The following is a 57,475-nucleotide window of genomic DNA, read 5'->3' on the forward strand; positions in this document are numbered from 1 at the left end:
CGTCGCCCGTCAGCACCTGGACCATTTCGGTCACGGCGTCGAGCTGGCGCCCCATGCGCAGCGCGCCGTACCGATCGGACGCGAGGCCGACGTAGGCCTGGCGGTTGAACAGCGAACGCGTGGCGCCGATCGGCCCTTGGCCGCCTATGCCGCCTGTCGCGATGTTGAAGCCATTCTCGATCTTGAATACCGCCTGGAGGCCGCCGCCGAGGTCCTCTTGCCCCCTGAGGCCCCACTTGTTCGAGCCGGAGGCGCCGCCATCGAGGCCGAACCGGCTGTGGCCATTGATGTTCGACGTATAGCCGATGCCCGCGTCGAGCATGCCGTACAGGGTGACCGACGACTGTGCCATTGCTGCCGAAGATGCTGCGAAGGCGGCAACAGCGATAACGCTGATGTTGATCTTCTTGTTGTTCATCTGCATTTCACTGTCAGGAGTGGTTTCGGGATGGATTGAAGCGGCTTGTGTCGTATTCGAATGCAGGCGACGGCGCACGACCTGCGCGTCGTCCTGGTCGCAACGGGCGGCGTCATGTTCGACAAACCGGCGTGCCCGATGCGATCACTTCGTGATCCTGATGATTCGGCGTAGGGAAGGTCGCACTGCCCGACCTGTCCTGCACCCCCGACAGAGCAAACCCCGCCACGGCGGCATGAAACGGGCTGGAAATGTCGGCGCTGCCTTGCGGACCGGCCAAGCGTCCGCTTCAGCTACCGGCGACGTACCCCCACCTTTTCGCCGAGCGCCAGTACGGCAGCGCGGTTGCTCTTTACAGGTGCAAAAACCATATCAGGAACATAAATTCCCGTCAAAATTTGTTTGATATAAGTTAATCTCGTTTGATGGCCTGACGCCCTAGGAATTTCCCTTATAGGCAGGTCGCGTGGATTGCGCGATCCGGGCCGAATTCGATCGTTCGGCAAGCCGAACGCCATCGCCGAAAATCGACGGCCGAGGTTCGTCCTCGGCAGCCGTTTCATTTTCTTCCGGTTGCGATAATCGAAACGGAGAAGGCGATTGTTTAATGCCTGTCTGTATTGAGCAGCAGCGGGTTTTACGCGCGTCACGGAGTTTCCGCACTGCGACTGCCGCTCGATATCGGCCTCGATGGCGAGCGGGCGTCAGTGATGGACGAAACTCAGCGTTCGATCCGGCGCTGCATTAGATAGAATTTCATGTCGTCGCGGCCGTGCATTGAAATCGGAACCGGATCGCGATCGAAGCCGAGCATTTCATAGAACCTGTATGCCGATTCGCGCGCCGTGCACCAGAGCAGCGTGCCACGCCGTTCGCGCACATGGCGAATGGAGAGGTTGACCAGCAGGCGCCCGAATCCCAGGCCGCGTACCGACGGATGGACGGCCATGCCGCGCAGGCGCCAGGCCTCGGCGTTCGACACGCCGGATGGTCCTTCTTGACATACCGATGCCACGGCAACGATCGTGTCGTTGTCACGGACGGCAAAATGCATTGTCGTTGGGGCGAGATCTCCGTGCAGCGCGCTGCCTTCCTCATCTCCGGCCATCAGGATTGCGGCTCTGAGGGGATACGTTTCTTCCGCACGGACGGCACAGATGGTAAAGCGCACATCTTTTGAAATCATATAATTATCGGCTCTCTTCGTGACGCGGATTTTCTTCCAATTCTCTTTCGGTATACCCACTCGCAAAATTAGCAGTTGCCGTGCGTTACCAGTAAGGGTAATTTCCTATCCGCAACGCTTTTTCAATCATACGCCAACTGCGATCACAGATGACGTCCAAAGTCTCGACAGATGCAGAGCTTGCCTACGAGGAGATCCGGTCACGGATCTTTGACGGCCGCCTTGCGCCCGGGCAGAAAGTATCGCACCGAGGCCTGTCGGATGAACTGGGCTTCGGCCAAATGCCCGTGCGCAGCGCATTGCATCTGCTCGAGTCCGAAGGGCTGGTCGTCGTCGTCGACAAGAGCGGCACCTACGTCGCGTCGCCGACCACGAGCGATCTGCGCGAAATTTTCGAAATGCGGCTGGCCCTGGAGAGCACGGCAGCGTTTCTGGCAGCGAAATCGGGCGCGACGGCCGGCCTCCGGGACGCGGCAGCCAAATTGCAGGAACTGCTTGACCGGGACGTCATGGACATCATGCTCGAGCAACGTATTGGCTGGGTATTTCATCAAGAGTTGTTCGCCGCCGCACGGAACGTCCGGATCTCATCGGCGTATGGTCTATTGCGGGCCCAAACCCTGGCCCTGAACGAACTTCCGCGTGGCGACGCCGAAACCGTTCGGCGCGGCACGATCGAGCACCTGCACATCTTTCACGCAATCGAAGCGAACAACGGCGAGCTGGCGCGTCAGCATATGTGGAATCACATCGTTGACGGCACGCCGGCACGGATAAAACTGCTAAAGGCGCGACATGAACACGAAAAATAAAGGGCTTTCCCTCCCGATGCAAATGCTTGGCGGACTGGTCCTGGGCGCCGCCTGCGGCGTGTTCGCGCCGGGCTTTGCCGCGAAGCTGGGCTTTCTGAGCGCGATGTTCGGCCACGCGATCAAGATGGTCGTCATGCCGCTGATCTTCCTGTCGGTCACGGTCGGCGTCTTTCGTGCGGGCCGGCTTCGCGAGCGGCTTGGCAAGGTCGCGCTGTCGAGTATCGGCTTCTTCGTCGTGATGACCGGCCTGGCCGCGTCGCTCGGCTTGCTGCTCAACTTCGCATTTCGGCCGGGCCTCGGCGCGAGCATGACGCACTCCGGATCGATGCCCGCCGCGCTCGCGTCCAGTATCGACTGGACGAAATTCCTCGTCGACCTGATCCCCGCGAACATCGTCGCCGCGCTCGCCGCGGGGAATTCGCTCCCCGTGCTGGTGTTCGGGGTGATTTTCGGCGCGGCGCTGTCGGCGGCCCCGGAGCGTGCCGAGCCCGCGATTGCCGTTTTCGAGGCGCTGCTGTCGGGGTTGTTCAAGATGGTCCAGTGGGTGATCGCGTGGTCGCCGCTCGCGATCTTCGCCGCGATCGCGCAGCTGTTGTCGGCCAAGGGCTTCAGCGGCGCGCACTCGCTGATCGAACTGCTGGGCGTGGCCTATATCGGCATGGCGGTTCTGGCGGTTGTCCTCACCGTCGTCATTCGTGTTGCCGGTCAATCGCCGCTCGCCGTTCTCAGGAAGGTCAAGGAACCGCTGATCCTGGGCTTCACGACGCGTTCGTCCGAAATCACCTATCCGCTGCACCTGAAGAAGCTGGTTGAACTGGGCGTGCCCTACGGCGTGGCGTCGACGATCCTGCCGCTGGCCTACATTTTCAATCGCGACGGTGCGGTGCTCTACACGGCCCTTGCGGTCGGCTATCTGGCCGACGCCTATCACCTTGCCTGGTCCTGGCCGCTGGTGATCACGATCTTGATCTTGACGATCATCACCATTGACGGCGCGGCCAACGTGCCTTCCGGGGCGATCGTCGCCATCACCATCGTGCTCACGTCGATCGGGTTGCCGGCCGATGCGGTGCTGCTGCTGTTGGGCGTCGACGCCTTTTTCGACATGGGAAGAACCGCTCTCAACGTGTATGGGAGCACGGCGGCCGCGGCCGTTGCGGTGAGGCTGTCCGGTTCGGACAGTATCGCCGCGGAAACCGTGACGCGTCAGGCAAGCGTGTAGGGGGGGCGGAAGCGACGGACGCCGCGCGTTTCAATGCCGCGTCCGTCCATTCGAGCCGCCGGGCAGGGCGACGAGAACGGACGGACACGCGTTCTCGTCGAGTTTCAGTGGGTGGAATGACGTATTTTTTGCCGGAGAAACATGATGATTGGTTCAGAGTCCGCAGATTTTTTCATGCTGCGTCTGGGCACGCCGCATCCGTCGTGGACCTTCACCGATGACAGCAACATGCTTGGCATCGGCGATTGCGACGGGGTGATGAGTGCCATGTTCGAGCTGGATCGCGACCAGGTCGCACAGATCAGAAGATTGGGCCAATCGGTGGAGAGAATCAGGTGTACGTGCGAACGCGGTGGCCGGGAGCTGCATTTTTATCTCCATGGCAGGCAGGTGTCCCAGGGCGTGTGGGTCGGCGTCGCGTCGGCCGATCCCGACTATCTTCCGAGCGACGCGACGATCGCGACATGGGAAGTGCCGAGGCCTGACGATGTCTTCACGCGTCCGGGCGTGCGGGCGCCGCTGATCCGATCGGTTAGCCTGGCCTAAACTGCGATCACAGTTTGGTGCGCGGCTTCGGACGGGACAGTCCCGGTTGTCGGGATCTGGCCGTTTGACTTGCCCCGTCTGTCTGCACGCGTACGCCGTTCAATGCATGTGGTTCTGGCACACACAACCTCGGATCGCCAGAACCGTTTTGCTGGCCGGATCACTGGCCAGCGCTTTTTATTCGTCGAACCGATTGCATCGGTTCGCTTGCTTCATGCTTGCTGACCGGGGACGAGGCGTGCCGCGTCGACGTCCCCGTTGAAGCCCGGCTGGCGCGGCAGCGCTACGCCGGGTCCTTTCTCCCGCACGAATCCGCCGTCCCATGCATCTCGCCTTCCTCCCCGTCACGCACGCCGACGCCGACACGCTCGTCGCGATCCGCATCGCCGCGATGCGCGACAGCCTCGAGCGCATCGGCCGTTTCGATCCGCAGCGTGCGCGCGACCGGTTTCTCGCGTCGTTCGACCCGGCGCTGTGCCGTTTCATCGAAGCCGATCATGCGCGTGCGGGCTTCTACACGCTTCGCCCGATGGCGGATCACTGGTTGCTCGACCACCTGTATATCGTGCCCGCGCATCAGGGGCGCGGTATCGGCGCCGCCGTGCTGCGTGCGCTCCTTGCCGAAGCCGACGAACAGCGGATGCCCGTTCGCGTCGGCGCGTTGCGCGGCAGCGACTCGAACCGCTTCTACGAACGGCACGGCTTCGTGCGCACCGACGAAGCGGAATGGGACATCTACTACCGGCGCGAACCGGGCACGGCAACGGCGTAGCGTTCGCGCGATGCATTCCGGTTGAAATCGACACACACCTATTAGCGTTTCCACCCATGTGGAAAACGCGGCATCGGCCGATGTTGCAGAGGGGGCGCAAACAATCGATCCGAGGCTGAATATGACGACATCTGCAACAAACGACGTGAATGCCGTGCCGCCCGAAACGTCCGACGCCGCGGCGGCATCCGGCGAAGCGTCCCGCGTCCCGTCGATCCTGCTGGTCGACGACGAGCCGAACGTGCTGTCGGCGCTCAGGCGCGTATTCCGGCCCGCCGGCTACGACATCGTGACGGCCGACAGCGGCGAGGCCGCGCTCGAGATTCTGGCGTCGACCGAAATCGACCTGATCGTGTCGGACATGCGGATGCCGCGCATGAGCGGCGCGGAATTCCTGGCGCGCGCGCGGGCGCTGTACCCGGACACGATGCGCATTCTGCTGACTGGCTATGCGGAGATCGCGTCGATCATGCAGGCCGTCAACGAAGGCGGCGTATATCGCTACCTGAACAAGCCGTGGGACGATCACGACCTGCTGCTGACCATCGAGCAGGCGCTGGAGCAGCGCCGCTTGCGCCGCGAAGCGGCCCGGTTGGCGGCGCTGACGGAGGCGCAGAACGAAGCGCTGCGCCGTTTCAATACCGACCTCGAAACGCAGGTTCGCGCGCGCACCGAGGAACTCGGCCAGACGGTGATGTTCCTCGAAGCGGCGCAAAGCGACCTGAAAAGCAGTTTCACGGCGATGGTCCAGGTGTGCGCGAGCATGATCGAGCTGCGCTGCGGGGCCGCGAGCGGGCATGCGATGCGGGTCGGCGAGATCGCGCGCCGGCTCGCGCTGGCGTCCGGGATGAGCGAACTGCATGCGCAGGACGTCTATTTCGCGGGGCTGTTGCACGGCATCGGCAAGCTGTCGTTGCCGGACGAATTGCTGCACAAGCCGCTCGTGCGGATGACGACGGACGAGCACCGCGTGTTCCAGGAGCATCCGTTGCGTGCGCAGATGGTGCTGACGCCGGTCGCCCAGCTGCACAAGGTCGCGTCGATCGTGCTGCACCAGTACGAGCGCTTCAACGGCCGCGGCACGCCGGACGGCCTGGTCGGCGACGCGATCCCGGTCGGGTCGCGAATCGTCGCGATCGCGCGCGATTTCGAAGGATTGCGCCACGGCGAAATCGGCGCGCCGCATTCGATCGAGCAGGCGATCGACGTGTTGCGCTCGCAGGCGAACGTGCGTTACGACCCGCAACTGGTCGCGCGCTTCGTCGAGTTGATGCGGGATCCCGCGAGTCTGCGCATCGCGGCGTCCGTCGCGGAGATCCGGTCGTCGCAGCTGCGCGAAGGGATGCAGCTCGCCGACGATCTGCGCACGCATCGCGGCGTGCTGTTGATGACGAAGGGCAGCGTGATGTCCGCGCACCAGATCGAGCTCGTGCGCCGCTTCGAGACGCGCGAGGGCATGCCGTTCGACATTCTCGTGCTGGCGCGCCCGGCCGGGCAGGCGCATGCACCCGATCCAGGCGCGCCGCCGGCCTGACGCCGAACGTCGGCCCGATGACCGCGGCGCGCGCGACGGCCCGCACCGCGGCACGGCATTCAACCCGTTGCGGGCGCCCGATCATGCATGGCATCTACAACCTTCCGCTCGTCCTGCTGTCGCTCGCGATCGCGACGCTGGCCTCCTATACGACGCTCGACCTCGCCGCGTTCATTTCGCTGCTCGACGAGCCGAAACTCAAGCGCGCATGGCTCGGCGGCGGCGCGGCGGCGATGGGCACCGGCATCTGGTCGATGCATTTCGTCGGCATGCTCGCGTTTTCGCTGCCGGTCCCGCTCGGCTATGCGTGGCAGGAAACGGGAGCCTCGCTGGCGATCGCGGTGCTCGTGTCGTATTTCGCGCTGAACGTCGTCACGCGCGCCCGGCTCGGGTGGCGGCGGCTGTGCGCGGGCGGCGTGCTGATGGGCGGCGGGATCGCCGGCATGCATTACACGGGGATGGCCGCGATGCACATGCAGCCCGGCATTCGCTACGATGCCGCGCTGTTCGCCGCGTCGATCGGGATCGCGGCGATCGCATCGACGGCCGCGCTGTGGATCGCGCAGGCGTTGCGCGTGCGGCAGGCGCGCCATGCGACCGCGCAACGCATCGGCGCGGCGGTCATCATGGGCATCGCGATCACCGGCATGCACTACACGGCGATGGCGGCCGCGCATTTCGCGCCGGATGCACGATGCGGCGCCGCGAACGGCGTCGACGCACCGTGGCTTGCGACGACGGTTGCGCTGTTCACGATGGCGACGCTGGTCGTCACGCTGCTGGTGTGCCGATTCGATGCGCGCACGATTTTCCTGCGCGGGATGACCGACACGCTCGAGCGGCTCGTGCGGTTGCGCACCGGCGAACTCGAACGCGCGCTGCAGCGCTACGAGCAGACGACGCAGATGCTGCAACGCACGCGCGAGAACATGGCGGCCGAGATCGACGAACGCAAGGCCGCGCACGCGCAGCTCGAACAGGAGAAGGACGAACAGCGCCGCCTGCTGCATGCGCTCGAGGAAACGCACGAACAGTTGCTGCAGTCCGAAAAGCTCGCGTCGATCGGCCAGCTCGCGGCCGGCGTCGCGCACGAGATCAACAATCCGATCGGCTTCGTCAGCGCGAACCTCAATACGTTGAAGACGTGGGTGCGCGGCCTCCTCGACGTGGTCGCCGCGCACGAGGCGGCGCTGCCGCAGCTCGATCCGGCCACGCGCGACGCGCTGACGGCCGCGCACCGGGCGGCGGATCTCGACTACGTCCGCGAAGAGATCGCGACGCTGATCGACGAGTCGATCGACGGCGCGCTGCGCGTGACGCGCATCGTGCAGGACCTGCGCGATTTCTCGCGCCCGGCCAGCGACGAATGGAGCGTGGTCGATCTCCATGCGGGTCTCGAGAGCACGCTCAACGTCGTCCACAACGCGCTGAAATACAAGGCCGACATCGTGCGCGACTACGGCGATGTCCCGCAGGTCGAGTGCCTGCCGTCGCAATTGAACCAGGTGTTCATGAACCTGCTGGTCAATGCGGCGCAGGCGATTCCGGAGCGCGGCGTGATCACGATCCGCACGTCGAGCGACGGCGATCAGGTATCGATCGAGATCGGCGATACCGGCGCCGGCATGACGCCCGACGTCGTGCGGCGGATCTTCGATCCGTTCTTCACCACGAAACCGGTCGGGCAGGGCACGGGGCTCGGGCTGTCGGTATCGCACGGCATCGTCGAGCGCCATCGCGGCGCGATCGACGTGACGAGCGAGCCGGGGCGCGGCACGACCTTCCGGATACGGTTGCCGGTCCGGCGTGCCGGCGAGCGTGCGCACGCGGCAGCGCTGGAGCAACGGGTTTGACGCCATGACGCCGGCCGCTTGCGCGCGGCCGGCGCGCGTGTCATGCGTCAGGCCAATCGCTGGCGGCGCTGACGACGAAAGAACTGCCAGAGCATCGCCGTCGCGTCCGGCCCCTTGGCGGAATGAAACGGCTCGCTCGGGTCTCCGCCGCTCCAGGCATGCGGCAGCCCGCGCACGATGCACACCCGGACGACGAGCCGCCCGCCCTTCAGATAGTCGACGTAGTCGGCATCGTCCCGCGCGTAGCTGCGCTGTTCGCCGACGCGGATCGCACCGTGTTCGTCGACGAGCCGGTTGAGCCGCGCGAACGCGATGCCGAGCTGCGTCGCGTTCCGGTCGGTCACGACCGTATCCAGCGCACCATGAACGACGAAGGCCGGCATGCCGGGACAGGACGCGACGTCGGTGCACGCGTCGAGCGCGGCGATCGGATCGTCGCGGAGGCCGCGACGCATCAGGCTCATCGCGGCCATCGTCGACGACGGCGGCGCGATGGCCGGGCCCGAGTGCAGGCCGACCGCCGCGAAGCGGTCGGGATACCGGAGCGCCAGCGCCGCGGCGAGCCCGGCGCCGGCGGACATGCCGGCCAAATAGATCCGGTCGCGATCGAAACCGTGGCGCTTCACGATGGCGTCGACGAGCGACGCGACGGCCGCGGCTTCCGACTGCGTCGCGTCGCCATGCCAGTGCCAGCAGCGGTGCGCATGGGCCGTCTTGGCCTGCTCGGGAAACAGCACGGCGAAGCCGGACCGCTCGGCGAGACGGCAGACACGCGTGCCCGCGGCGAACGATTCGGCGCTCTGCTTGCAGCCGTGCAGCATGACGACGGCCGGCATGCCCGCTGTCCTGGCAGGTGCGGCGGGAAGATACAGCGCGTACGCAAGATGGTTCACGAGCCGGCCGGCGCTCGGGCCGGCGGAATGAAACGAGCGGAGCCAGGTGCCGGATGGGCGGGCCGACGGGGCGCGCGCGGCGTCCGCCCGTTTGGCGACGCGGGCGGTGACGGTCGGCTCGAGGGTTCGTTGAACGACCTTTTTGGCGGCTTTTTTCGTGGCCGGCCGCGGCTTGCCGGCTTTCTTCTTGGGGCGCGCACCGGCCGCGGCCGAGAACAGTTCAAGATGCCGCAACCAGATGCTGGATTTTTTCCTGGGCATGTGCAATCTCGTATCGGCGTCCGGCCGTGGCGGGAACAGGCGGCGGTATGCGCCGTCGGGTGAAAGTCGAACGGGCGGCAGCAAGGTTCGTGCTGCGCGATCCTGCAAAACGGGGTCGGACGTCGGTTGTCGGCGATCCCGCTCGACCGAAGCACGCTGCGCGTGCGCCGGCTGGTGGGCAACTTGCCGTCGGCTTCCCGCTCGAGCGTGGCCCAGCATACCGATCACGCATGAAAGCGTCCCGTCCCGGCCGAGCCGGTCGGCGTGAAGGCGACGATCGAATCGCCCGCCGGCATTCACGTGATATCGTGCGGTTCGACAGCAGCATCCATCGTTCATTCCGTTGCGAGGGGCGACATGCGTCTAGCTGATTTCATCATTCGGAACATGGAGCCGATCCTCGTGGAGTGGGAGGCATTTGCCGCCACGCTGTTACCGGCTGCGCGGCACATGAACTCGCACGGGCTGCGCGATCATGCGCGGGAGATCCTGAGCGCCGTCGCCACGGACATCGCGACCCCGCAAACGCGGCACGCGCAACACGAAAAATCGTTGGGCCGCGCGCCCGAGCCGGCGAATGCGTCGGAGACGGCCGCGCAGACGCATGCCGTGCTGCGTGCGCGGCGCGGCTTCAACATCAACCAGTTGGCGGCCGAGTATCGCGCGCTGCGGGCCAGCGTGCTGCGTTTGTGGATCGACGCATGTCAGCCCAGCCCGCCTGACTGGGACGAGATGGTTCGATTCAACGAAGCGATCGACCAGGCACTCGCGGAATCGATCGCTATCTTCAACGAACAGGTGGAGCAGGCGCGCAACTTACTCCTCGGTATGCTCGGTCACGACATGCGTACGCCGTTGCAGACGATTCAACTGACGGCGTCGTATCTGGCCGCGCTCAATGCCGGTGAGGAAGTATCGGAGGCGGCCGCCCGGCTGATCCGCAGCGGCGGCCGCATGCAGGGCCTGCTCGACGATCTTTGCGATTTCAACCGGACGCAGCTCGGACTGGGCATCAACGTCGTGACGCGCAGGATCGATCTCGCTCAGGTGCTCGCCAATGTGGTGGACGAATTGCGGGCAGGGCACCCCGATCGAGAGATCGACGTCGCCGTCAGCGGCGATCTCCGTGGGGAGTGGGACGATCAGCGGATGCAGCAGTTGCTGAGCAATCTCGTGAGCAATGCCGTCAGGTACGGAACGCCCGGGACGCCGGTACGGGTGACGGCTGCGGCGAACGACGCGGAAGTGCTCATCGAGGTCGGCAATCACGGGCCGGCGATCGATCGGCTCACGCTGGACCGCATCTTCGATCCGCTCCAGCGCGGACGGGTGCGCCCGGAAAGGACGGGCGGCGATGTCGGCCTGGGACTCGGCCTGTTCATCGCCAACGAAATCGCCAAGGCGCATCGCGGCCGAATCGACGCGCGGTCCGATCACACGGAAACCGTATTCGCGGTGCGGTTGCCGAGACGCGGGTGAAGCGGCGAGCGGAGTCCGCGCATGCGTGGGCTTCAGGCGGTTCGATGCGCAGGCTGGTCGGACGGTAACGACCGACCGGTTGCCCGCCGGCGCGACGCGGCACGTCGTCGCGCCGGCGGGCGTGCCGCCGTCAATGCGCGTCGACGAGCCGCGGATCGATATACGCGTCGACGTCCTGCGACTGCTTGTACACGGCGTTGCGCACGTTGAACGCATTCGCGTTGCGCGTCGAGCCGTAGATCGAATCGAGCCCGTCGCCCTTGCGGAACGCGCGCTTCGCGGCCGCCTCGTCGAGCAGGTGCGTGCCCTTCAGCAGCGGCAGGTACTGCGCCGGCGCGAGCCCGACGCGCGCCGACATGATCTTGACCGCATCGGCCTGCGTCTTCGGATCGTTGATGTACGCGACGCAGCGGTACCAGACCTTGATCACCTTCGCCCAGTCGGCCCGGCGCGCGGCGAGGCTCGCCGGCGCGACGGTGATCGCATCGTAGATCAGCCCCGGTGCGTCCGCCGACGTGAAGATCGCCCGCGCGCCCGGCGCGCGCTTCAACGCCTCGCCGGCGTTCGGTTGCCACGCGGCGATCGCGGCGATGTCGGCCGACGAGCCGAGCACCTGCGGCAGCTCGTTGGTTTTCGCATTCACGAGCGTGACGTCGCCGTCCTTGAGCCCGTGCTTCTGCAGCGCGGTTTCGAGCAGCAGGTGGTCGACGAGGCCGAGCTCGACGCCGACCTTCTTGCCCTTCAGCGCCTCGACGGTGCGCAGCGGCGGCTTCGCGACGATCATGTCGTTGCCGGCCGAATAGTCGGTCAGCAGGATCATCACGTTCTTCGCACCGGACGCGCCCGTCACGAGCGCATCGCCGTTGGTCGCCGCGACCGCGTCCAGCTTGCCCGCGGAAAACGCGTCGAGCGACGCCGAATAATCGAACCATTCGAAATCGACGTCGACGCCGGCCTCCTTGAACCAGCCCTTGTCGAGCGCGACCTGGAACGCGACCCAGCCCGGCCAGTCGCTGTAGCCGATCTTCAGCGGTGCCGCGGCCTGCGCGGCAGGCGCCGCCCATAGCGCGGCAGCCGCGACGGCGGCGCCGAAGGCATGACGGATGAAACGGAAGGACGACAGGCGGCGGAACGCCGGGGCGGGACGGGTCATCGTTGTTCTCCAGGAGACCGGGATCGGGATCGTCGATACGGCCCGTGCGCGAGCACACGGGCCGGCTGCGTGACCGGTTCCTGCGGATGCGGAACGAACGAAACAGCGGCCACGGAGAGGCGCGACGGCCGTTGCCATCGCCAATCTCCCGGGCTTTTGTCCCGCCGTGTAGCACGTGCGCATCCGGTCTCGCGACCGGATGGACTCGCGCCGGGCTGCTCTCGGACCAGACGTTCGATGAACCGGAACCCTAGCACCCCTAAGATGCGACGCCGCCGCACCTCTCGGCATCATGCCGAGCGAGAAGCGTGCCAACGGCGCGCGGCAACGCGATTCAACGGCGGCGCAGCGGGCGCTGAAGTTCGATGAAGCGGGCGGCGAACAGCGCGTGCAGCACGCGCCGGAGCAGGTCGAGTTTGTTCATGAAGGATCGGATAGGGGGTGGCGGTGCATGGGTTCAGCAATGCCCGTGCCATCGCGGATCGGCCGTTGCGCGAGCACGCGACGCGCACTGCGCCGGTGCGCGGTTGCGTGCGCATGGTGCGCCGCGCGCCCGCCGCGAGGGCAAGCGCATGCATCCGCCATTCGCGTGCCACGCGGCATCGCGCCGCGGGGCCGCGTCGTGCGGTGATCGGGCGATGGCTGGCATGCAACTCGCTTATTCGATGCCCGAGAGGTGCGAAGCAATTTGCATCATCTTCAGGATCGCTAGGGTTCCGGTCGTGCGGCGTGTGCCGCGCGATGCCTGGTCCGAGAGCAATCCGGTCTTGCCTTCGCCTCGACGAGAGGAAACGGCGAGGCTCCACGGAGGGATAAAAGCCCGGGAGGTCGCGATGTCGTTCGGTCGCCCTCTCACGCCTTTTGTCCAACCGACCCCGGAGCCGCCATGTCGCCGAGCCCCCAAGCCGTCCTTGCCCCACCGCCGCACGTCGCGTGGGAAACGCTGATTCCCGCCGGAACCCACTGGTCCGGCATCCTGCGCCGCGGTCTCGCGCTGCGCATCGTCGACGTCGACGGCGGCGCGAACCTGTCCGCCGTCTTTCATCGTCAGGAAGATTTGCTCGAACGCTACAACATGGCCGACACGCTGAAGGCGCAGCACACCGCGCATCTCACGCGCGGCCATGCGCTGTACACGGACATGGGGCGCGTGATCGCGTCGATCACGGCCGACACGCTCGGCTGGCACGACCCGCTCGGCGGCGTCGGCGATGCGCGGTTGTTCGCGCAGAAGTACGGCACGTCGTCGTATCAGGTCGATCGCAACGCGATGATCCGCAACGGCCGCGACAGCCTCGTGCTCGAGCTCGCGAAATACGGACTGTCGGCGCGCGACCTCGCCGCGAACGTCAACTTCTTCAGCAAGCTCGCCACGCGCGACGACGGCGCGCTCGAGTTCGTCGCCGGCCATTCGCCGGCCGGCAGCGCGTTGGACCTGCGCTTCGAGATGAATACGCTCGCGGCGTTCTCGACCGCGCCGCATCCGCTCGACCCGCGCCCGGACTACGCGCCGAAAGCCGTGAAGCTGATCGCGTACCGCGCGTATCCGGCCGACGGCGCGGCGCCCGACGACGATCCGTGCCGGCGTGCGTGCGAGGAGAACACGCGCGGCTTCGCCAATACCGACCGTCTGTTTGCGTGAGGAGCGAGACCATGCCGATCATCGAAAGCCGTCTCGACCCGCGCGACGCGATCCACGACGTCACGCTCGACGCGGGCGCCCCGTGGCTGCACGACCTGAAGCGCGGGCAGACCTTCCGCATTCTCGACCTGGAAGGCAACCAGGCCGTCGACACGCTGTTCTACTGCACCGACGATCCCGAAGAGCGCTACAGCGCGCAGGACACGATCCGTGCGCAGCGCAACCTGTATCTGAGCGCGGGCAGCGTGCTGATGTCGAGCCGCGGCAACCCGATGGCGACGATCGTCGCCGACACGTGCGGCCGTCACGACACGCTCGGCGGCGCGTGCGCGGCCGAGAGCAACACGGTGCGCTACGCGCTCGACAAGCGCTACATGCACAATTGCCGCGACAGCTTCCTCAACGCGATCGCGCACTGCACGTGCGGCGCCGGCGCGCGGCTCACGAAGCGCGACCTGGTCGGCAACGTCAACTTCTTCATGAACGTGCCCGTCACGCCGCTCGGCGGGCTCACGTTCGAGGATGGCATCTCCGCGCCCGGCAAGTACGTCGAGATGCGTGCGGAGATGGACGTCACGGTGCTGATCTCGAACTGCCCGCAACTGAACAATCCGTGCAACGGCTACAACCCGACGCCGGTGCGCCTCATCGTGTGGGAGGCGCAATGAACGGCCTCCACGCTCACTTGCTTCGCATGGGGCCGGCGTACGCGCTGAAGCGCTACTCCGGGCCGACACGTTCGCTGCGGGAGGCAACATGAGATTCGCCAAAGTCCTCGTCGCGAACCGCGGCGAAATTGCGTGCCGCGTGATCCGCACGCTGAAGCGCCTCGGCATCGCGTCGGTCGCGATTTATTCGGATGCGGATCGCGACGCGCGCCACGTGGCGCTCGCCGACGAAGCCGTGCGGGTCGGCCCCGCACCGGCGGCCGACAGCTATCTGAACGTCGCGGCGATCCTCGCCGCCGCGCGCGAAACCGGCGCGCAGGCCGTGCACCCCGGCTACGGCTTCCTGTCCGAGCACGCCGGCTTTGCCGACGCGTGCGAAGCGGCGGGCCTGCGCTTCATCGGGCCGCGCGGCGATCACATGCGCGCGTTCGGCCTCAAGCACACCGCGCGCGAACTGGCGGCCGCGCAGGGTGTCGCGCTGTTGCCCGGCACCGGGCTGCTCGACGACGTCGCGACGGCGCTCGCCGACGCCGACGCGATCGGCTATCCGGTGATGCTGAAGAGCACCGCGGGCGGCGGCGGCATCGGCATGTCGCTGTGCCGCGACGCCGCGCAGCTCGGCGCCGCGTTCGAATCCGTCGTGCGGCTCGGCGCCGCGAACTTCGCGCATGCAGGCGTCTATCTCGAGAAGTTCGTCGAACACGCGCGGCACATCGAAGTGCAGATCTTCGGCGACGGCCGCGGTGGGGCGATCGCGCTCGGCGAACGCGATTGCTCGGTGCAACGGCGCAACCAGAAGGTGATCGAGGAAACGCCCGCGCCCGACCTGACCGACGCCGAGCGCGACGCGCTGCACACGAGCGCGGTGCGGCTCGCGCGCGCGGTGGGCTACGCGTCGGCCGGCACGGTCGAATTCGTGTTCGACGCGACCGAACGGCGGTTCTATTTCCTCGAGGTGAACACGCGGCTGCAGGTCGAGCATTGCGTGACCGAGGAAGTGACGGGTGTCGATCTCGTCGAATGGATGATCCTGCAGGCCGAGGGCGACCTGCCGCCGCTCGACACGCTCGCCGTCGCACCGCGCGGCGCGAGCATCCAGGTGCGGCTCTATGCGGAGGATCCGAACAAGCAGTTCCAGCCGAGCGCCGGGCTGCTCACGCACGTGGCGTTTCCCGAGAACGTTCGGGTCGACGGCTGGATCGACGCGGGCACGGAGATCAGCGCGCATTACGATCCGCTGCTCGCGAAGCTGATCGTGCGCGGCGACACGCGGCGCGACGCGCTGGCCGCGCTGCGTGCCGCGCTCGACCGTACCGAGCTGTACGGGATCGAGACCAACCTCGACTATCTGCGTGCCGTAGTCGGCTCCGACACGTTCGCGCGCGGCGCGCCGACGACCGCGTTCCTGTCGCGCTTCGCGTTCGCGCCGCACACGATCGACGTGCTCGACGGCGGCGTGCAGACCACCGTGCAGCAGGCGCCCGGGCGCGTCGGCTACTGGAGCGTCGGCGTGCCGCCGTCCGGCCCGATGGACGATCGCGCGTTCGACCTCGCGAACGCGCTGCTCGGCAATGCGCGCGATGCGGCCGGGCTCGAATTCACGATGGTCGGCGCGACGCTGCGCTTCAACACCGCGACGCTCTTCGTGCTCGGCGGTGCGCCGCTCGCGGCCACGCTCGACGGTGAGGCGGTGCCGTTCTGGCAGGTCGTGCGCGCGCGAGCGGGTGCGGTACTCAAGCTGGGCGGCGTGACGGGCGCCGGCGTGCGCGCATGTCTCGCCGTCAAGGGCGGGCTGCAGGTGCCCGACTATCTCGGCAGCAAGGCGACCTTTACGCTCGGCCAGTTCGGCGGCCATGCGGGCCGCGCGCTGCGCAAGGGCGACGTGCTGCATCTGCACGCGGACGCCGGGCGCGGCGACGCCGGTGCGACGCTGGCCGCGGCCGACGTTCCGGCGCTCACGCATGCATGGACGCTCGGCGTGCTCGACGGTCCGCATGGCGCGCCGGATTTCTTCACGCCGGACGACATCGCGATGCTCTACGGCACGCAGTGGACCGTCCATTACAACTCCAGCCGCACCGGCGTGCGGCTGATCGGCCCGAAGCCGCAATGGGCGCGTGCGGACGGCGGCGAGGCAGGGCTGCATCCGTCGAACATCCACGACAACGCGTATGCGATCGGCGCCGTCGATTTCACCGGAGACATGCCGGTGATTCTCGGCCCGGACGGCCCGAGCCTCGGCGGCTTCGTGTGTCCGGTGACGGTCGTGCGCGACGAGCTGTGGAAGCTCGGGCAGTTGCGGCCGGGCGATACCGTGCAGTTCGTGCGCGCGGGCGTGCCGGCCGCGAAACCGGACGCGAAACCGGCTGCCGCGGTCGCGGCGGCGCCACGTGGCGTTGCCGCGGCGACATCCGGCCCGTTCGGCGATTGCGTGCTGCATCGCGACCCGTCGGCCGGCGGCGGCATCGGCGTCGTCTACCGGCGCTCGGGCGACCGCAACGTGCTCGTCGAATACGGGCCGCTCGTGCTCGACCTGAACCTGCGCTTTCGCGTGCACGCATTGATGTGCTGGCTCGACGCGCACCGGCTGCCCGGCATGCTCGACCTGACGCCGGGCATCCGCTCGCTCCAGGTGCAGTTCGACGCGCGGACGCTGCCGCTCGACACGCTGCTCGCGCATCTGCGCACGGCCGAGCGCGAACTGCCCGACGTGGCCGACATGCGCGTGCCGAACCGCATCGTGCATCTGCCGCTGTCGTGGGACGACCCGTCGACGCGCGTCGCGATCGAGCGCTACATGCAGTCGGTGCGACCCGACGCGCCGTGGTGCCCGAGCAATATCGAGTTCATCCGGCGCATCAACGGCCTGCCGAGCATCGATGACGTGAAGCGCATCGTGTTCGACGCGCGCTACCTGGTGATGGGCCTCGGCGACGTCTACCTCGGTGCGCCCGTCGCGACGCCGATCGACCCGCGGCACCGGCTCGTGACGACGAAATACAACCCCGCGCGCACCTGGACGCCGGAGAACGCGGTCGGCATCGGCGGCGCGTATCTGTGCGTGTACGGGATGGAAGGGCCCGGCGGCTATCAGTTCGTCGGCCGCACCGTGCAGATGTGGAATCGCCACCGCACCACGCGCGAATTCGAAGCCGGCAAGCCGTGGCTGCTGCGCTTCTTCGACGAAATCCGCTTCTACGAAGTCAGCGAGGCCGAGCTGAGTGCGCTGCGTGCGGATTTCATCGCGGGGCGTGCGACGCTGAAGATCGAGGAATCCGTGTTCGACCTGGGCGCCTACAACCGCTTCCTGCGCGACGAGGCGGAGTCGATCGCCGCGTTCAAGGCGACGCAGCAGGCCGCGTTCGACGCGGAGCGCGAGCGGTGGCGCGCGGCCGGCCATGCGGACTACGTCGGCGACGCGGAGCCGGGCGACGCGCCAGCGGACCGGGAAGCGGGCGCGCTCGACGACACGCAGCGCGCGATCGCCGCGGACGTGTCGGGCAGCGTATGGAAGGTGCTGGTGGAAGCCGGCGAGCGCGTGACCGAAGGGCAGGTCGTCGCGATCGTCGAGTCGATGAAGATGGAGGTGGCGGTGACGGCAACGGAAGACGGCACGATCGAGACGATCGATTGCGCGCCGGGCGCGGCGGTGGTGGCCGGCCAGCGGCTGATGGTGATGAAGGCGGGCGCCGCCGAGGAGGTCGCATGAGCACGACGGAACGCTCGATCCCGGCCGCGCGGCATTCGATTGCCGCGCTGCGCGCCCGCTACGCGGCGGGCGACCTCACGCCGCATGCGCTTGTCGACGCGATCGCCGCGCATTTCGACGCGGGCGACCCGCACCATGCATGGATCCGGCCGCTCACGCGCGACGAGATGATGCCGTATGCCGACGCGCTGGCCGGACGCGACATCGCGTCGTTGCCGCTGTACGGCGTGCCGTTCGCGATCAAGGACAACATCGACCTTGCCGGCATTCCGACGACGGCAGGCTGCCCGGCCTATGCATACACGCCGGCACGCAGCGCACCCGTGGTCGAGCGATTGATCGCGGCCGGCGCGATTCCCGTCGGCAAGACCAATCTCGACCAGTTCGCGACCGGGCTCTCGGGGCAGCGCTCGCCATACGGCGCGTGCCGCAATGCGCTCGACCCGCGTTACGCGTCGGGCGGCTCGAGTTCCGGGTCGGCGGTGGCCGTCGCGCTCGGCGTCGCGACGTTCTCGCTCGGCACCGACACGGCGGGCTCCGGGCGCGTGCCGGCCGCGTTCCACGGGCTCGTCGGGCTGAAGCCGACACGGGGCGTGCTGAGCACGCTCGGCGTGGTGCCGGCGTGCCGGTCGCTCGATTGCGTGTCGGTGTTCGCGCGGTCGGCCGACGACGCGCGCACCGTGTTCGCCGCCGCGCACGGCGTGACGGAAGGCGATCCGTACGGACGTGCATGGCAGCCGCTGCTGGGCGCGGACGGATTGCGCGCGCAGCCGGCGCGGCCGCTCGGGCAATTGCGTTTCGGCATGCCGCGTGCCGATCAGCTCGAGTTCTTCGGCGACGCATCGTATCGCGCGGCGTGGGGCGTGGCGCTCGAACGCCTGCGCACGACCGGCGCGCGGATCGTCGAGATCGATTTCGAACCGTTCCTGGCCGCGGCGCGGCTGCTGTACGACGGCCCGTGGGTTGCCGAGCGGCTCGCCGCGATCGGCGCGTTCGCCGCGCGCGAGCCCGATGCGCTGCATCCGGTGATCCGCGAAATCGTCGGCGGTGCGGCGCGTTTCAGCGCCGCCGATGCGTTCGCCGCATTCGACCGGCTCGCCGCGCTGCGCGTCGAGGCGGCCCGCGCGTGGGACGGCCTCGACGCGATCGTGATGCCGACCTCGGCGACGACCGCGACCGTCGACGCGCTCGAAGCCGATCCGATCGCGATCAATTCGCGCTTCGGTTACTACACGAACTTCGTGAACCTGCTCGACCTGTCGGCGATCGCGGTGCCGGCGGGCACGTGCGCGACCGGGCCGCATGCGGGCTTGCCGTTCGGGATCACGTTCGTCGGTCGCGCGCACGACGATGCGCGGCTGCTCGATCTCGCGCACGCGTGGGGCGACGGCACGGCCGCCGTCGGCGACGTCCGGTCGCCCGAGGCCGCGGCGCCGGCGCGCGCCGCAGCCGCGGGCGTCGTGCGGGTGGCCGTCGTCGGCGCGCATCTGCGCGGCGAGCCGTTGAATTGGCAGCTCACGCAGCGCGGCGCGCGCTTCGTCGATGCGACCACCACCGCGCCGGCCTATCGGCTCTATGCGCTGTCCGCCGACGCAAGCGGCGGCGTCGCCAAGCCGGGGCTCGTGCGCGTGCCGGACGGCGGCGCGCCGATCGCGGTCGAGATCTGGGAGATGCCGGTCGAGGCCTACGGCAGTTTCGTCGCCGGGATCGCGGCACCGCTCGGCATCGGCACGCTGACACTCGCCGACGGCTCGCGGGTGCAGGGCTTCCTGTGCGAAAGCGCGGCGCTCGACGATGCGCGGGACATCACGCGGTTCGGCGGCTGGCGCGCTTACCGCGCGCAGGCCGCGAGCGGCGCACTGCAATGAACGCACGGTCGCGCGATGCCGCGGCAGCCACGCGACCGGCACTCGAAACGATACGGAGATTCCGATGACAACGACCCGCAACACGACCGGATGGCTCGCCGTGCGGCGCGAGCTGACCACGCGCGGCAAATGGACGCTCGGGCTGGCGTCGTTCCTGCTGCCGTTCGCCGTCTGGTGCCTGATCAGCTATGTCCCGTTCGTCTGGCATCCGCAGATGCGCATCACGAATCCGGGCAGCGTCGACTATTTCCAGACCGGCATGCAGATCGACCGCGACGTGTTCGACGACGAGCTCGCGCATGCGCGGGCCGAGCATGCGGCGGTGCCCGAAGGGGAGCGCGCGAACCCGGTCTACCTGCCGGCGCCGCACCAGGTATTGCGCGCGTTCTACACGGCGTTCACGACACCGCCCGCGTCGCGCGACGGCGTGTGGCTGCACGAAAGCCTGTGGCACAGCATCCGCATCATCTTCTGGGGTTTCGTGATTTCGTCCGCGATCGGCGTGCCGCTCGGCATCGTGTGCGGCACCTTCAGTGCGCTCGCGCGACTGCAGGAGCCGTTCCTGGAGTTCTTCCGCTACCTGCCGGCGCCGGCGTTCGGCGCGCTGATGGTCGCGATTCTCGGCATCTACGACGCGCCGAAGATCGCGATCATCGTGATCGGTACGCTGTTCCAGCAGGTGCTGATCATCGCGAACACCACGCGCAAGCTCGAATACGGGCTGTTCGAGGCCGCGATGACGCTCGGCACGAAGAAGCTGAAGCTGCTCACGCACGTCGTGATTCCGGGCGTGCTGCCGGATCTGTATCGCGATCAGCGGATCCTGCTCGGCTGGGCGTGGACCTACCTGATCGTCGCCGAGCTGGTCGGCACGAGTTCGGGCATCACGTGGTACATCAGCCAGCAGGCGCGCTACCAGCATTTCGACAACGTGTATGCGGCGATCCTGATGATCGGGATCATCGGCCTCGGCACCGACCTCGTGCTCGCGCTGCTCGGCCGCCGGCTCTTTCCGTGGGACCGCACGCTGAAAGCGTGAGCGCCGCCCGCACGTCCCCATCGACCGATTTCAGCAGAGGGCATCATGCAGAACCCGCAAGCCGTCCCCGATTACCTGATTCAATCCGACGCGGTGCGCGAGCGCTTCGCGCGGCTGAAGGCCCGCGACGTGATCCTCGACGTGCGGCACGTCGGCAAGCGTTTCGCGACGCCGCAAGGCGAGTGCGTCGCGCTCGACGACATCAGTTTCCGCACGCACCGGCGCGAGTTCGTGTGCGTGATCGGCCCGTCCGGCTGCGGCAAGTCGACGCTGATCCGGATCCTCGCCGGGCTCGATGCGCAAACGAGCGGCGAGGTGCTGCTGGACGGCAAGCCGGTCGACGGGCCGGGCGCCGATCGCGGGATGGTGTTCCAGGGCTACACGCTCTTTCCGTGGCTCACGGTGAAGAAGAACGTGATGTTCGGCCTGCGCATGAACGGCAGCAGCAGCGGCGAGGCCGAGCGCGAGGCGCTGCAGTGGCTCGATCTCGTCGGGCTGACGCGTTTCGCCGACGTGTATCCGCACCAGTTGTCGGGCGGCATGAAGCAGCGCGTGGCGATTGCCCGCGCGCTCGCGAACCGGCCGCGCATCCTGCTGATGGACGAACCGTTCGGCGCGCTGGACGCGCAGACGCGTGCGAGGATGCAAACGCACCTGCTCGACATCTGGCGCAACATTGACGTGACGATCCTGTTCATCACGCACGATCTCGACGAGGCGATCTTCCTGGCCGACCGGATCCTGGTGCTGAAGGCGAATCCGGGCGGCGTGCAGGAGCTGATCGAGGTGCCGGTGCCGCGGCCGCGCGATTATTCGCAGGTCAATACGCCGGAGTTCATCGCGACGAAGGCGCGGCTCGAAGCGCTGATCCATCCGAAGGAGGCCGCGCCGGCGGAAGACGACGGCATCAAGCCGCACATGATCCGGATGACGGACGTGGCGGACAACGTCGAGTAGCGTGGAGCACGTTCATTCTGTCGCGCCGGAGCCCGTGTCGTATCGGGCCCCTGATGCCCGGGGCGACGACTTCCTTGACGATTGCACCAAAATGATGACGTCAACCCCGCCACATCCGGACTGATTTTTTCGACTCGCTTAATGGCGCTCGACTTCTCACGGTAAGCTCATGACTCCCTGATCGATTCTTCGGCTTGTGAGACAAAGCGATGAAGGTAACCATTGCGTACATCGAAGAACCTCCATTCGGCTGGACCGAAGCGGACGGCACGGCTGCCGGTGCCGATCTCGAGCTCGCGGCGACGATCCTGCGCCAGATCGGCGTCACCCGGATCGAGTATTGCCCGACGACGTTCAGCGAATTGCTGCCCGGCGTCGCGGCAGGCTACTGGGACATGAACGTGCCGCTCTTCGTGACACCGCGGCGTGCCGATACCGTCGCGTTCAGCGTCCCGGTGTGGGGGATCGAGGACGGTTTCCTGGTTCGCCCCGGCAACCCGAAGGCGCTCAGGAGTTATGCGTCGATCGCCGAGCGTCCCGATGCGCGGCTCGGCATCATTGCCGGACAGGTGCAGCACGATTCCGCGATGGCGTCAGGCGTGAGCCGGCGGCAGATCGTCCTCTTCGAACAGCAAGCCGATGCGATCGCGGCCGTGCTCTCCGGCGTGATCGACGCCTACGCGAGCACGGCGTTGGGCAATCGCATCGTGGCGGGCCGGATCGGCAGCGCGATGATCGAGGCCGTCGCGCACGAGCCGGATGTCGACGGCAGCCAGCGGACGCCGCCGCTGGGCGCGTTTTCATTCAACCGGGGCAACGAGGCGCTTCTGACGGCGGTCAATCGGCAACTTCGCTCATATCTCGGCTCGCCGGACCATCGTGCCCGCATGGCGAGATTCGGGCTGACGGATCGCGAGATCGATCCGGCTGTCTTGCAGAGCGCATAGGCCGGCACGCGGGCACGAGCCGTGCCCGGCGACCGGCCATTAGACTCGGCGAAATGCCTGCCGCGCAATCGGGCTTTATCGGTCGAACCTGACGAAGTCCTTGAAGATCAGGCGTCCCCAGCTTTTTCCGCGCGCGTGCACGAGCCATCCGCCTTCCGACAGCCTGCCCAGCTGGATCGGCGCGAAACCGAGTTTTTCCGCGAGCGCACCGACCTCCGTTGCGGCATCGTCATCGTCGCTCGCCAGAAACACGACTCGCCTGCCACCGTGGACGGCCGGGTCCTGGGCGAGGACGGCCGCGACCAGATGGTTGAAGCCTTTCACCAGTCTGGCGCCGGCAAATGCTTTCGCGATGAAGGCCGACGACGGGAGCCCGTCGAGTTCGTCAAGCGGGGCCTGCGTGTTCATCGCGTCGATGACGGTCTTGCCGGTCCAGTCGGGTAGCGCTTCGGCGACCGCCGCGTGCGATTCGAAACGAACCGCCAGAAAGATGATGTCGGCCTTGACGGCTTCCGCGAGGGTGGTGGGAACGATCGTCGGTCCGAGCGCGGCCGCATCGGCCGCGAAGCTTGCCGGATCGCGGGTGGCGGCAACGGCCACGTCGATCCCGTTGCGGGCGAACGCGCGCGCAAGCGCGTGACCGATCTTGCCGAAGCCGATGATGGCGTAACGCATGTGTCTCTCCTCGAGAAGAAAGGACGCGCGGGCGTAGGCCGCGCTCAAGTCCTCCTCAGAGTTGTGCCAGGCCGCCGTCGACGGCGACTTCGCTGGCGGTCATGAAGCTGCTGTCCGACGACGCCAGAAAGGCGGCCACCGCCCCGATTTCCGCCGGATCGGCCATGCGCTGGAGCGGCGTCATCGCGCCGTAGGCCTTCTGGCCTTCTTCGCCCAGTGCCTCCTTGGCCAGTTCGGTCGCCGTCGCCCCGGGCGACAGCACGTTGACCCGGATGCCGGTGCCTTTCAGGTCCGCTGCCCACGTCCGGGCGAGATTGCGCACCGCCGCCTTGCTCGCGCTGTAGGCCGTGAAGCCGGGCGCGCCCGTGGTGCCGGCGCTCGAACCGGTCAGGATGATCGACCCGCCCGCGCCCATCAGCGGCAGCGCCTTCTGCACCGTGAAGATCGTCCCCTTCACATTGGTGTCGAAGATGTCGTCGATGTGCTCGGCGGTGATCTGGCCGAGCGGAAGCGGGCTTCCCGTCCCCGCGTTGGCGAAGACGATGTCGAGCGTTCCGCGCGCCGCCTTCACCGCCGCGTAGAGCCGGTCGAGGTCGGCCGGATCGGAGACCGAGCCCTTTACCGCGCGGGCATGGGGCCCAAGGTCGGCCACCGCGGCGTCGAGCGCCTGCTGCCGACGGCCGAAGAGGAACACGAAAGCGCCTTCCTCGATGAAGCGCGTGGCCGCGGCGCGGCCGATGCCGGTTGCGCCACCGGTGATCACGGCGGTCTTGCCATTCAAGCTGTTCATGTCGTGCATCCTTCGAAACAAAAGCGATGAACCCGATTCTGGCGCGCTTGATTCATGAAGACAATTGACTGAATATCTATCAATACCATCTACTTTTTAGATAGACATGCTCGACAACGTCACCATCAATCAACTTCGGGCGTTCGTCGCCGTGTGCGACCAGGGGAGCTTTTCCGGGGCGGCAAGGGAACTGAGGCGGGCGCAGTCGGCGATCAGTCATGCGATCGGCGCGCTGGAGAGTGCCTTCGACGTGGTGCTGTTCGAGCGCAACACGCGCAAGGCGACGCTCACGGCCGCCGGCCGCAGCCTGCTGCCCGATGCGCGCGGCGTGATCTCGCGCACCGAGGAAATGAAGATGCGTGCGGTGGCGATTGCCGAAACCGGTGTTCCGCAGGTGTCGATCTCCATCGACACCTATTTCCCGCGTGCGCATCTGATCGAATGCCTGCGCACGCTTCAGGCGGAGTTTCCAACGGTTGCGATCAATCTGCGCATGACGACCATGCAGGGTGGCGAGCGCCTGGTTCTCTCGGGCACGTGCGCATTGGCGGTGACGATCACGGACGTGCCCGAGCTGAGCCCGGGCACCATCGAACGGCATCATTTACTCGATGCACACATGGTGACCGTCTGTGGGCCAGCGCATCCGCTGGCCGCGCTGGCGAAGCCGATTCCGCGGGAGGAATTCGGCCGGCATATCCAGCTCGTCGTGACCGACAATCAGCCCGATGCGGAAAAGACCCAGCAAGGGGTCGCCAGCGAACGCCAGTGGTGGGTGAACGACCTCGGCGCGAAGCACGATCTGCTCAAGGGGAATTTGTGCTGGGGGCACATGCCGCGCCATATGGTCGAGGCGGACCTCGCGAACGGAACGCTCGTCGAGCTCCGGCGGCGCGCATGGCACATGCGTCCGCTTACGTTCATGGTCTCGCAGCGGCGCGGGTACGCGTTTTCCGGATGCGAGGCACGGCTGGTCGAGCTTCTGGGCAGTTGTCCGTCGCAAAAGGCCGGAAGTGCGAGGTCGACGTGACGTGCGGCCGCTTTCGCGCGGCGGCGGTCCTGATGGAGTGCGGCGAGGGCATCAGCTGACAGTGCCGGTCACGAGGCAGGGGCTTGACGCGACCACCTGCCGGACCTGCGCCGAATCGACGGCGTCGCCGGTACGAACGGGTATTGCGTTGCCTGCGGTGAGCGCGCCGGCCTCGCGCGTCATCGCCGCGAATGTGGAGGCAAGATACCGTGGGCGCCGCCGGAACAGCACTAGCGCGTGCCGACGCCTCCATGAATGCCTGTCAGTTCGACCAGGAAATCCAGGAACGCCCGGGTCTTTGCCGGCACGTGATGCCGGGACGGGTAGTACGCGTACAACGGATACCGCTCGTCGGCCCATTCGGGAAAGAGATCGATCAACCGGCCGTCGGCGATCAGCGGCTCGGCGCCGAGCAGCAGCATCTGCGCAATGCCCGAACCGGCGAGGCATGCGTTGAGCAGGGCGCCCGGATCGTTGACCGTGAGCCGTCCGCGGGTGTCGACCACGATGCGTTTGCGCCGGCGATGGAATTCCCACGCGAACGGCTTGCCTGTCTCCGGGTTGCGAAATTCGAGGCAGCGGTGGTTCCGGCTTTCGAGGTCCTCGGGTCTGGCCGGCCGTCCCCGGCGCGCGATGTACGAGGGCGCCGCGACCGTCACGACGCCGGTATCGAGCAGCTTTCTCGCGATCAGGCTGGATGCCCGCGGTTCGCCGAATCGCACGGCGAGGTCGAAGCCGTCCATGACGAGGTCGCCCAGGCTGTCTCGCGCGATGAGCTCGATTTCGAGCTCGGGATGCGCGTCCATGAATGCATCGAGCCGTGGCCCGAGAATGGCCCGGTAGACGACCGGATCCAGATTGATTCTCAGCTTGCCGCGCACCGCGGAGGCGCCGCCTGCCGCCGCCGCGGCAGCTTCCTCCAGCCCGGCGAGATGGGGCATGACCTGCTCGTAAAAGCGGCGGCCTTCTTCCGTCAGCGACACCGATCGCGTCGTTCGGTTGAACAGCCGGATGTTCAGCTTTCTTTCCAGCCGCGCAATCGCCCGACTGACGCCCGGCGGCGTCATGCCGATGACGTCGGCGGCCGCCGAGAACGTCCCGGCATCGACGACGGCGGCGAACACGCTGATGCTGCCGGACAGCTTCTCGCTACTGGATCTCATGGTTGTTCGACTGAATACGGGTGGCGGATCGTGCGACCCACTGAAGGCCGACACGCGAACGCCGCCCGGCGTAGCCATGCCGGGCGGCCGTGTCGATCATGCCGAATTGATGACACGTTGTCACTTATCTGATGCCATCCATGTCGTTTTGTTTTGATCGCCGTTTGTCCAGAATGCGACCCACGTATTCACACATGGAGAACGAACGATGTATGCAATCACGGGAATCACCGGCCAGGTCGGCGGCGCACTGGCGCGCGAGCTGCTGGCCGCGGGCCGGTCGGTGCGCGCAGTGGTGCGCGACACCACGCGGGCGGCGGCGTGGGCGGCGCGCGGGTGCGAGATGGCGACCGCCTTCATGGACGACCCTTCGTCGCTCGCCGCCGCGTTTGCCGGCGCGACGGGCGTTTTCATCCTGCTGCCGCCTGTGTTCGATCCGGCGCCCGGGTTGCCCGAAGCGCGGAAGGCGATCGAGGCCGTGTCCGCGGCGCTTCTGAAGGCGCGGCCCGAAAAGGTCGTGTGCCTGTCGACGATCGGTGCGCAGGCCGACGAGCCCAATCTGCTCACGCAACTCACGCTGATGGAGCAGGCGCTGCGCGAGATGCCGATGCCGGTGACGTTCCTGCGGCCCGGCTGGTTCATGGAGAACGCCGCGTGGGATGTCGCGTCCGCGCGCGACGATGGCGTCGTCGCCAGTTACCTGCAGCCGCTCGACAAGCCCGTGCCGATGGTCGCCACCGCGGATGTCGGCCGCGTGGCGGCGGAGCTGCTCCAGCAGACGTGGAGCGGGGTGCGTGTCGTCGAGCTCGAGGGCCCGTGCCGGGTGAGCCCCGACGATCTCGCACGGGCCTTTGCTCGCGTGTTGGGCCGGGACGTGCGTGCGGAAGCCGTCGACAGGCGAACGTGGGAAACGCTGTTTCGCGCGCAGGGCATGAAGCATCCGCTCCCGCGCATGCGGATGCTGGACGGCTTCAACGAAGGCTGGATCGATTTCGAAAGCGGTCCTGATGAAATCTTGCGCGGCCATGTTGTGCTGGACACGGTTCTGGGCGCGCTCGTGTCGCGCACGGCCTGATTGAAGACGGTGGGCGGTGCGGGGCGTGCTGGCGCGACTGGCTCTTCACCGGCCCCGCGTAGAGGATGGGTGCCGGAGAAAGCCCACGGTCGCGACAGCCGAATCGCGATGTGCGATACCGGCTCTTCACGCACGAACCTGCCCGCCTTTCTCAATCGTGCCTGATCGCGATGGTCTTCAGCGCGGTAAAGCCGAGCAACGCCTCAAAGCCTTTCTCGCGGCCATATCCGCTTGCCTTCACGCCGCCGAACGGCAGTTCCACGCCGCCGCCGGCGCCGTAGTTGTTGATGAAGACCTGTCCGGCCTGCAGCTTGCGCGCGAGCCGCAGCGCGCGGGCGCCGTCCCGCGTCCAGACGCCCGCGACGAGGCCATATTGCGTGCCGTTCGCGAGTGCGACCGCCGCGTCTTCGTCGTCGAACGGCATGGCCGCGAGCACCGGGCCGAATACCTCTTCCTGCGCGAGTTCGCTGTCGGGCGGCACGTCGCGGAACAGCACCGCTTCCTGGTAGTAGCCCGCACCCGATGCGCCGGCCGCGATGGTGCCGCGCGCCGCTACGCGAATGCCGTCGGCCTGCGCGCGCTCGACGATGGCGCGGACCCGCGCATGCTGCTGGGCGTTGACGAGCGGCCCCATCTCCAGATTCATCGACGGCGGCCCCGAACGCAGCCGCTCGAAATGTTGGGCGAGACGATCGAGCACGCGCTCGTAGACGGTGCGCTGGACGAGCAGGCGGCTGCCGGCCGAGCAGGTTTGCCCCGCGTTCTGCACGATCGCGTTGACGATCACGGGCAGCGCCTGGTCGAGGTCGGCATCGTCGAACAGCAATTGCGGCGACTTGCCGCCCAGCTCGAGCACCGCGGGGCAGTGACGCTCGGCGGCCGCACGGCCGACCCGCGCGCCCGTTCCGGTCGAGCCGGTAAACGAGATGTGACGAATGCCGGGATGGGCCGACAGTGCCGCGCCGGCTTCGCCGCCCAAGCCGGTGACCACGTTGACGGTGCCGGCCGGCAAGCCGACCTCCGCCGCGAGTTCGGCCAGCCGCAGAATGGACAGGCTCGCATCTTCCGCGGGCTTGACCACGCACGCATTGCCGGCGGCGAGCGACGCACCGACCGAGCGGCCGTAGATCTGCATCGGGTAATTCCACGGAATGATGTGGCCGGTCACGCCGATCGGTTCGCGCACCGTCAATACCGTGAAGCCGGCCGTGTAGGGCAGCGTGTCGCCGTGCAGCTTGTCGACGCATCCGGCGTAGTACTGCAGGTAGCGCGCGAGCACCGCTGCGTCGGTACGGGCGGTGTTCAGCGCCTTGCCCGTGTCGCGCGCTTCGAGCTGCGCGAGTTCGTCCGCATGCTGCGTGACGGCCGCCGCGTACGCGAACAGCAGGTTGCCGCGCTCGACCGGCGACAGCTTCGCCCACGGGCCGTCGAGCGTATCGCCCATCGCGCGCCGGGCCGCGGAAACGGCGCGCTGCACGTCCGTCGCATCGCCGCGCGCGATCGTCGCGAACGGTTCGCCGGTGCTCGGGTCGACGACGTCGATCCGCGCGCCGGTGTTCGGCGCGACGCGGGCATTGTCGATGTAGTGATCAAATTGCATGGGTCATTCCTCGATCGATGCGTTATTCGCGACGGTGTGGGCTATCGCCGCGCCCAGTTCTTCGGTGCCGGCCGTGCCGCCCATGTCGCGGGTGCGCGGGCCGGTGACGAGCACGGCCTCGATCGCGGCGACGATTTCTGCGGCCGCGGCTTCGTAGCGCGATTCGCCGCGGCCGAGGTGTTGAAGCAGCAACGCGGCCGACCAGATCTGGCCGATCGGATTTGCGATGCCGCGCCCGGCGATGTCGGGCGCCGAGCCGTGCACCGGCTCGAACAGCGACGGGAAGCGTCGCTCCGGGTTCAGGTTCGCCGACGGCGCGATCCCGATCGTGCCGGTACAGGCCGGGCCGAGGTCGGACAGGATGTCGCCGAACAGGTTCGACGCGACGACGACGTCGAAGCGATCAGGGTTCTGGACGAAGTGCGCGCACAGTATGTCGATGTGATATTTGCGCGTTTCGATGTCCGGGAACGAGCGGGCGATCTCCGCGAGGCGCTCGTCCCAGAACGGCATCGTGATCGAGATGCCGTTGGATTTCGTCGCCGCCGTCAGCTGCTTGCGCGGGCGCGAGCGGGCGAGTTCGAACGCGAACCTGAGCACGCGGTCGACGCCGACGCGCGAGAAAACCGACTGCTGCACGGCGATCTCGCGGTCGGTCCCGGTAAACATCCGGCCGCCCACCGACGAATACTCGCCTTCGGTGTTCTCGCGCACGACGATGAAGTCGATGTCGCCCGGCTGGCGCCCCGCGAGCGGCGCGGGCACGCCCGGCATCAGGCGGACCGGGCGCAGGTTCACGTATTGATCGAACTCGCGCCGGATCCTGATCAGCGATTCCCACACGGCGACGTGGTCCGGCACGATGTCGGGCGCGCCGACCGCCCCGAAGAAAATGGCGTCGTGCGCGCCAATCTGCCGCGCCCAGTCGGCCGGCATCATCGTGCCGTGGCGAACGTAGTGATCGGTACACCAGTCGCCGAACTCGTCGAACGCCAGCGGAATGTCGAAGCGGTCGGCGGCCGCGCGCAGCACGCGCAGGCCTTCGGGCATCACTTCCTTGCCGATGCCGTCGCCGGCGATGACCGCGATGCGGTGCGGGTTCTTCATGTTGCGGGAAGCCTCCAAGACGAAGCTGGCGTCCCGCACGGGAGAGGCAGACACGGGGCGGGGGCGCGAGCCGGAGCGCATCGCACTGCGGCGGCGGCCTTCGATACGCGACGCCGCGTCCGGTCACCCCGGATTGCGTCGGCATGTCTCCCGTGTCTCTTCCGTTGCGGTAACCGGCGGACTGTTGAATCTGTCCGTCGAATCTACTGCGTCGCAAGCGCCGAAAGGAAGTGCGGATCCGTGAACGGGACCTTCGAAAATCTGCAACACGCCGGTGCGCGCGGAACGCGTGGCCGCGCAGTCAGCCGTTCGATTGCCCGGCTTCACCGGAGACGAGCGACGGCGGCGCGAACGACGCGAGGAACTCGAACAGCTTGCGCGTCGGCAGCGGGACCGCACCCGCGCGGATACCGACCGACATGACGCGGTCGGCCCACGGCGCGTCGAGGCGAATGAAGCGCAGGCGCATCGGTTCGCGAAACAGCGCGACCGCGCGCTCGGGCAGGATGCCGATGCCTTGCCCTGCCGCGATCAGCCGGCACATGGCTTCGAAGCTCTGCACCTGCACGCGGAAGCGGACCGACTTGCCGAGCAGCGCCGCTTCCCGGACGAGCGAACGCGTGAGTTCCGAGCGGTCGTCGAGCGCGACCAGATCGTGGTCGAGCAACGCGCTGAAGTCGATCGAATCGCCGGTGAGCGGGTAGTCGTCGGGCACGACCACGCTGGCCCGGTCGATGCAGTAAGGGGCGAGGTGGATGCCCTCGGGCGCCGCGCGCGACGTGACGATGCCGACGTCCGCGCGGCCTTCGCGCAGCGCCTGCAGGATGTCGGAACTTCTCAGCTCGCTGATCTGCAGCTTGATGTCGCGATAGCGTTGCGAAAAGGTGCGCAACTGATCGGGAAGATCCTGGCTGATCGCCGAGATGTTCGCGAACACGCGGACGCGGCCGACCGCGCCTTTCGTATAGTCGGACAGCTCGCTGTAGATCGCATCGGTGCGCAGCAGCAGGTCGGTCGCGTGGCGCAACAGCGCTTCGCCGGCGGGCGTGAGCTCGACGCCGGCCACCGTGCGGTTCAGCAGCACCACGCGAAAATGATGCTCGAGCAGCGCGATCCGGCGGCTTGCGGTGGAGAGCGACATGTGGGACTGTTGCGCGGCGCGCGACAGGCTGCCCAGCTCGGAGGCACGGACGAACAGGGCGAGGGACGTGAGATCGAACAAGCGCGGGCTCCGGTTGAAACTGCGGCAAGTATGTCATTCATCGGCGCGCTCCATGGTGTCGGGCAAAGTGGTGCTAACCCTGACGGGCCGCGAATGGTGCGCCGCACACCGCGACGCGGCCTTCACGCCGCGCCGGCCCGTTTCGTGCGAGCGAGCGGCGGCTGGCGTGCGTTTTCCGGTGGCTTGGTGCATTGCACCGTACGATGGCCGGCCGGCGCCTGCGTTCGAGATATTCGAAGTGCCGCTTGAAGGATTTCGCATATCGGGTGGGCGGGGCAGCCGGTAGATTCGAACCGTCCCTGTCGCACACACCTATCTCAACAGCGACTGCGCGCGCGACGACGCAAAGCATCCGCGCGCGGGCCATCCATGAACTTTCGGAGACAAACGTGGAAATCGACGCGACCTGCAACCCGGGCGAGCTCGCCGCCCCGGCATCGGCGCACGACCTTGCACAGGAGGACCGGATCTTTCGTCGGCTCGCCGTGCAGATCCTGCCCATCCTGATGTTCGCGTACGTCACGTCGTACATCGATCGCGTGAACGTCAGCTTCGCCAAACTGCAGATGAGCCAGCACCTGGGGTTCTCCGACGCGGTGTTCGGGTTCGGTGCCGGGATATTCTTTCTCGGTTACGTGATCTTCGAGGTGCCGAGCAACATGCTGCTGGTGCGCGTCGGGCCGCGCCGCTGGATCACCCGGATCGTCGTGTCGTGGGGTGTCGTGTCGGGATTGACGGCGTTCGTGTCCACGCCGATGCAGTTCTACGTGATGCGCTTTCTGCTCGGCGTCGCCGAGGCCGGCTTCATCCCGGCCATCGTGCTCTACATGGCCCGCTCGTTCCCGGGGCGGCGGCGCGCGCGGATCCTGTCGATGTTCTATGCGGCGCTCGCGCTGGCCGGGTTGATCGGATCGCCGTTGACCGGCTTCATCCTGCAGTATTTCGACGGAGCGATGCAGATACCGGGCTGGAAATGGATCTTCATCCTCGAGGCGCTGCCGGCATTCCTGGCCGCTTTCTACGTATGGAAGGGCCTCGACGACGACGTCACGCGCAGCGAGCGCTTCTCGCCCGCGGAGCGCGCGATCCTGGCGCGCGTGCTGGCGGAAGACCGGGCGGCGACCGAGTCGGTTCATCACCGCGGTCTGTTCTCGAACTGGCTCGTATGGGCGTGCTGCGTGATCTACTTTCTCGACGTGTTCGCGATTTACGGCTATACATTCTGGGCGCCGACGATGATCAAGCAGATGGGCATCGGCAGCGATTTCGTCATCGGCTTGCTCGCCGCGCTGCCGAATGCGGTGGCCGTGGTCGTGATGGTCCTGTTCGGACGCAGCGCGGACCGGCGCGGCCGGCAGCGGCTGCACGTCGCCGCGCTGTTGCTGATGGGCGCGACCGGGCTCGGGCTGTCGGTCGTCTGGCACGATCAGCTGTGGCTCGGCATGTTCGCCCTTTGCATCGCGAACGCGGGGCTCATCTCGTTTCCGCCGCTGTTCTGGAGCATGCCGACCGCGGCGCTCGGCGCCGCGTCGGTATCGATGGGCATCGCGGTGATCAGCTCGTTCGGCAACCTCGGCGGCTTCTTCGGGCCCTATGCGGTCGGCTACCTGAAGCAGGCGTCCGGCAGTCTCGCCACGCCGCTGTTCGTGATGGTCGGGTGCCTGTTGCTGGGTCTCGTCCTCACGATGCTGCTGCCGGCGCGGCTGGTGGAGCGGTAACGAAAGTCCAATTCGCCGCGGACGCTGCGCCGCGGCGCCATCTTTTGACGGGAACGACATGAAACAGCAGATTGGCCTGATCGGCGTGGGGTTGATGGGGCATGGGATTGCGCGCAACGTGCTGAAGCACGGCTATCCGCTCACGGTCGTCGAGCATCCGGGCAACCAGCCGCTCGACGAACTGCTGCGCGGCGGCGTACGGACCGTGCGGACCGCGCGCGAACTGGCCGCGCAAGCGGACGTCGTCATTCTCTGCGTGACGGGGTCCCCCGAAGTGGAGGCGGTGCTCACCGGTGAAGACGGCGTGTTGGCCGGGTTGAAGGACAACGCGATCGTCGTCGATTGTTCGACTGCCGTTCCCGAGTCGACCGTCAGAATGGCGCGGCTCGTCGAAGCGGCAGGGGGGCGCTTCGTCGACGCGCCGATGACGCGCGGCGCCAGGGAGGCGCACGAGGGCCGGCTGAACCTGCTGGTCGGTGCGACGCCGGAGTTGTTCGCGGAGATCGGGCCGGTGCTCGCATGCTTCGCGGAAAACATCACGCGCGTCGGCGATGTCGGGGCGGGCCACAGCATGAAGCTGCTGCACAACTATGTTTCGCTCGGGACCATCGCGCTGCTGTCGGAAGCCGTCGCGTGCGCGAAGCGCTCGGGCGTGGACGTCGCGGTGCTCGCCGACGTGCTCGCCAACGGCGGTGGCGGCGGCGCCGCGCTGAACCGGCTGCGTCCGTTCCTGGAGACGGGCGACACGTCCGCGCTGCCGTTCCATATGGCGAATGCGCTGAAGGACCTGTCGTACTACTCGGCGATGGCCGAAGGCGTCGACGCGGCTCATGCGATCGCGGCGGCTGTCACGGAGACGTACCGCGACGCCGTTGCGGGCGCGGGGGCGCATTGTCCGGTGCTGAAGTTGTCGGATGTACTGATGGTGGGGGCTACGCGGGACGAGGGTACGGCGCGTTGATGGGGCGGGCGGTCGCGCGTGCGGGGCAGGATCGACGTCGAGAGGGGCAGCACGCTCAGCGCATGATGATCCCGCCGCCCACAGAAATCGACTGACCGGTCACACCGCCGAATGCCGAGCTGCATACCCTCGGTCCGAAGTTGTCGGCCGTGCGGCGCCGGGTGGTGGATGGTGGTTTCCGGCCACTTCCGGATATCGACCGTGGCTGGTAGTGAGCCATTCGAAAGGCAAGATGTCATTTGGGAGCGGCCACTCGTCAGCCATTTTGCGGTCCACGTCAGAGCACGCGCTGCGATGGCTCAGAACATCGGGTGACCCCGAATTTGAATAGCAATTTCGCGTTCAGGCCGTGTTCCATCGTCAAGCGTGCGACTGACACGCCTGGCTCGGAAGCCAGCGTTGCCAGTCGCGGCAGAACGGCGACTCCGCTTACAGGGATTGCTCACTATTTTCCGAAAAGATTCTCGGCATATCATGCATATGCGGCGAATCATGCCGCTGCCTGACCGAGATCCATGAGCAGAAACACCACTGTTGCATCCAACATTCAAGCCGGGGGACCCAATCATGCCTACGCCTGCAGAGAAACAAATTAAAGCGCAAATCGATTTGCTCTTGGACTTAAAACTGGTTGGCATGGACCCTGTCGACAAGTCGAATTTGCAAAGCCGTATCGAGCGAATCCAAACGCAATATGAGTTGGCAGTGGAAAAGGGAAAAACCTCCGCTCGCTACAAAGACCTCAGCGACTCCATCGCAAAGAACCTCCCGGCTCTCGTGAATGGCATTTACGCAGCCGACAAGGCGTTCAAGAAGGGCGACTATATCTCGGCCTCCGCGTCGATGATGAGCATCTGCGCGAGCGTACTCCCGATTTTGACCGCAGCGACGGCAACGAGCGGGCCCGTCGGTGTATTGATCGGCGCACTGCTCTCGGTTGTGGCGCAGATTCTCAGTTTTTTCGCGCCGCAGCAGCCCTCGCTTGAAAGCAAGATCCAGAAGATGCTGGATCAGCTCAAGACCGACGAGGAGATCGACTCGATCAAGGGTTTCGGCCACAGCATCAGCAGCTACGCATCGTCGTTGCGTTGGAAATGCTCGGGTGAGAAGACGTGGATGGCGGCAGTCGCGCTCCCCGGTACGGTTTCCCTCACAAAAGGTTCAGCAAATGTCGTCGGAACCGGTACGAAGTTCAGCACGACCGCCGAGGTCGGTCAGTGGCTCACATTCGATTCCGACGCGCCGACAAAACCCTACCAGATCGAGAAGATCGACAGCGATACGAGTTTGACGCTGGCAACGAAATATGACGAAAAGTCGCTGTCGGCCGGCACATATCAGTACCGGCGTCAGAAGATCGTGAAAAGAAGCATCGACGAAATTCTGGGCATGCCCCTCACGAACGAGACCGAAGCGGACGCTTTCATGACGGAGTTGATCGCGCTCGATTGGGGACTTGGGAGGGATCAGGCGAAACTCGATTCCCCGGTTTTCTTGAACTGGAAAGTGGCGGCATATCTCCAGAAGCCGTCGAATCAGAGCAAGGAAGGATGGCCTGAAGTCCTCGGCCTGTGGTGCCAGACTTATATCGAATTGCTGACAGCAAACACGATGCTCAGTTGCATGATCAGTCGAGAAAAACTGGAGGCGGTGTTGGCCGCTACCCGAGAGGAGAACACGACAAGCCCTCTTTCCAAGGGGGTTCGGCGTCGGTGCCATGAAGCCGTGCTTTATCTTGGGGCACTCGTGAAAGCACTTCCCATTTCGTGGGAAGGGGATAAAAGGGAAATGCTCAAGATCCTGACAGCCGTACGGCCTGTTGCGCGTGAGCGTGGACTCTACCTGCGCGTCGGACGTCGCGGGACCGGTCTTGGACTGTATGTCGCCCGGGGTAATGGCAGAGCCGCCCCTTTCGCGTGGGACTATAAGAGTAACACCGGTTGGCTTGGTAGCCTCTCCATCCACACTCCCAAGGCCCAGATTGACTCGTTCACCCCCAAATATGAACTTCTGGCGACAGAAAAAGGTCCGTCCCGTGTTTCGCACTTTCTTCTCGATTCTGTTAGTGGCAACCTGTCCGACACCGGCCCCGTGATCGGCGACGATCTCCGGGATGGGAGGAACCCGGAGACGTACCTCGACGTCAGCGGACTTGCGTTCAACGATGGCACATTCGGTGTTGAAGGCAGCACGCACCCCAAGACGCTCGTTTCACTTGCGATCGAGAACAGGATGAACGATGCGCGCTATGTGAATTACTACACGATCGGGAAAGACGGGAAGGCCACCCGGGTGAACGTCCGGCATGGTCTGGCCAACCTGGCGGAAATTCGCTCCGTGTATGCTCCCGCGAGTGCTTTATCGGATGACCCGGACGGCGATGCCTTGACCGGCGACAACCAGCCCAAACCGAACTCGGTGCTCACGTATGGCGGGATTCGCAACAAAAATCAGTTGTACGTGACGGAAGAGAGTGAGGCGTCCACCGTTGAAGGTCCAGAAGGCTGGAAGAGCTACAACGCGATCGAGGTCGATGCTCACTATGTGTGGCTATTCGGAAAGGGAGGCATCGCGTGCGCGACGCATGCCTCGATGCTCAAATGCCGAAGAGGCAAGATCGCGCGTCCGTCGTGGATTCATCACGATTTCGACACGCAGTTCAATCGCCCCGAGGTCGCCAATTTATACCCGTGTGCGGACGGGACGCTGCTTGTGGCCATGCTGGGCAATATCTACACGGCCGACTACAGTATCGATCGCAAGGCGTCGCGGGTTGTCACCAGTTCGTGGGTGAAACGGGGCGGCGATGCAACCCAGGTCGTGAAGATGCCAATTCCTTGCTGGTCGATATTGGAGCAATTGAATGCGTGTTTGCTCGAAGAGTAGCCATCGCGGAATCCAGGGCTCGTCGTCGCGCGATGACGAGCCCGAATTAAGGCCGCCTCCGGACACGCCTGGGGGGCCCGCTCATGAGCTTGCGCGGCTTTGGCGGGCGACCGTCAACTGAAGCAAGAATGGGGCGGCTCTGCTCGCTCCGAGCCGCTCACGCAGGCATTTTGGGTTTTACCGAACGATCGCATGCGACTAAGCGAGTGCCCCGTGGATGGCGCCGCTTTCGCAGTTACTCAGTCGGCTAGGGATGTGGTGGCCGCTGCAGATAGAGGGATGATCGTTGTACCGCTCAACACGGTCGCACAGATAGCGCCGGGTTCTACGTCTCTTGTGGGTTGCGGATTCAACCCGCAGTCGACAGCTGACGATCCGAAAGGCCGCGAGCATAGGTGCGCGCAGGTTTGCGTACTACACCCGTCGAATAGGGAGCGGGTGCTGCTGCTTCACCAGATGGGTACTTCCATGATCGCAGCATTCTTGCCGAGTATCAGGTCCGGCTAATCCATTTTGCGGCGGCTACAAGAAACGCGCTGAACACCCATGCCGCGTTCTCCCACCGATTTCCCGCCACAACTCACCGAACATCCGTCGCCGATGCCGTAACCGTCGCCGCGCCCAACGTCGCGCCACCGATCTTCGGCAACCACGCAAACGCGATCGTGACCAGCGTGACGCCGACGACGAGCATCGGCACCACCATCGGCCATGCGCCCGCTTGATAGCGCGGCTCGGTGAAAACCGCCGCCGTCTGCCCCACGCCGAACGCGAAGAACATCATGACGAAGCCGGACCACGATACCGCGCGGCCGGCCAGATGAGGCAAGCCGCTGACCGCGCCTGCCTGCCCGCATGGCTGATGAATCCCGTGCCCGAGGCAATACACGCCATGTCCGACGAGCAGCGGCCAGATGCTGCCGGGAAGCAGCGCACAGCCCAATGCCTGGATCACCGCACCGGAAAGGCTCAACGTCGCGCCCTGGCGCACCGTTCGCAGCATGCTTTGACGTCGCAGCAACTGCCGGCAGCCAAAGGTACTCAGGACATAGACGAGCGTACCGCTCGCCGGTATCCAGCCGTATCGCTGGGGCGAGATGCCGAGATTGCGGATGTAGATCGTCGGAGAAAGCAGCAGAAAACAGAACATGCCGGTGTACGTCGACGCGGCCAGCAGCGTCCATATCCTGAACGGGGCATTGCCGAATATCTCGCGCACGTCCGCGGTCGAGTTCCGGCGCGGCGCGATACTGGCGACGCTTTCCTCGAAGCCGTACCAGCACATGACGAGCAAGCCGAACGCATAGAGGCTCATCCCCGCGAGTACCCATCGCCAGCCGGCGTGCTGCGTGACATACGCACCGAGAATCGGCGCGAGGAACGCCATCATCCCCATTCCCATGAAACCGCGCGCCATCACGTACGGGCCATCGCCCGCCGAGTACCGGTCGCGTACCGTCGCACGTGCGCAGACCAGGATCGCGGCCATGGCAAAGCCCTGCATCGCACGCGCGGCCACCAGCATCGCGGCAGTTGAAGCGAGCGCCGCTGCCAATGCGCTCAGCGCATAGAGCGCCAGGCCGGTCAGCAAGACGGGACGACGGCCGATTCGGTCGGACAGACTGCCCATCGGCAATTGTCCGATACCGAATATCAGTGCGAAAACGGTGAGGCTGACGCTGGCGGAGCCCAGCGTCGCGGCGATTTCAGGCAGCGCCGGCAGGTAACTGTCGGTCGCCACCGGCTGGGCCGCCAGCAGCAGCGGCAACATGAGCGCGAAGTTCAGGCGAGCGGGGCGCGTGGTGTCCGGCATGACGGTGTTCGGCACGGTATCGGGCGTGGGGTGAAGACAGCGGCAATGCAAGGTCGCTCGACGCAGCGCGTTCGTACGGATGCGCCGCGTCTACCCGGTCGCGCCTGCTGACCCGGCTGTGATCGACGCCGCGGCGCATCGGACGCGCCCGTATGCCGATCCATCGCGTGTTCAGTCGAACGGCACGGCCAGCCGGTCGATCACCGAACTGGTCTCGGGGCGCACGCCGCGCCACCATGCGAACGCCTCGGCCGCCTGCTCGACGAGCATGCCGACGCCGTCGGCGATCCCGTGCACGCCGGCGTTTTTCGCGAGCCGGAGAAAGGGCGTGAGACGCTTGCCATACGCGAGTTCGTAGGCGGTTCCCTTCGGACTGAACACGCTCGGCGGGACCGGCGGCAGGTCGCCGGTCAGGCTGGCCGACGTTGCATTGACGACCAGGTCGAAGCGTCCCATCCGCGCGAGATCCGCGTAGCTGCCGGCCACGAGCGGGCCGCGCCCGGCGACCTGTGCGGCCAGCGCGCGCGCCTTGTCGACGTCGCGATTCGCGATCACGAGTTCCGCCGGGCCGGCTTCGAGGAACGGCAGCAGCGCGCCGCGCGCCGCGCCGCCCGCCCCGAGCACCAGCACACGCTTGCCGGCCATCGGAAGGTTGAGGTTCGCTTCGATGTCGCGAACCAGCCCGATTCCGTCGAAGTTGTCCGCCAGGATGCGGCCGCCGTCGAACTTGAGCGCGTTGGCCGCGCCCGCGAGCTGCGCCCGCTCGCTGCGTTCGTCCGACATCGCGAACGCGTCGAGCTTGAACGGCGCGGTCACGTTGATGCCCTTGCCGCCGTCGTCGAAAAACGCACGCACCGCGGCAGCAAAGGCGCCTGCCGGTTCGAGCGGACCCTCGATCGCCGTATAGCGGAGGTCCTGCTTCGTCGCCTGCGCGAAGAGGCCGTGAATTAGCGGGGATTTCGTGTGTCCGATCGGATTGCCGATCACCGCGTACTGGTCGGTCATGATTGGCTCGCTTTCGAATAGAGGACGCCGTCGGCCTGCATCGCGTCGATTTCGGCCGCATCGAACCCGAGGGAGCGCGCGACTTCCGCGTTGTGCTGGCCGAGATCGGGCGCGACGTCGCGAATCGTCGTATCGCAATCGGAAAACCGGAACGGCAGGTTGGGCAGGCGCAGCGTCCCGTAGCGCGGATGCTGCTGCTCGACGACCATGCCCCGGGCCTGGATCTGCGGATCGTTCAATACCTCGTCGATGCGCTGCACCTTCGCGCAGGGCACGTCGATGCCGTCCAGCAGATCCAGTACCGACGCGACGGAACGCGCGGCCACCCACGGCTCGACCACCGACAGAATCTCCGCGCGGTGCGCGTTGCGCCCGGTGCTGTCGTGAAACCGTGTGTCCGCGCCGAAACCGGCCGGGCCACCGTGCGTCGCGATCAGCTCGGCGAAGCGCTTCCACGCGTCGTCGACCTGCGCGGCGATCACGAGATCGCCGTCCGCGGCACGGAACACGCCGTAGAGTGTCGAGGTGGGCATGTCGTGGCCGGTCTGTTCGGGCAGCACGCCCTTGAGCGTGTAGCACTGCACCGCGTATTCGTGCATCGACACCAGCGTGTCGTACAGCGCCATGTCGACGTGTTGCCCGCGGCCGCTCTTCACGCGCCCCAGCAACGCGGCGTTGATGGCCGCGACCGCATGAATGCCGGTGTACATGTCGCCGAGCGAAATGCGCAGCAGCGGCGGGCGCTCGCCGGGCGTGCCGACCATCTGCATGATCCCGCTCTTCGCTTCGGCGATCAGCCCGAAGCCCGCGCGATGCGCATCGGGACCGGTGTGGCCGTACGCCGAAATCGAGCAGTAGACGAGGCCCGGATTGCGCGCCGACAGTTCGGCATAGCCGAGCCCGAGCTTGTCCAGCGCGCCGGGCCGATAGTTCTCGATGAAGACGTCGGCGGAGTCGCACAGCCGCTGCATGAACGCCTTGCCGCGCGCGTCCTTCATGTTCACGCTCACGCCGCGCTTGCCCATGTTGAGCTGCAGGAAATAGCCGCTTTGCTGGTCGTCGAGCACGGTCGCGTGCTGGCGTCCGGCGTCGCCGGCGCCGGGACGCTCGACCTTGATCACTTCCGCGCCGAGCGCCGCGAGACAGCGCCCGACATACGGGCCGGCGAGGAAATGGCTGTAGTCGACGACGCGAATGCCTTCGAGGGGACGAGCCTGCATCACAGTGCCTCCGGACGGCGCGGCACCATCAGACGATGTTCGCCGCGTTGAACGACCTGCCCGTCCTGATTGATCAGCTCCGACGGCAGCACGACGATGCCCCAGTCCGGACGGCTCTTGCTGGCGCGCATCGAACCGACGCGGAACGTCACGTGCAGCACGTCGCCGACCTTGATCGGCAACAGAAAATCCCAGGTCCAGCCGAGCGACATGCCCGGCAGGAAGCGATAGTCGCTCTGGGTTTTCAGGCCGTCGGCAACGGACAGGCCGAACAATCCGTGCGCGACGAGGCAGCCGAAGTGGCTGGCGTTCGCGTATTCCTCGTCCACGTGAACGGGCGTATGGTCGCCGGTGAGGTCGGCATACGCGAGAATGCGCTCCTTGGTCACGACGTAGCTCGGGCTCGTGCACGTGTCGCCTTCGCGGGCGTCGTCCCAGTATTTCTCGACGATCGTCATGGTCATGCCTCCGCACGCGGGTTGATCGCCAGCGCCTGCGCGACGCAGGAAGCCGGCCGGGCCTGGATCAGTTCGACGGCGAGCCCGTCGGGCAGCCGGATCCAGTTGCGCCCCTGCGGCATCTCGGTCACGTCGAAGCGCCGCGCGGCGGCCAGCGCGGCCTCCAGGTCTTCGCACATCACGCCGAGGTGGGCGAGCCGGCCCTCCGGGCCGTCGTGTTCCGGCGCGTGGATGAACTGCAGGCCGCCGAGCGTCCAGTACTGCCGTGGTGCGTCGAGCGTGCCGTCCACTTCGCGCAGCGTCATGCCGAGGACTTCCTCGAAGAAACGGATGTGCCAGTGGATGTCCTTCACCCAGATCGCGACGTGTTCGAGATAGGCTTTCGTGGCGTTCATGCTGCGGCCTCCTCGCGCTGGCGATCGGCCATCGCGCGCTCCAGCCCCTTGATGCAGGCGACGAGCGTGGTGTTGACCGGGGTCGGCACGCCGTAGCGTTGCCCGGCGCGCACGACCGAACCGTTGATGAAGTCGATCTCGGTGATCGAGCCTTTCTCCAGGCTTTGCAGCATCGACGTCTTGAAGGCTGCCGGCAGCCCCTCGGCGGCGAGCGTCCATGCCTGCTCGGGATCGGTCATCGACAGCTTGACACCGGCCGCCCGCGCCGCCGCGATCGCCTCGGCCACGGCCGCGAGCGAGGTCGCCTTCAGCAGCGGCTCGTCGTAGAGCTGCCCGTAGGTGAGGCCGGTGAGGCCCGTCAGCGCGCCGGTCGCGACGTTCACGAGCAGCTTGTCCCACATCGTGCCGACGATGTTGTCGCTGATCGTCGTCGCGAGGCCGGCGGCATCGAACGCCGCGGCGATCGCCTGGATACGCGGCGTGATGCGGCCGTCGAGTTCGCCGATGTAGGTGTTTTTGCCGATCACGCCGGCTTCGATATGACCCGGCCCGCGCCGTACGCCGCCGACGTAGGTCTTACCCGCGAGCACGCGCTCGCGGCCGACGGCGTCGATGAGGATGTCTTCATGGCCGAGGCCGTTCTGCAGCGACAGCACGACGGTATCCGGGCCCATCAGCGACAGGGCGCCGCGGATCGCGGCATCGGTGTGGAACGACTTGACGAGCACCACCACGAGGTCGGCCGCGCCGACTTCGGCGGCGTTGGCCGTCGCATGGACGCGCACCTGCCGCGTGCCGCTGGCATCGTCGACCCGCAGGCCGTCGCGACGCATCGCATCGACGTGCGCGGGCGAGCGACCGATCAGCCAGGTCTCGTGACCGCCTTCGGTGAGGGTGGCGCCGATCGCACAGCCCAGTGCACCGGCGCCCAGAATCGCGATTTTCAATGGTGTCTCCTTGACGTATGGCCTCACGATAGGTGCTGTCGCTCATGCCGGCAATGCAATGGATACAATGACGTCATTGCCATGGACAATAATGCGACGATGCCCGCCGATCTGCCCGACCTGAAGCTGCTCCAGCTGTTCGATCTCCTGTACGACGTGCGCAGCGTGACGCGCGTCGCCGAACAACTCGGCCAGAGCCAGCCGACCGTCAGCATCTGGCTCGGGCACTTGCGGGAATACCTGCACGATCCGCTCTTCATCCGCACACCCGGCGGCATGGCGCCGACGCCGCAAGCCGACGCGCTGATCGGGCCTTGCCGGGAAATCCTCGAATCCTTGCGGCGCTTCACTGCGTGGGAAATCGCATTCGATCCCGCGACGGCTCAGCGGCGCTTTCGCATCTGCATGACCGACGCGAGCCACATCACGCTGCTGCCGCGGCTGCTGGCCCATGTCCGTGCGCAGGCGCCCGGCGTGCGGCTGGAAGCCGCACGGATCGACGGCAATACGGAGCGCGCGCTCGAATCCGGCGAAGCCGATCTCGCGATCGGCTATGTGCCGTGGCTGGGCGGCAGCATTTACCAGCAGAAGCTGTACGACCAGGACTGGATTTGTCTGGTGAACCGGCATCACCCGCGGATTCGCGGTCGCCTCGGCGTCAAGCGGTATCGTTCCGAAGGACATGTCGCCATTACGGCGGGAACGGGGGCGCAACTCCTCGAGCAGGCGCTGCGGCAGGCGCGCATCGAGCGGGACGTGGTGCTGGAATTGCCGGGTTTTCTGGGCCTGGGGGCGATCGTGCAGACGACCGACCTGATCACGACGCTACCGCGTCATATCGGCGAGACGCTGGCCCAGGCCAGCGAGCTGGCGGTGCATGCATGCCCGATTCCCGTCGAAGGCTTCGCGGTGCGGCAGCATTGGCATGCACGCTATCACCACGAGGCCGGCAACCGATGGCTGCGCGGCGTCGTGATTCGACTGTTCGGCGCTTCGCCTTGAACGGCGGCTTCGGCGGTCGCGATGGAGGCCGGTGGTTGTGCGGTTGCGGTGCGTCGAGTTCGGTTCCGGTCGAGCCTGCAATCCGATCATCGATAGACGATCTGCGCGGCGAGGTCATGCTTGATCGACCTGGCCATGCTTCGGAATTCGGGGTACTCGTCCGGTTGCAGATACGGCCGCGGCGAATTCAGCTCGAGCGTCCGGGTCACGCTGACGGTGCTGCCTTCGATTGCATAGGATGACGTATAAGTGCCGAGCGGCGAATTCACCGTGACGGGCTTCGGAAGGCTCAACACCTTCAGCGAGGGTGGCAACTGCAGTTTCGTGATTTCGCTGAAGCGCCCGGCTTTGAACAGCAGCGGGGTTTTTCGTCTGGCCGAACCCGCCCCGTCAAAGGCACTGGCAATCGTGTCGAAGCCGCCGAGTCCTCGTGGGACGCGCATCGCGCCGGGGCCGGGGAGCGGGGTGTAGTCCGGTAGTTCGAATACACCGGAGAACGAAAACGCAGTGCGCAGATCGTCGACGTCGCCGTGACGGTAGCGGCCGGTGCCCTCCGATCCGGTCGCGGTGAGGAACGCCTGCGCAAACAACGGTTCGACACTTGCCGGCATCCGGGCGAACACCGAGCGGGCGCTCCAGTCGTATTCGCCGCGGTTTTCGACTTTGCTGCTGCCGCGAACTGTGCCGAGTGGGTCGAGCGTGGTGTGCGTGGTGACCGTCACCGTATCGGCGTCCGAGTGTGCAACGGGAAGGACGACCAAGCGAGACGGCGCATCGCCGATGCCCGTCAGCAGCGCCTGCTTGCCTTCCTCGTTGAAGGGAAGGGTACCGAAGCGGGCCGTGCCTGCCGTCGAGTCGAGGTAGACGTCGAATTCGGGAACGTAGGTAATCGCGTGATTGAATACGGCCAGCGGACTGGCGGCCGAAGGCAGCCAATAGCGAGTGTCCGCATTCACGAGTACCGTGCTGCTCGCGATCCCTTTTGCTGCCAGCAGCGCCTGCAGCAGCGTCGTATGGTCCTTGCAGTCGCCATAGCGTGCGTGCAACACGTCTTGCGCGGTGTGCGGGACGACGCCGCCGAAACCGAGAAACACGGCAACATAGCGGATGTTTCGGCTCACCCATTGATACAGGGCATCGGTTTGATCGCGCCGGTTGGCGATGTCCTTCGTGACGGAATCGGCCAGCGCTTGTACGTCGGGCGTAACCGTCGCCTGTGCCAGCGCACGGGCAGCGTATGCTTGTCCGAGCGCCGCGTAATCCGGAAATGTCGTGATCGCGAGTCGCGGGCTGCGATCGTCGATACTCGGCCCATTCGCTTCGAACGGTTGCGCAGGCGCATCCTTGATTGTCCAGCGCCAGGTTTGCCGGCCATCGACATCGGCGGCAACCTGTCCACCCTGCATGTCGACGACGTCCGCGTGCAGCGTCATCGACGCGGGCGCATTGATCGTGATGCTGGCGTTCCGGATCGGCTTGTTGTTCGGAAACGTGTCGTCGGCGGAGAACTGCCCGGGGAACAGCGGCATAACCTGCGTCTCGCGCGTGCGCATGGTCACGGTCGCGCCGGGCTCGACGCCCGGAAAGACGATCGTCTTGACGAGGTTGTCGTCGAAGCTGGGGGCGTGGACGCTCGACGCGCTTTGACGCGTGAAGATCGCATTGGCAGGAACGTCGATCCGCACGCCGTCGCGCGTGGTGGTGTAGGCTTCGAGCACCTCGAACTTCTGCAACTCGCGGCTATATCGATAGGAAACCTGACCATACGATCTGACGCCCTGTTCCGTCTCCATGCGGATCGACCTGGCCTGTTCATGGATCGACGAGCCGTCGGGATTCACGGTGTAGACGCTGTCGTCGGACAAGACGGTGATGGCGGGAGAGAAGTCGGCGGAATACGCAACCGTTGCATGCGTTGCGATTGCCGCCACGGCGACGTGTACCCGGATCATGCGGCCGATTGAAATGGATCGACGGTCTCGCGGAATCTGCATGTGGACGGCCCTCTCGATTTCTTGTTTTCCTCCGGCGAGGAGGACGCAAGAAGCTACCACGACGAAGAGGATGCCGCTACGGCTTGCGCTGCGAATTCGGCGTTGATTTGCGTGTGGTGTTTGCGTCGACAGGTTCTTGTCAGCTGATTGCCGGGCCGCTCGTAAACGATTCGTATCCTGGCGCGGCTGGACGCGCGCACGCAATGTCGACGCTCGCGAATGGCTGACGACTCCGCCGATGCGAAGCCGCGCCAATCGGGCGTAGCGGGGGAGGACGGCTACCGGCCGGGCCATCCAATTGCCTGCGCGCGATCGAGCGAGGACCGCACGACGCGGCGATGAAAAGGTGCGATGACGCCGAGATAAACGCGGCCCAACGGGCGATTGTAGAAAACGAGCGTGGTGAGTGTCAGCGCGCTGCGCACGGCACGGCTCGTCGCGAGAACATCGCGGAGGATTACCCCCCGGAAGCCCCCCACCCTTGGCTGCCGACCTCTGCCAGCGCGTCGAACACCGCCGGCGAGCGTTCCAGACGGGCGATCGTGCGGGCGCCCTCGAGCGCGGCGACCAACGCGGCCGCCGCTGACGATGCGCGCGCGGAAGCGAAACCGCACCCCCTGAAATGCGCCGCAATCACTTCCGTCGAATCGGCAAACCCCCGCGCAACCCGCTTGGTCAGTTCAGCATCGAGCGCGGGCAGTTCGTTTGCCAGGTTCTGCATCAGGCACCCGTACTGGAAATCCGCGGCGACCATTTCGGCCGCAAAAGTGCTGAAGAGCCGACGCACGAAATTCAGCGCATGACCGGTCGTATCGGCCGAGATGTTCTGCAAGACGGCAATTCGATTCGTGACGTAATGGTCGATTGCTTCCTCGGCGAGTTGTGCCTTGCCGCGGGGAAAGTGAAAGTAGAACGATCCCTTGGGCGCACCGCTTTCTTCGAGGATCTGGGTCAGTCCGGTCGCGGTGTAGCCCTGGATGCGAAACAGCCGTTCGGCCGTGGCAATCGCGCGAGCGCGCGCGTCAGTCTTGCGTGTCATGGCGGAAAAGTACCACGTTTCGCTTGACCGGGCTATGGCGATCGCCATACTATGGTGATCACCCTATTCCGGAGTGCCACGATGCCCGTCGACAACAGCAAGCCCTCGGCGCCGCGACGAGCGGTCCTGGCGATGGGCGCGGCCGGCCTGGTGGCGGCTTGGCTTCGGCCCGCCCGTGCAAACCCGACAGGAGAAGGTGATTTGGCCATGTCGACCTACGCTGCCGGAACGCTGCCCAAAGGGGTGCGTTCGCGCATGATCCACGGGGTGAACGGCCTCGATGTCCATATTCTCGAGGCCGGTCATGAAAGCACCGGCCGGCCGCTCGCGCTGCTTTTGCACGGTTTTCCGGACCTGGCCTACGGCTGGCGGCATCTGATGCCCATCCTGGCCGACGCGGGATACCACGTCGTGGCGCCCGATCAGCGGGGGTATGGGCGTACCACCGGCTGGGCGAACGACTACGACGCCCCGCTCGAGCCCTTCAGCCTGCTGAATATGACGCGCGACGCGCTCGGACTGGTGTCGGCGTTGGGATATCGGCAGACGTCGATGCTCGTAGGACACGACCTCGGCTCGCCCGTGGCCGCGTATTGCGCGCTGGTGCGACCGGACGTCTTTCCGTCGGTGGTGCTGATGAGCGCACCGTTCCCGGGCCCGCCCGCGCTTGCGTTCGACACGGCGCGCAGCGAGATGTCGCCGGCGCGACCGAACGGCGAAGGTCGGAAACTGGCGGCGGCGCTTGCCGCGCTCGATCCCCCGAGAGCGTATTACCAGCAATACCTGAGCACCCGGAACGCCAACCCGGACATGTGGCACCCGCCTCGAGGTTTATCCGCGTTCCTGCGAGCATTCTTTTACGTCAAGAGCGCCGACTGGCCGGGCAACAAGCCGCATCCGCTCAAGGCGCTCACTGCCGCGGAACTGGCGCAAATGCCCACGTACTACGTGATGGATCTCGGCAAGACGATGCCCGAAACCGTCGCGCCCTTCGAACCGTCCGCCGCCGAAATCCTCGCCTGCAAATGGCTGACCGACGCGGAACTCGCGGTGTACACGGCGGAGTACGGCCGCACCGGGTTTCAAGGCGCGCTGCAGGCGTATCGTGTCTTGTCCGATCCCGACCTGAACGCCGAGCTGCGCCTGTTTTCGGGCAGGACGATCGACGTTCCGTCGCTCTTCATTGGCGGCACGCGCGATTGGGGCACCTATTCGGCGCCGGGCGCGCTCGATCTGATGAGAACGAAGGCGGCGACGAACATGCGCGGCATCGAGCTGATCGACGGCGCAGGTCACTGGATCCAGCAGGAGCAACCGGACAAACTCGGCGAGCGCCTGCTCGCTTTCGCGAAGGCGTGAAGCAGGGGGCCGGCGCGGACGAACGACCGCGAGGGACGAGGGCGGAAATCCGCATCGGGTCGAAATCGCGCGTATCGATGGAATACGGCGCCTTTCGCGACCGGCGGCAGCCGCATCAGGCGCGACAGGCCGTTTCGGCGCCGAACCGGTCGACCACGAATTCGGTAAAGCTGCGAAGCTTCGGTGATTGCTGCCGCTCTCGCAAATAAAGGAGATTCATCGACCGCTCGGGCGCGGCAAAGTCCGGCATGATTTCGATCAGGCGCTCGTCGCGAATGTCGTCGTGTATCAACAGGGAAGGCAGCATCGCGATACCCAGCCCTTGCAATGCGGCCCGGCGCAACGCATCCGCGCTGTCGATTCTCAGTCTGCCGTCCACGGAGAGGCTCATCGGCCCATCCGGGCCTTTCAGCATCCATCGGGATTGCGCTGCGTGCCATTCCGATCGGGGCGGATACGCATACGTCAGGCAATGATGCTCGCGAAGTGCATGCGGCGTAGTCGGCGCGCCGTGTTCGCGAACGTAAGCGGGCGACGCACACAGCACCAGCCGGTATGGCGCCAGCGGACGCGCGACGACATCCGGGTTGGCGAGCTGACCGATGCGAATGGCTGCCTCGAAACCTTCGTCGAACAGGTCGGCGAGCGAGTCGGTTGCGACGATATCGAGCCTGATCCCGGGGTAGCGCTGGTAATAGTCCGCGAGCGCGGGAATCAGGCACTCGTTCGTAAACACGACGGGCGCGGTCACGCGCAAACGCCCTCGCGGCTGCTCAAGGTGATCGAGCGCAAGCTGTTCCGTGTCGTCGACCAGGCCGAGGATCTCGACGCATCGCTCGTAGTAAGCGTGGCCGAACGCGCTGACTTTCTGCTTGCGGGTCGTGCGGTGAACGAGGACCGTGCCAAGCCGATTTTCCAAAGCCTGCAGGTAATTGCCGACCATGGTCGGCGACAGATCGGACGCTTGCGCGGCCGCCGTCAGGCTACCGGTTTCCACGATGCGGACGAATACGGCCATCGCCTTGAGGAGATCCATTGCGCAATGGTACTGGATTCTGTTTCAAGGTGACGCGCGTTTATCGGCCACCGGTTTGGACATACATTGCGATGGACGAATGAAAGGAGAGCAGACATGCCGTATGAACTCGCGACGTTGTCGTGTCCGCTGCTGGACCAGGACAGGGTGTCCCGCCATGCGCATCGCTGGGTATCGGATGCCGACGCGCAAGGCCGGCTGCTTGGCGCATGGCGCACGGAAATCGGTGAGCTGTCGCGGATTGTCGTGCTGCGCGGCTTCGGGACGATGGATGAATTGCAGCATGAACGCGATCGCGCATTGGGTGCCGAGCGACCTTTCGGGATTGAAAGCGAATCCGTTCGATTGGCCATGGAAAGCTATGCGCTGTTTCCTTTTCTACCCGACATCGAACCGCGCGCATTGGGTGGCTTCTATGAGATTCGTCGCTACTGGCTGAAAGCCGGCGGCATTGCGCCGACCCTTTCCGCGTGGGAACGTGCGGTCGGTCCGGCCAAGGCCTATACGTCGCATCTCGTTTGCAACATGTACGCGCTCGATGGACCGCCGCGCATCACGCACATTTGGGGATTCTCGAGTCTGGAAGAACGCATGGCGTTGAGAAAGCGGCATTACGCAGAGGGTCTGTGGCCGCCGGCAGGCGGGCCGGAACAGATCGAACGGGCGACGTCGACGATCGGTCTGCCGGAGACGTGGTCGCCGTTGCATTGAATGGGCCGTTTGCGACCGATGCGGCAAGCGATGCCAAGCGATAGCCGCGGATACGGCATCGAGAAGCCATGTTGCGACGCGCCGACTGGCCTTGCTGCGATTGCTCGGTTTTCCCTGGATCAATGATGTCTGCGCCAGGCTGTCACGTATTTCCCGCTTGGGCGAAATAGGGCGGACGATCCACCGGCCGCCGGTGGCCGCAATGTCGACGGACGTTATCGACTTAACGGGTCGGTTACGCCGGGTGTGGCAAATCCCTCGGGGTACTCGCGTCTATACCAATCGACGACCTGATCGTGATCGAGCTCGAAAAACTCGCGCGATCTTGGTATCAGTACGAATCCCACCGCCATCAGTGAGGCTAGGAGGCAAAAACCGGAATAAACGGCCGGGAGCGGCCAATGAGCGAGCGCAATGCCGGCGAGTAGCGGCCCCAATGCGCTCGCAACCTGCGTGCTCATCGCGTTGACGGACGTCATTCGCACCCTGAATTCCTTCGGAATAGCGAGCGTCCGGTGTGTCGAGCCCACTAGCACCATGATCGTGTTGGCGAAGCCGGCGCAGCCGAACGCCAGAATCAAAAGCCAGGACTGGTGGGCAATCCCGACCACCGATAAGAGGATGCCTTCCGATACGGCGGCACACACGCGCACGGGGTAACGGCCGAAGCGGTGCACGAGATAAGTCGAAATGCCGAAGCTGCCGAGCAGCATGCCAACCGAGATGCTCGCTTCGCAGGCGCCCATCCACGTGCTCGACAGGCCGAGGGCGCTGATTTTCAGCGGCACGAAAAGATTGAACGCGGGACCGATGAAGACCCAGACCAGGAAGTTCACGAGCGTCCAGCCTCGCTCGATCGGCACGGCCCACTTAGCCTTCATTCCGGCCGTAAACTCGATCCACCACTGCGCTGTTCCTCCGGTCGCGGCGCGGCGCTCTTTGCTGGTCGGCCGCGGCAGCATGCAAAGGACGAACGTGGCTAGCGCGAGCAGGCCGAAATAGGTCCAGAATGTTGCGGCCGTTCCGACGCTCGCCAGCAAAGCGCCGCCCACAAGCGGGCCCACGAGACGTCCAGCCGAAGCGGCGCGTTTGCGCAGCGCGAGTGCCTCGGGTAGCTCTGCCGGCGGCACGAGTTCGGGCGTGATGGCGGCCGATGCGCCGCTGACAAAGGCGTTGGCGACGACGGCAGCCAGGCTGACGGCGATGACGACGTGAAAGTTGTAGCCGTCGATCGTTGCGACCGCGGCGAGCAGCATTCCCGTGATTGCCGTCGCCGCGATACCGAAAATCAACTGTGTTCGCTTGGCATAGCGCTCACTGAACGGAGCGACGAGCGGTTGCGATACGAACGTGACCACAGCAATGGCGATGCCGTAGCTCACGAGATCCTGTGCGCCGCCTTGCTGGGTCACCCACCACGGGATCGCAATAAGGCTGATCATTTGAGCCAGGGTGGTCAGTACCTCACCGACGAGCATCGCTCGTAGTGCCGGATGGACATTTCCGATAGCGCGAAGATTCAGTGCCATTCGTTCTCCAGTTTCTGACAAGCTCGATGCAATGTTCATCGCGTTTGCCAACGTCGCCTTGATCGTTGAAGGCTTGCGGTAGTGTGAACAAGCCCTATCCGACTGCGATCGACCTGGCGAACGCGATGAACTGCTCGACGCAGGGTGACGAGAACGGTTCGGACCACGTGGCGACCAATTCGAGAACATGCGGCGTCGCAAGCGGCACGTAAGCGACACCCGAGCGTTGCAACGTCGACGTGAAGCCGGGCACGATGGCGACGCCGCGTTCCGCTGCCACCAGCGACACCAGCGTCGTGATCTGCGACGCGGTCGGCCCTATCCGCGGCGCAACGCCCTCACGGGCGCACAGATCCTCGAGCGCCGCGTTCAGCGCGGAACCGTAACCCGCCGGGAACGTGACGAAGTTCTCGTTGACGAGTTCACTGAACGCGATCGTCGCCTTGCTCGCGTACTTGCTCTGGGCAGGAACCGCGGCGACGAGCGGCTCCCGCGACACGACGAGGGACTCGATGCATGCCCCCGACGTCTTCGCCGCTGCCCAACCGAATCCAACGTCCATCGTGCCGTCGGCGATCTGCTGGCGTTGACTCGCGGTCGATACTTCCCGAAACGCCAACTCGACTTCCGGCATGCTGCGGCTCACATTGCGGATGATGTCCGAAAACGCGTCGGACATCGGAATGGAGCTCGCATAGCCGATCACGACGCGGCCGACCATGCCTTGCGCCATCTTGCGCGCCGTTGCCTCCGCCTCGTCGACTGCATGAATGACGCTCCTCGCGTGTTCGAGAAACAGCGCGCCTGCCGGCGTGAGCTGTACCGCGCGTGTCGATCGTTCGAACAGCCGGATGCCGAGGTCGGTTTCGAGCGCGGCGATATGGCGCGTCAAAGGCGGCTGGGCGATACGCAAGCGCAGCGCCGCGCGTCCGAAATGCAATTCGTCGGCGACGGTCACGAAATAGCGGAGGCGGCGTAGATCGAGCATTCTTGTCTTTTCGGTATCAATGGCGACGAAAACAGTATTGGCACGCGTGTCGCCCACTCGTCAGACTGTCACGCAAACCAGATAGGGCGTCATCAGTGGGCAACAGAACCATTCGATTCGCATTTTTCCTGTGCGGGTTTGCGGCATTTCTCAATCTTTATTCGACTCAGGGCATCCTGCACGAGCTCGCCGCGGCATTCGACGTAAGCGCCGAACAAGCCGGCCAGGGCATCAGCGCCACCACGTTGGCGGTCGCCATTATCGCTCCGTTCGTCGGCGCGCTGGCCGCCCGCTTCGATCGGCGGACGGTCATTTCGTGCGCCGCCGTGGCGTGCGCGCTTCCCGTTCTCTGGTCGGCGCACGCGGCGAGCTTTTCATCGTTCCTCGCTGCGCGCTTTGCCGCGGGCATGCTGATGCCGTTCATCTTCGCGATCTCGATCGCCTGCATCGGCGAGAACTTCAGCCACGACGCGGCGACGGAAGTCAGTGCGCTCTTCGTCGCCGGCACGACACTCGGCGGATTCGCCGGGCGCTTCGTGACCAATACCTTGACGTCCGCGTTCGGCTGGCGTCACGCGCTCGACGTCATCGCGTTCCTGTGTCTCGCAACGGGCGTCGCGATCCACGCGTGCCTGCCGGCGTCCGGCGCCGCGCGGCCGCATGACGAGGGCGCATCGACGCCGCGCTGGAAGCGCTTGACGCACGGCCCATTGCTCGCGTCGTTTCTGGTCGGCGCATGCGTGCTCGCATCGCAGGTCGCGACGTTCACCTTCGTCGGCTTGCGACTGGCCCGTGCGCCGTTTGGCTTCGATACGGTCGAGATCGGCGCGATCTATGCGGTATTTCTCGTCGCGGTCGTCGTCACGCCGCTCGCCGGGCGCGTCGCGGCGCAACGTGGCCCGCGCGACCTCGCCCTTGCGGCGACCGGGCTCGCGATCGTCGGTGCGTTGCTGACGCTGTCGGGCAGTGTCATCGCGATCCTGACCGGGCTCGCGCTCAGTTCGACCGCGGTGTTCGTCGAGCAGGCGTCGGCCAATGCGTTCATCTCGCGGGTGGCACGGGATGCAAGATCGACGGCGATCGGCATTTACCTTTCCTTCTATTACTTTGGCGGAAGTCTCGGCTCGGTCTTGCCCGTTCCTGCCTGGAATCGCTGGGGCTGGCTGGGCTGCGTCGCATTCGTCGTCGGTGCGCAGGCGTGCGCCGGCGCGCTCGTGTTTTTCTTCTGGCGGGCGACGCCGGCCGCCGACGCTGCTCGCCCGAAGTCAGGCTGACTCGGTAGTCGATTTCAACTCACCGCGCTCGGCGGCCGAGCCCGCGTCGTCCGCCGCACCGTGCACAACCGGCAACGCAACCCGCACATAAAGAAACGCGCGCCGTTCGCGATCGGGCAGTACTTGCGGCCCGTAGTTGATCCTGAGCACCCCGTCGTCGATCTCGCCGGCCTGCGCGAAACGCCACGCACCGGGATCGCTGTCGAGCAGGAATTCGGCGCGCGCATACGCGTGCGGCTCGAACAGCTCGGGGATCGTCACCGTCTTTCCGTCGAGCTTGTCGAGCAACGCTTCGACCACGTTGAAGCCGTAGCCGTCGCGCACGATGTCGCAGATGAAGCTGCCCGCGATGCGCGGATTCAGCTCGATCACGTGCGGCACGCCGTCGTGCACGATGCAGTCGAGATGCACGGGCCCCCACGTGAGCCCGGCGGCGGCCGTCGCCTGCGCGCCCACGTCGATCAGCGCGCGCAGCGTGTCGGCGTCGAGATCGAGTTCCGACGTGTACCCGCGTTCGAGAAAACCGGCGCCATGCCGTTTCAGCTTGCGCAACGCACCGACGTAGCGGCCGTCGAAATACTCGACGCAGTATTCGCTGCCTTCCAGGAATTCCTCGACGACGACGCGTTCGGTCGCAAGCGAGGGGGCGTCGGCCTGCACGGCGGCGAGCGCGTCGAGCTGCGCACGCACGGCGGCGATGTCCTCGCAGCGGCGCACGCCGTCGCTCGCGGAGCCTTCCGACGGTTTGACGACGACCGGAAAGCGCAACGGGGCGGCCGCGGCCGCGAGCGCCGCCGGTGCGGCCAGCGTACCCGCGACGAATTGCGCGGCCGGGATGCCGTGCGCGGCGAGCAATGCCTTCTGGTTCGACTTCGACACCGCGTGCGCGACGTTCCGGGCATCGGGGCCGGGCAGCCCGAGCGCGTCGGCCACCCAGGCCGCGGTGCGCGCATAGGTGTCGTGCGCGGTCGTCACGCGCAGCGTGTCGAGTTCGTCCGCGAAGCGCGCACGCAGCCAGCCGGCGAGCGGGCCGGCGTCGGGTGCGAGGTTGACGGTCTCGACGCCGTCGGGAAACACGCCGTCGAGACGGTGGCCGGGCGCGGTGATGACGGTCACGGCCACCTGGCGCGCGAGGGCGGCGCGCACCAGCGCGACGCTGCTGCCCGTGGCGCGTGCGCCGATCACGATGAGTCGCTTCATGATGGATCCTTGATCGAGGGCGGAAGAAGAAAGCCGGCTAGCGTGCGCGCCTGCGCAGGCGCTGGGCTTCGAGGCGCGGCAGCAGATGCTGGACGACGCGCGGCAGCGTGTAGATCGGCAACTGCGCGCATGCGAATACGAGCGCCATGGTCGGCGTCGCGGCCAGCCCGAGCGCGGCCCACATCAGCCCGACGTTGCGATTGGCGACGATCAGCGCGACGTTCAGGCGCGTGCGGACGTCGCCGGGCGTGAGCCCGTACGCGACGATCTGGAAGCCCGCGTTGACGGCGAACGCGAGCGCGATTGCGGTCAACGCACGGTGCGGGGCGTCGACGATCGACTGCTGCATGCCGGCCATCGTGCCGAGCGCGAATATCAGCAGCGCGACGACGACGATCGCGTCGATCGGCGTTGCATGGCGCGCGAGCCGTGCGCCGGCAAAGCGCCGCACGAGCAGCGCGACACCCTCCGCGCTGCCGATCAGCAGCGCGAGCCGCAGCGCGAGGCTCGACGGCGAGATCGACACCGCCGCGTCGTGGCTGAACCACGCGGTCAGCAGCGGTGCGGTCAGCGGCACGAACACCATCGATGCGAGGGTCGCGACGAGCGCGACACTGGCGTCGAGCGACAGCATCCGCGCGATCGTCGACGTGCCGCTCGACGGCGGCGCGCAGTACGCGATCACCAGTGCGACGACCCAGTCGTACGGCAGGCCGGCGAGCCGCGCGGCGATGCCGAGCGCGACCGGGCACGCGATCATCGTCATCGCGGGCAGCAGCAGCGACACGGCGGGCCGCCGCGCCACCGCGCGCACGGCGCTCGGCTCGACGCGCAGCAGCGTGCCGAGCACGAACAGGAACACGGTAACGGGCATCAGCGGCCGCGCGACGTCCGCGAGCGGCGGCACCAGCAGCCCGAGGCCGACGCCGCACGCGAGCACGGTCGGGCCCCGCCGCACGAGCGCGGCGATCAGTGCTCGCACGGGCGCACCTCAGGCTGGCGACGAGCGGGAGTGAAGTCGAAACAGGCGGCGGACGGCATGCGGATTCCTTGGACGGGGCGGCAGCACGGAATACGCGCTAGGCTAATCCGGATGATGAGCGAAGTAAAATGATATAAACTGAATCGGTAACGAGAGAAAATGATATGAACATCCCTTTGCTCGAAACGTTCCGGGCCGTCGTGCAGGAAGGCAGCGCGTTGCGCGCGGCCGAACGGCTCGGCTGCACGCAATCGAACGTCACGGCGCGGCTGCGTCAGCTCGAGGAATCGCTCGACGCGCCGCTGTTCGACCGGCACGGCAAGCGGCTGGTGCTGAACGATGCCGGGCGTCGGCTGATGCCGTATTGCGACCGCATCCTGCGTCTCGTCGACGAAGCGACGCAGGTGGTGCGCGACACGCCGGTGGCCCGCAGCTTCCGGCTGGGATCGATGGAGAGCACGGCCGCCACGCGGCTGCCGGCGCTGGCCGCCGCGCTGAAAGAGCGCGATCCGGCGCTCGGCCTCGTGGTACAGATCGGCAGCGAGCCGGATCTGGCCGACGCGCTGCTGCGCGGCCGGATCGACGCGGCGCTCACCGCACGCGCGGTCGTGAGGCCCGGGCTGCGTTACGAGCCCGCGTTCGCGGAAGACATGGTGCTGGTGAGCGCGGCGACCGTCACGCGCCGGCAACTGCTGGCCGACAACACGGTGCGCCTGCTCGCGTTTCACGACGGCTGCCCGTATCGCGCGGTCGCGGAGCACTGGCTGAAGGCGCGCGGCGTCGCGATCGAATCGGTGTCGTCGTTCGGCACGTTCGGCGCGATCCTCGGCTGCGTGGCGGCCGGAATGGGCGTCGCGATCCTGCCGAAGCGGATCACGGTCGAACACGTGGCGCGCAAGGAGCTGCGCACGCATGCGTTCGACGATCTCGACAGCGTGACGACCTACCTCGTCACGCCCGACGAAGCGCCGGCCTTGCCCGAACTCGACGCGTTGCGCGCGGTGCTCGGCCGGCAGGCGGGGGCGCTGCTCGCGCGCTGACACGAGTACGCGGCGGCCCTATGCCGGCGCGACCGCACGTTCATCCGCGAAGAAATCGGCCTCGATTTCGCGAATCCGCCGGCAATCCTCGAGCAGCCGCTCGAACGTCGGGCTGTACAGGCCGACCGTGCCGAGCGCCGTCTGCAAGTCGGTGGTCACGCGCAGCGTGTCGCCGACCTTGATCCACTGCTTGAGGCCGACGAACGACGGCAGCGCCTCGATCGCCTGCCACGTGAAATCCTGCCGCAGCACGCCGTTGCGCGATGACAGCAGCAGCACGTGCCCGCAGTATCCGCG

General features: G+C 66.2%; 49 protein-coding genes, 1 pseudogene and 2 riboswitches (2 of these 52 only partly in view). Of the genes and pseudogenes, 24 read left to right on the plus strand and 26 right to left on the minus strand.

What is annotated here, in order from left to right:
- From HWX62_RS01180 to HWX62_RS01190, 3 genes are all read right to left on the minus strand, one after another.
- Positions 1–418, minus strand: the 5' end (the start) of a protein-coding gene (locus HWX62_RS01180) for a porin (protein ID WP_175930826.1). Its footprint begins 749 nt before the window's first position; 418 of the gene's 1,167 nt are visible here — the first part of the coding sequence; it begins with the start codon at positions 416–418; the stop codon falls past the left edge of the window.
- Between the two features lie 293 nt (positions 419–711).
- Positions 712–1,068: a hypothetical protein gene (locus tag HWX62_RS01185; RefSeq protein ID WP_175930825.1), complete on the minus strand. Its 357-nt coding sequence runs from the start codon at positions 1,066–1,068 to the stop codon at positions 712–714.
- Positions 1,069–1,139: 71 nt separating this feature from the next.
- Positions 1,140–1,604, minus strand: a complete 465-nt coding sequence (locus HWX62_RS01190) for a GNAT family N-acetyltransferase (RefSeq protein ID WP_175930824.1) — start codon at positions 1,602–1,604, stop codon at positions 1,140–1,142.
- Between the two features lie 149 nt (positions 1,605–1,753).
- Between HWX62_RS01190 and HWX62_RS01195 the strand changes: the two genes are divergently transcribed.
- From HWX62_RS01195 to HWX62_RS01220, 6 genes are all read left to right on the plus strand, one after another.
- Positions 1,754–2,416, plus strand: coding sequence for a GntR family transcriptional regulator (locus HWX62_RS01195; RefSeq protein ID WP_175930823.1), 663 nt, complete (start codon positions 1,754–1,756; stop codon positions 2,414–2,416).
- Complete coding sequence (locus HWX62_RS01200; RefSeq protein ID WP_175930822.1) at positions 2,400–3,638, plus strand: dicarboxylate/amino acid:cation symporter; 1,239 nt, start codon at positions 2,400–2,402, stop codon at positions 3,636–3,638. Before HWX62_RS01195 ends, HWX62_RS01200 begins: the two co-directional genes overlap by 17 nt.
- Positions 3,639–3,779: 141 nt before the next feature.
- Positions 3,780–4,184 carry a hypothetical protein gene (locus HWX62_RS01205; RefSeq protein WP_175930821.1) on the plus strand — a complete coding sequence of 135 codons (405 nt, stop codon included), beginning with the start codon at positions 3,780–3,782 and terminating at the stop codon, positions 4,182–4,184.
- A gap of 322 nt (positions 4,185–4,506) precedes the next feature.
- On the plus strand, positions 4,507–4,956 hold the full coding sequence (locus tag HWX62_RS01210; protein WP_175930820.1) for a GNAT family N-acetyltransferase: 450 nt from the start codon (positions 4,507–4,509) through the stop codon (positions 4,954–4,956).
- 121 nt (positions 4,957–5,077) lie between these two features.
- Positions 5,078–6,490 carry an HD domain-containing phosphohydrolase gene (locus HWX62_RS01215; protein ID WP_175930819.1) on the plus strand — a complete coding sequence of 471 codons (1,413 nt, stop codon included), beginning with the start codon at positions 5,078–5,080 and terminating at the stop codon, positions 6,488–6,490.
- A gap of 83 nt (positions 6,491–6,573) precedes the next feature.
- The gene (locus HWX62_RS01220; RefSeq protein ID WP_175930818.1) at positions 6,574–8,343 is read left to right on the plus strand and encodes a histidine kinase; all 1,770 of its coding nucleotides are present in this window, start codon (positions 6,574–6,576) and stop codon (positions 8,341–8,343) included.
- A gap of 47 nt (positions 8,344–8,390) precedes the next feature.
- Here HWX62_RS01220 and HWX62_RS01225 read toward each other — a convergent pair whose 3' ends face one another.
- Positions 8,391–9,497, minus strand: coding sequence for an alpha/beta fold hydrolase (locus tag HWX62_RS01225; RefSeq protein ID WP_175930863.1), 1,107 nt, complete (start codon positions 9,495–9,497; stop codon positions 8,391–8,393).
- A 357-nt stretch (positions 9,498–9,854) separates the two neighbouring features.
- On the opposite strand from HWX62_RS01225, the gene HWX62_RS01230 reads away from it, so the two are divergent.
- A complete protein-coding gene (locus HWX62_RS01230; RefSeq protein ID WP_175930862.1) occupies positions 9,855–10,976 on the plus strand; it encodes a sensor histidine kinase in 1,122 nt (373 codons plus the stop codon).
- A gap of 130 nt (positions 10,977–11,106) precedes the next feature.
- On the opposite strand, the gene HWX62_RS01235 is transcribed toward HWX62_RS01230, so the two are convergent.
- Positions 11,107–12,129 (minus strand): ABC transporter substrate-binding protein, encoded by a 1,023-nt coding sequence (locus tag HWX62_RS01235; RefSeq protein ID WP_175930817.1) that lies wholly within the window; start codon positions 12,127–12,129, stop codon positions 11,107–11,109.
- Between the two features lie 143 nt (positions 12,130–12,272).
- A riboswitch (guanidine-I (ykkC/yxkD leader) is annotated at positions 12,273–12,394 on the minus strand.
- Positions 12,395–12,826: 432 nt separating this feature from the next.
- Positions 12,827–12,958, plus strand: a riboswitch (guanidine-I (ykkC/yxkD leader).
- 57 nt (positions 12,959–13,015) lie between these two features.
- Between HWX62_RS01235 and HWX62_RS01240 the strand changes: the two genes are divergently transcribed.
- From HWX62_RS01240 to HWX62_RS01270, 7 genes are all read left to right on the plus strand, one after another.
- Positions 13,016–13,771: an urea amidolyase associated protein UAAP1 gene (locus HWX62_RS01240; RefSeq protein WP_175930816.1), complete on the plus strand. Its 756-nt coding sequence runs from the start codon at positions 13,016–13,018 to the stop codon at positions 13,769–13,771.
- 11 nt (positions 13,772–13,782) lie between these two features.
- Positions 13,783–14,439: an urea amidolyase associated protein UAAP2 gene (locus tag HWX62_RS01245; protein WP_175930815.1), complete on the plus strand. Its 657-nt coding sequence runs from the start codon at positions 13,783–13,785 to the stop codon at positions 14,437–14,439.
- Positions 14,440–14,527: 88 nt separating this feature from the next.
- Positions 14,528–18,148, plus strand: coding sequence for an urea carboxylase (gene uca / locus HWX62_RS01250; protein WP_175930814.1), 3,621 nt, complete (start codon positions 14,528–14,530; stop codon positions 18,146–18,148).
- Positions 18,145–20,016, plus strand: coding sequence for an allophanate hydrolase (gene atzF / locus HWX62_RS01255; protein ID WP_175930813.1), 1,872 nt, complete (start codon positions 18,145–18,147; stop codon positions 20,014–20,016). The genes uca and atzF overlap by 4 nt, the downstream gene beginning before the upstream one ends.
- 64 nt (positions 20,017–20,080) lie before the next feature.
- The gene (locus HWX62_RS01260; protein WP_175930812.1) at positions 20,081–21,055 is read left to right on the plus strand and encodes an ABC transporter permease; all 975 of its coding nucleotides are present in this window, start codon (positions 20,081–20,083) and stop codon (positions 21,053–21,055) included.
- 45 nt (positions 21,056–21,100) lie between these two features.
- Positions 21,101–22,012: an ABC transporter ATP-binding protein gene (locus tag HWX62_RS01265; protein WP_175930811.1), complete on the plus strand. Its 912-nt coding sequence runs from the start codon at positions 21,101–21,103 to the stop codon at positions 22,010–22,012.
- Between the two features lie 209 nt (positions 22,013–22,221).
- On the plus strand, positions 22,222–22,959 hold the full coding sequence (locus HWX62_RS01270; RefSeq protein ID WP_175930810.1) for a transporter substrate-binding domain-containing protein: 738 nt from the start codon (positions 22,222–22,224) through the stop codon (positions 22,957–22,959).
- 75 nt (positions 22,960–23,034) lie between these two features.
- On the opposite strand, the gene HWX62_RS01275 is transcribed toward HWX62_RS01270, so the two are convergent.
- Both HWX62_RS01275 and HWX62_RS01280 read right to left on the minus strand, forming a co-directional pair.
- Positions 23,035–23,634 carry an NADPH-dependent F420 reductase gene (locus tag HWX62_RS01275; RefSeq protein ID WP_175930809.1) on the minus strand — a complete coding sequence of 200 codons (600 nt, stop codon included), beginning with the start codon at positions 23,632–23,634 and terminating at the stop codon, positions 23,035–23,037.
- Between the two features lie 55 nt (positions 23,635–23,689).
- On the minus strand, positions 23,690–24,424 hold the full coding sequence (locus HWX62_RS01280) for an SDR family oxidoreductase (protein ID WP_175930808.1): 735 nt from the start codon (positions 24,422–24,424) through the stop codon (positions 23,690–23,692).
- Positions 24,425–24,530: 106 nt separating this feature from the next.
- On the opposite strand from HWX62_RS01280, the gene HWX62_RS01285 reads away from it, so the two are divergent.
- Positions 24,531–25,454, plus strand: a complete 924-nt coding sequence (locus HWX62_RS01285; protein ID WP_175930807.1) for a LysR family transcriptional regulator — start codon at positions 24,531–24,533, stop codon at positions 25,452–25,454.
- 230 nt (positions 25,455–25,684) lie between these two features.
- On the opposite strand, the gene HWX62_RS01290 is transcribed toward HWX62_RS01285, so the two are convergent.
- Positions 25,685–26,617, minus strand: coding sequence for a LysR family transcriptional regulator (locus HWX62_RS01290; RefSeq protein ID WP_175930806.1), 933 nt, complete (start codon positions 26,615–26,617; stop codon positions 25,685–25,687).
- Positions 26,618–26,825: 208 nt separating this feature from the next.
- Here HWX62_RS01290 and HWX62_RS01295 point away from each other — a divergent pair, with 208 nt between their 5' ends.
- Positions 26,826–27,692, plus strand: coding sequence for an NmrA family NAD(P)-binding protein (locus HWX62_RS01295; RefSeq protein ID WP_175930805.1), 867 nt, complete (start codon positions 26,826–26,828; stop codon positions 27,690–27,692).
- Between the two features lie 151 nt (positions 27,693–27,843).
- On the opposite strand, the gene HWX62_RS01300 is transcribed toward HWX62_RS01295, so the two are convergent.
- The 3 genes from HWX62_RS01300 to HWX62_RS01310 all read right to left on the minus strand — a co-directional run bounded on the left by HWX62_RS01300 (position 27,844) and on the right by HWX62_RS01310 (position 31,621).
- A complete protein-coding gene (locus HWX62_RS01300) occupies positions 27,844–29,292 on the minus strand; it encodes an aldehyde dehydrogenase family protein (protein WP_175930804.1) in 1,449 nt (482 codons plus the stop codon).
- A 3-nt stretch (positions 29,293–29,295) separates the two neighbouring features.
- Positions 29,296–30,399: a tartrate dehydrogenase gene (locus HWX62_RS01305; protein WP_175930803.1), complete on the minus strand. Its 1,104-nt coding sequence runs from the start codon at positions 30,397–30,399 to the stop codon at positions 29,296–29,298.
- A gap of 301 nt (positions 30,400–30,700) precedes the next feature.
- Positions 30,701–31,621 (minus strand): LysR family transcriptional regulator, encoded by a 921-nt coding sequence (locus HWX62_RS01310; RefSeq protein ID WP_175930802.1) that lies wholly within the window; start codon positions 31,619–31,621, stop codon positions 30,701–30,703.
- Between the two features lie 389 nt (positions 31,622–32,010).
- On the opposite strand from HWX62_RS01310, the gene HWX62_RS01315 reads away from it, so the two are divergent.
- The 3 genes from HWX62_RS01315 (at position 32,011) to HWX62_RS01325 (ending at position 37,186) form a co-directional block, all read left to right on the plus strand.
- On the plus strand, positions 32,011–33,339 hold the full coding sequence (locus HWX62_RS01315) for an MFS transporter (RefSeq protein ID WP_175930801.1): 1,329 nt from the start codon (positions 32,011–32,013) through the stop codon (positions 33,337–33,339).
- 10 nt (positions 33,340–33,349) lie between these two features.
- Positions 33,350–34,300 (plus strand): NAD(P)-dependent oxidoreductase, encoded by a 951-nt coding sequence (locus tag HWX62_RS01320; RefSeq protein ID WP_279610456.1) that lies wholly within the window; start codon positions 33,350–33,352, stop codon positions 34,298–34,300.
- Between the two features lie 567 nt (positions 34,301–34,867).
- Complete coding sequence (locus HWX62_RS01325) at positions 34,868–37,186, plus strand: hypothetical protein (RefSeq protein WP_175930799.1); 2,319 nt, start codon at positions 34,868–34,870, stop codon at positions 37,184–37,186.
- A 580-nt stretch (positions 37,187–37,766) separates the two neighbouring features.
- On the opposite strand, the gene HWX62_RS01330 is transcribed toward HWX62_RS01325, so the two are convergent.
- The 6 genes from HWX62_RS01330 to HWX62_RS01355 form a co-directional block, all read right to left on the minus strand.
- Positions 37,767–38,999, minus strand: a complete 1,233-nt coding sequence (locus HWX62_RS01330; protein WP_175930798.1) for an MFS transporter — start codon at positions 38,997–38,999, stop codon at positions 37,767–37,769.
- 171 nt (positions 39,000–39,170) lie between these two features.
- On the minus strand, positions 39,171–40,004 hold the full coding sequence (gene aroE, locus HWX62_RS01335; RefSeq protein WP_175930797.1) for a shikimate dehydrogenase: 834 nt from the start codon (positions 40,002–40,004) through the stop codon (positions 39,171–39,173).
- Complete coding sequence (locus tag HWX62_RS01340) at positions 40,001–41,224, minus strand: CoA transferase (RefSeq protein ID WP_175930796.1); 1,224 nt, start codon at positions 41,222–41,224, stop codon at positions 40,001–40,003. Before HWX62_RS01340 ends, aroE begins: the two co-directional genes overlap by 4 nt.
- Positions 41,224–41,682, minus strand: a complete 459-nt coding sequence (locus HWX62_RS01345; RefSeq protein WP_175930861.1) for a MaoC family dehydratase — start codon at positions 41,680–41,682, stop codon at positions 41,224–41,226. Before HWX62_RS01345 ends, HWX62_RS01340 begins: the two co-directional genes overlap by 1 nt.
- Positions 41,683–41,684: 2 nt before the next feature.
- A complete protein-coding gene (locus HWX62_RS01350; RefSeq protein WP_175930795.1) occupies positions 41,685–42,077 on the minus strand; it encodes a VOC family protein in 393 nt (130 codons plus the stop codon).
- A complete protein-coding gene (locus HWX62_RS01355) occupies positions 42,074–43,024 on the minus strand; it encodes a 2-dehydropantoate 2-reductase (protein ID WP_175930794.1) in 951 nt (316 codons plus the stop codon). The genes HWX62_RS01350 and HWX62_RS01355 overlap by 4 nt, the downstream gene beginning before the upstream one ends.
- Positions 43,025–43,105: 81 nt before the next feature.
- On the opposite strand from HWX62_RS01355, the gene HWX62_RS01360 reads away from it, so the two are divergent.
- Positions 43,106–44,026, plus strand: a complete 921-nt coding sequence (locus tag HWX62_RS01360; RefSeq protein ID WP_175930793.1) for a LysR family transcriptional regulator — start codon at positions 43,106–43,108, stop codon at positions 44,024–44,026.
- 86 nt (positions 44,027–44,112) lie between these two features.
- Here the strand turns inward: HWX62_RS01360 and HWX62_RS01365 are convergent, their stop codons facing one another.
- From HWX62_RS01365 to HWX62_RS01375, 3 genes and pseudogenes are all read right to left on the minus strand, one after another.
- Positions 44,113–46,314, minus strand: a complete 2,202-nt coding sequence (locus tag HWX62_RS01365; RefSeq protein ID WP_175985066.1) for a DUF3857 domain-containing protein — start codon at positions 46,312–46,314, stop codon at positions 44,113–44,115.
- Positions 46,299–46,433 (minus strand): annotated as a pseudogene (locus HWX62_RS01370) (DUF2867 domain-containing protein); the annotation flags it as partial. The gene HWX62_RS01365 and the pseudogene HWX62_RS01370, both read right to left, overlap by 16 nt.
- Before the next feature lie 44 nt (positions 46,434–46,477).
- The gene (locus HWX62_RS01375; RefSeq protein ID WP_175930791.1) at positions 46,478–47,107 is read right to left on the minus strand and encodes a TetR/AcrR family transcriptional regulator; all 630 of its coding nucleotides are present in this window, start codon (positions 47,105–47,107) and stop codon (positions 46,478–46,480) included.
- Between the two features lie 207 nt (positions 47,108–47,314).
- Here HWX62_RS01375 and HWX62_RS01380 point away from each other — a divergent pair, with 207 nt between their 5' ends.
- Positions 47,315–48,418 carry an alpha/beta hydrolase gene (locus tag HWX62_RS01380; protein WP_175930860.1) on the plus strand — a complete coding sequence of 368 codons (1,104 nt, stop codon included), beginning with the start codon at positions 47,315–47,317 and terminating at the stop codon, positions 48,416–48,418.
- A 115-nt stretch (positions 48,419–48,533) separates the two neighbouring features.
- Here HWX62_RS01380 and HWX62_RS01385 read toward each other — a convergent pair whose 3' ends face one another.
- Positions 48,534–49,454 (minus strand): LysR family transcriptional regulator, encoded by a 921-nt coding sequence (locus HWX62_RS01385; RefSeq protein ID WP_175930790.1) that lies wholly within the window; start codon positions 49,452–49,454, stop codon positions 48,534–48,536.
- Positions 49,455–49,550: 96 nt separating this feature from the next.
- Between HWX62_RS01385 and HWX62_RS01390 the strand changes: the two genes are divergently transcribed.
- Positions 49,551–50,165 (plus strand): NIPSNAP family protein, encoded by a 615-nt coding sequence (locus HWX62_RS01390; protein ID WP_175930789.1) that lies wholly within the window; start codon positions 49,551–49,553, stop codon positions 50,163–50,165.
- 215 nt (positions 50,166–50,380) lie between these two features.
- Here HWX62_RS01390 and HWX62_RS01395 read toward each other — a convergent pair whose 3' ends face one another.
- On the minus strand, positions 50,381–51,694 hold the full coding sequence (locus HWX62_RS01395; RefSeq protein ID WP_175930788.1) for an MFS transporter: 1,314 nt from the start codon (positions 51,692–51,694) through the stop codon (positions 50,381–50,383).
- 94 nt (positions 51,695–51,788) lie between these two features.
- Entirely contained in the window at positions 51,789–52,682 is an 894-nt protein-coding gene (locus tag HWX62_RS01400; RefSeq protein WP_175930787.1) for a LysR substrate-binding domain-containing protein, read from the minus strand.
- A 2-nt stretch (positions 52,683–52,684) separates the two neighbouring features.
- On the opposite strand from HWX62_RS01400, the gene HWX62_RS01405 reads away from it, so the two are divergent.
- A complete protein-coding gene (locus HWX62_RS01405; RefSeq protein WP_244135917.1) occupies positions 52,685–53,956 on the plus strand; it encodes an MFS transporter in 1,272 nt (423 codons plus the stop codon).
- Here HWX62_RS01405 and HWX62_RS01410 read toward each other — a convergent pair.
- Together HWX62_RS01410 and HWX62_RS01415 are read right to left on the minus strand one after the other, a co-directional pair.
- Complete coding sequence (locus HWX62_RS01410) at positions 53,948–55,156, minus strand: ATP-grasp domain-containing protein (RefSeq protein WP_175930785.1); 1,209 nt, start codon at positions 55,154–55,156, stop codon at positions 53,948–53,950. The two genes, HWX62_RS01405 and HWX62_RS01410, sit on opposite strands and share 9 nt — an antisense overlap.
- 37 nt (positions 55,157–55,193) lie before the next feature.
- On the minus strand, positions 55,194–56,138 hold the full coding sequence (locus HWX62_RS01415) for a hypothetical protein (protein ID WP_175930784.1): 945 nt from the start codon (positions 56,136–56,138) through the stop codon (positions 55,194–55,196).
- A 164-nt stretch (positions 56,139–56,302) separates the two neighbouring features.
- Here HWX62_RS01415 and HWX62_RS01420 point away from each other — a divergent pair, with 164 nt between their 5' ends.
- Entirely contained in the window at positions 56,303–57,178 is an 876-nt protein-coding gene (locus HWX62_RS01420) for a LysR substrate-binding domain-containing protein (RefSeq protein ID WP_175930783.1), read from the plus strand.
- 18 nt (positions 57,179–57,196) lie between these two features.
- Here HWX62_RS01420 and HWX62_RS01425 read toward each other — a convergent pair whose 3' ends face one another.
- A protein-coding gene (locus tag HWX62_RS01425; RefSeq protein WP_175930782.1) for an ATP-grasp domain-containing protein crosses the window boundary here: on the minus strand, positions 57,197–57,475 show its 3' portion. Its footprint extends 990 nt past the window's final position; the window shows 279 of its 1,269 coding nt (coding positions 991–1,269); its start codon lies off the right edge, out of view; it ends in the stop codon at positions 57,197–57,199.

This window comes from Burkholderia sp. BCC0506 (assembly GCF_902833145.1).
Classification (GTDB): Bacteria; Pseudomonadota; Gammaproteobacteria; order Burkholderiales; family Burkholderiaceae; genus Burkholderia.

Excerpts from the sequence above, each read along its gene's own strand:
- HWX62_RS01190 (WP_175930824.1), bottom strand. The coding sequence starts at position 1,604 with ATGATTTCAAAAGATGTGCGCTTTACCATCTGTGCCGTCCGTGCGGAA.
- HWX62_RS01195 (WP_175930823.1), top strand. The coding sequence starts at position 1,754 with ATGACGTCCAAAGTCTCGACAGATGCAGAGCTTGCCTACGAGGAGATC.
- HWX62_RS01200 (WP_175930822.1), top strand. The coding sequence starts at position 2,400 with ATGAACACGAAAAATAAAGGGCTTTCCCTCCCGATGCAAATGCTTGGC.
- HWX62_RS01205 (WP_175930821.1), top strand. The coding sequence starts at position 3,780 with ATGATGATTGGTTCAGAGTCCGCAGATTTTTTCATGCTGCGTCTGGGC.
- HWX62_RS01210 (WP_175930820.1), top strand. The coding sequence starts at position 4,507 with ATGCATCTCGCCTTCCTCCCCGTCACGCACGCCGACGCCGACACGCTC.
- HWX62_RS01215 (WP_175930819.1), top strand. The coding sequence starts at position 5,078 with ATGACGACATCTGCAACAAACGACGTGAATGCCGTGCCGCCCGAAACG.
- HWX62_RS01220 (WP_175930818.1), top strand. The coding sequence starts at position 6,574 with ATGCATGGCATCTACAACCTTCCGCTCGTCCTGCTGTCGCTCGCGATC.
- HWX62_RS01225 (WP_175930863.1), bottom strand. The coding sequence starts at position 9,497 with ATGCCCAGGAAAAAATCCAGCATCTGGTTGCGGCATCTTGAACTGTTC.
- HWX62_RS01230 (WP_175930862.1), top strand. The coding sequence starts at position 9,855 with ATGCGTCTAGCTGATTTCATCATTCGGAACATGGAGCCGATCCTCGTG.
- HWX62_RS01235 (WP_175930817.1), bottom strand. The coding sequence starts at position 12,129 with ATGACCCGTCCCGCCCCGGCGTTCCGCCGCCTGTCGTCCTTCCGTTTC.
- HWX62_RS01240 (WP_175930816.1), top strand. The coding sequence starts at position 13,016 with ATGTCGCCGAGCCCCCAAGCCGTCCTTGCCCCACCGCCGCACGTCGCG.
- HWX62_RS01245 (WP_175930815.1), top strand. The coding sequence starts at position 13,783 with ATGCCGATCATCGAAAGCCGTCTCGACCCGCGCGACGCGATCCACGAC.
- uca (WP_175930814.1), top strand. The coding sequence starts at position 14,528 with ATGAGATTCGCCAAAGTCCTCGTCGCGAACCGCGGCGAAATTGCGTGC.
- atzF (WP_175930813.1), top strand. The coding sequence starts at position 18,145 with ATGAGCACGACGGAACGCTCGATCCCGGCCGCGCGGCATTCGATTGCC.
- HWX62_RS01260 (WP_175930812.1), top strand. The coding sequence starts at position 20,081 with ATGACAACGACCCGCAACACGACCGGATGGCTCGCCGTGCGGCGCGAG.
- HWX62_RS01265 (WP_175930811.1), top strand. The coding sequence starts at position 21,101 with ATGCAGAACCCGCAAGCCGTCCCCGATTACCTGATTCAATCCGACGCG.
- HWX62_RS01270 (WP_175930810.1), top strand. The coding sequence starts at position 22,222 with ATGAAGGTAACCATTGCGTACATCGAAGAACCTCCATTCGGCTGGACC.
- HWX62_RS01275 (WP_175930809.1), bottom strand. The coding sequence starts at position 23,634 with ATGCGTTACGCCATCATCGGCTTCGGCAAGATCGGTCACGCGCTTGCG.
- HWX62_RS01280 (WP_175930808.1), bottom strand. The coding sequence starts at position 24,424 with ATGAACAGCTTGAATGGCAAGACCGCCGTGATCACCGGTGGCGCAACC.
- HWX62_RS01285 (WP_175930807.1), top strand. The coding sequence starts at position 24,531 with ATGCTCGACAACGTCACCATCAATCAACTTCGGGCGTTCGTCGCCGTG.
- HWX62_RS01290 (WP_175930806.1), bottom strand. The coding sequence starts at position 26,617 with ATGAGATCCAGTAGCGAGAAGCTGTCCGGCAGCATCAGCGTGTTCGCC.
- HWX62_RS01295 (WP_175930805.1), top strand. The coding sequence starts at position 26,826 with ATGTATGCAATCACGGGAATCACCGGCCAGGTCGGCGGCGCACTGGCG.
- HWX62_RS01300 (WP_175930804.1), bottom strand. The coding sequence starts at position 29,292 with ATGCAATTTGATCACTACATCGACAATGCCCGCGTCGCGCCGAACACC.
- HWX62_RS01305 (WP_175930803.1), bottom strand. The coding sequence starts at position 30,399 with ATGAAGAACCCGCACCGCATCGCGGTCATCGCCGGCGACGGCATCGGC.
- HWX62_RS01325 (WP_175930799.1), top strand. The coding sequence starts at position 34,868 with ATGCCTACGCCTGCAGAGAAACAAATTAAAGCGCAAATCGATTTGCTC.
- HWX62_RS01330 (WP_175930798.1), bottom strand. The coding sequence starts at position 38,999 with ATGCCGGACACCACGCGCCCCGCTCGCCTGAACTTCGCGCTCATGTTG.
- aroE (WP_175930797.1), bottom strand. The coding sequence starts at position 40,004 with ATGACCGACCAGTACGCGGTGATCGGCAATCCGATCGGACACACGAAA.
- HWX62_RS01340 (WP_175930796.1), bottom strand. The coding sequence starts at position 41,224 with ATGCAGGCTCGTCCCCTCGAAGGCATTCGCGTCGTCGACTACAGCCAT.
- HWX62_RS01345 (WP_175930861.1), bottom strand. The coding sequence starts at position 41,682 with ATGACGATCGTCGAGAAATACTGGGACGACGCCCGCGAAGGCGACACG.
- HWX62_RS01350 (WP_175930795.1), bottom strand. The coding sequence starts at position 42,077 with ATGAACGCCACGAAAGCCTATCTCGAACACGTCGCGATCTGGGTGAAG.
- HWX62_RS01360 (WP_175930793.1), top strand. The coding sequence starts at position 43,106 with ATGGACAATAATGCGACGATGCCCGCCGATCTGCCCGACCTGAAGCTG.
- HWX62_RS01365 (WP_175985066.1), bottom strand. The coding sequence starts at position 46,314 with ATGGCCCGGCCGGTAGCCGTCCTCCCCCGCTACGCCCGATTGGCGCGG.
- HWX62_RS01375 (WP_175930791.1), bottom strand. The coding sequence starts at position 47,107 with ATGGCGATCGCCATAGCCCGGTCAAGCGAAACGTGGTACTTTTCCGCC.
- HWX62_RS01380 (WP_175930860.1), top strand. The coding sequence starts at position 47,315 with ATGATCCACGGGGTGAACGGCCTCGATGTCCATATTCTCGAGGCCGGT.
- HWX62_RS01385 (WP_175930790.1), bottom strand. The coding sequence starts at position 49,454 with ATGGATCTCCTCAAGGCGATGGCCGTATTCGTCCGCATCGTGGAAACC.
- HWX62_RS01390 (WP_175930789.1), top strand. The coding sequence starts at position 49,551 with ATGCCGTATGAACTCGCGACGTTGTCGTGTCCGCTGCTGGACCAGGAC.
- HWX62_RS01395 (WP_175930788.1), bottom strand. The coding sequence starts at position 51,694 with ATGGCACTGAATCTTCGCGCTATCGGAAATGTCCATCCGGCACTACGA.
- HWX62_RS01400 (WP_175930787.1), bottom strand. The coding sequence starts at position 52,682 with ATGCTCGATCTACGCCGCCTCCGCTATTTCGTGACCGTCGCCGACGAA.
- HWX62_RS01410 (WP_175930785.1), bottom strand. The coding sequence starts at position 55,156 with ATGAAGCGACTCATCGTGATCGGCGCACGCGCCACGGGCAGCAGCGTC.
- HWX62_RS01420 (WP_175930783.1), top strand. The coding sequence starts at position 56,303 with ATGAACATCCCTTTGCTCGAAACGTTCCGGGCCGTCGTGCAGGAAGGC.